This is a genomic window from Micromonospora sp. LOL_024 (genome assembly GCF_048060415.1).
In the GTDB taxonomy this organism is placed as follows: domain Bacteria; phylum Actinomycetota; class Actinomycetes; order Mycobacteriales; family Micromonosporaceae; genus Micromonospora.
On record NZ_JBHMIS010000002.1, the window covers coordinates 343,361 to 391,411 of the forward strand.

Below are 48,051 nucleotides of genomic sequence, written 5' to 3' on the forward strand. Positions count from 1 at the left end.
CGAGGCTGGCCGAGATCCCTGGCACCCCGACGTTAAAATACATGCCACAACAACCGAAATAGCGAGCAGCTTGCTGACGACGGATGCTGAGGCTGGGGGTTTTGCCCATGCAACGATAGTGACTGAGCGCATAAATTCCGATCTTACGGCGATGGCCGGTGCGCCTCCTCACGTGACACACCGGCCGTCCCTTGACAACTCTCCGCAGGTTGCTGCTATCCCGAGCTAAGGCTAGTAGTCCATGTTCCCTGAGAAATTGTGGTCGCAGTTGTTGCAAGTGGTACCGCGAGCAAATCTGTTACGGAAGTAGGTCCCCGGTGGACCGAAATAGCCCATGTTAGTCCAAGCCGCAGGGTCTTGGTTGATCGTCTTCATCGGCGAGTTATTCGGCGTGACGTAGATCATCCACTTCATGTAATCCGGCGTGCCGTTGCTCAGCCGAGGAGTGCGATCAAGATTCACCAGGATGTAGCCACCCTGGTCGAGGGTGACCTGACGCCACTCCGCCGACAGGTAGTACACAGAGGAGCTACTGTAGGTGCTACCGCTGATCGGGATATTCAAGGCCAAATCCGCTGCAGCCGGCGTTGGCGCAGCAACCAGCGCCGTAGTTGCTGCTAACGCCGAAGCAACGATGCCCATCATTCTCTTTGTGGACCTCACGGTACTGCCGCCCTCCCGCCGTGCACATATTTAGGTGCTTAGCTAGACCAATACATGGAGGCCAGCATGCCTCGCTGACAGTGATCAACCCCGCACGTCTCGTGGTTTCGGATGGGAAAGGCGCCCTTCACGTTCGGCGGCCTCTCTAGCTCCTCCAATGCAAGCTCACCCACTTGCTAGCCGACCTTGGTCTGCAAGCGCCCGGTCACCGTTCGCCCCCTTGCCGCGGGCAAGCTTCCACCATCGGTCGTACACCGACTCGGAGAGCGGGTCGCCGTGCAGGTCACGGAAGAAGTGACCATCCGCAGCAACCCCGTGGTTGTCGACGTCCGCGCACTGCCGTTGGTCAGCGGAGGCTCAGGGCGGCCAGGGCGGCGTTGACGATGCTGCCGGGGAGCAGGTCGTGCAGCTCGTAGAGGTCGTGGACGGTGCCGGACTGGCCGAACTCGTCCACCCCGAGCGGTACCGCCGGGGCGGCCACCGCCGAGCCGATCCAGGCCATGGCGTGCGAGGCGGCGTCGTGCACGGTCACCACCGGCACCCGGTCGGCGAAGGCGGCCCGCAGCGCGCCGGGCACGCTGGGCACGGTGGCCGTGCGTACGCCCTGCCGCAGGGTGCGCTGCCAGGCGCGGTAGAGGCGGTCCAGGCTGGTCACGTCGACGACGTGGGCGGCCACCCCCTCGTCGGCCAGCTCCGCCGCCGCGGCCAGCACCTCCGGCAGCACCGCGCCCGAGGCGGCCAGCTGCACCGTCGGCGCGTCGGCCAGCTGCGGGTGCGCCTGGTGGGCGTCCACCAGCCGGTAAGCCCCGGCGAGCACCTGCCGGCGCAGCACCGCGTCGCCGAGCCGGGCGCGGGCCGCCTCGAACGGTGCCTGGTCCAGCGGCCGGGTGCTGAGCCGGAAGTAGTACGCCCCGTCCTCGGCCGGCGCGGCGGTCGGCGTCGGCTGCGGCGCACCGGCGATGTGGCCGAGCGCGTCGCAGAGCAGCCAGTCCAGGCTGCCCGCGTACGCGGGCTCGACGAAGGTCACCCCGGGCAGTTCCAGGCCCACGCTCGCGGTGATCGTCGACTGGTGGGCGCCGCCCTCGGGGGCGAGGGTGATCCCGGACGGTGTGCCGGCGACCACAAACCGGGAGCCGGAGTAGGTGCCGTAGAGAAAGGCGTCCAGCCCGCGCAGCACGAACGGGTCGTAGACGGTGCCGACCGGCAGCAGCGGCTGCCCCGACAGGTCCCAGGCCAGGCCGAGCTGGCCGAGCAGCAGGAACAGGTTCATCTCGGAGATGCCCAGCTCGATGTGCTGCCCGTCGGGGCTCTCCGTCCAGCGCAGCATCCGGTCCTCCGACCAGGAGCGCTGCGCGGTCGGGGCGAACACGCCGGTCTTGTTGATGAACCCGGCCAGGTTGGTGGAGGTCGCCACGTCCGGTGCCGTGGTGACGAGATACCTGCCCACCTGCGGGTCGCGAGCCAGGTCGACCAGCACCCGACCGAAGACCTCCTGGCTGGAGATCGGCTTGTTCGCGCGTACCTTCGTGGCCTGTGGGACGGTGACCCGCAGCGCCCGCTCGCGGGGCGCGCGGGACAGCGCCTCCCGACGCTGCCCGGCCCGGATCCCGGCCGGCGACGCCGGGTCGAGGCGGTCCCACTCGGTGTCGCGGGTCAACCCGTGCGCGGCGCGCAGCGCTTCGACCTGCTCACCGGAGAGCAACGCCGAATGGTTACGCGGATTGCCGGCGATGGGCAACCCCCAACCCTTGACGGTGTACGCGAACACCACGCTCGGCCGGTCGGTCACCGCGTCGCACTGGGCATACGCGTCCAGCAGCGACGCGAGGTCGTGCCCGCCCAGGTCGGTGACGAGCGGGCCCAGCTCCTCCTCGGCGACGTCGGCGATCAACGCCGCGATGCCGTCGGGGGCGCCGTCCAGGAACTGCTTGCGCAGCGCCTCCCCGGCCAGCCCGAACAGGGACTGGTACTGCTCGTTCGGCATCGCGTCGATCCAGTCGCGCAGCGCCTCCCCGCCCGGCCGGGCGTACGCCTGCGCCAGCCGGCGACCGTACTTCACCTCGACCACGTGCCAGCCGGCGGCCTCGAACTGGCCGCGCCACTGGTCGATCCGCACCCCGGGGACGACCCGGTCCAGCGACTGCCGGTTGAAGTCGACCACCCACATCACGTTGCCGAGACCGGTGGTAGCCGGGTCGGCGACCGCCTCCCAGATGTTGCCCTCGTCCAGCTCGGCGTCACCGATCAGCGCGACGAACCGGGAGTGCGGGCGCTCGCCGAAGTGCGCGTCGACGTAGCGTCGGGTCACCGCGGCGAACAGCGGCGCGGCGGCGCCGAGGCCCACCGAACCGGTGGAGAAGTCCACCTCGTCCGGGTCCTTGGTCCGCGACGGGTACGACTGCAAGCCGCCCCGGGCCCGCAGCCGGGTCAGGTACGACCGGTCCAGGTTGCCGAGCAGATACTGGATGGCGTGGAACACCGGGGAGGCGTGCGGTTTCACCGCACCCGGTCCTCGGCATCGAGGTGGGCGAACCATAGCGCGGTCAGCGCAGTCACCAGGGAGGCGCTGGACGCCTGATGCCCACCGACCTTCACCCCGTCGCCGGTGCGGCGGTCGTGGTTGGCCGCGTCCACGATCCGGCTGGCGAGCCACAGCACCCGCCGCTGGATCTCGTCAAGCACCTCAAGATCGTGCTGGTTCACGCTGCACTCCATCCAGACGTCGCCATTGACGCCCGCCTGCGGGAATGGCGCGCCTGTTGATCATGAGGCTAGCGGCAGTTTGAAGATCGACGAGTGCCGCCAACCTCATGATCAACGAGGGCATGCCGGGGTGGGGGGGGTGGGGGGGTGGGGGGGTTAGGGGGTTAGGGGGTTAGGGGGTTAGGGGGTTAGGCGGGTCAGGATCAGGGCGCGGACGGTCTTGGCGTCGGCCTGGCCGCGGGTGGTCTTCATCACCGCGCCGACCAGGGCGCCGGCGGCGGCGACCTTGCCGCTGCGGATCTTGTCGGCGATGGCCGGGTTGGCGGCGATCGCCTCGTCCACCGCGACGGTCAGCGCGCCGGTGTCGGAGACGACCTCCAACCCCCGGTTGGTCATGATCTCGGTCGGCGAGCCCTCACCCGCGACCACGCCCTCCAGCACGGTACGGGCCATCTTGTCGTTGAGCTTGCCGGCGTCGACCAGCCCCTGCAACTCGGCGACCTGCTTCGGAGTGGCTCCGATGTCGGCCAGCTCCACGTTCGTCTCGTTGGCGCGCCGGGACAGCTCGCCCAGCCACCACTTGCGGGCGGCGGCGGGGGTGGCGCCGGCGGCCACGGTGGCCTCGATCAGCTCCACCGCGCCGGCGTTGAGCACCGACTGCATGTCCGCCTCCGAGAGACCCCACGCCTGCTGGAGGCGGCGGCGGTGCAGCCGGGGCAGCTCCGGCAGGGTCGCCTTCAGCTCGGCCACCCAGGCCGGGTCCGGCGCGAGCGGCACCAGGTCCGGCTCGGGGAAGTAGCGGTAGTCGGTGGCGGTCTCCTTGGACCGGCCCGGCGTGGTGTTCCCGGTGTCCTCGTGGAAGTGCCGGGTCTCCTGGGTGATCCGCCCGCCCGCGTCCAGTACCGACGCCTGGCGCAGCATCTCGGAGCGCACCGCCCGCTCGACCGAACGCAGCGAGTTGACGTTCTTGGTCTCGGTACGGGTGCCCCACTGATCGCCCGGCAGGTTCAGCGAGGTGTTCACGTCACAACGCAGCGAGCCCTCCTCCATGCGTACGTCGGAGACGCCGAGCGAGCGGAGCACGTCGCGCAGCTCGGTGACGTACGCGCGGGCGACCTCCGGGGCCGCCGCGGCGGTGCCCGGGATCGGCTTGGTGACGATCTCGACCAGCGGGATGCCGGCGCGGTTGTAGTCGACCAGCGACTCGGTGGCACCGTGGATACGGCCGGTGGCACCGCCCACGTGCAGCGTCTTGCCGGTGTCCTCCTCCAGGTGCACCCGCTCGATGCCGATCCGCACCATCTCGCCGTTCACCTCGACGTCCAGGTAGCCGTCGACGCAGAGCGGCTCGTCGTACTGGCTGATCTGGAAGTTCTTCGGCATGTCCGGATAGAAGTAGTTCTTCCGGGCGAACCGGCACCACTGCGCGATGGAGCAGTTCAGCGCGAGGCCGATCTGGATGGTCGCCTCGATGGCCGCGGCGTTGGCCACCGGCAGCGAGCCGGGCAGGCCCAGGCAGACCGGGCAGACCCGGGTGTTCGGCTCGCCGCCGAAGTCGGTCGGGCACCCGCAGAACATCTTCGTGTTCGTGCCCAGCTCGACGTGGGTCTCCAGGCCGATCACCGGCTCGTAGCGCGCAACGACCTCGTCGTACGCGGGCAGCGTCGTGGTCATGAGAACTCCAGCTTTCGGGCGGTAGCCGGCCCGGGGCGGCATCCGGACACAACGCTGCCCAGCCTAGCCGCTCGGCCTGGCCCGGTTCTGCTCGGCGTCACCGGGGCGTGGTGAACCGCCGACGGCGCTCGTGGGCCATGACGAACAGGATCCCGGCGATGCTGAACGCCACCACCGCCAGCAGCGCCAGCACGAGGACCGAGTTCGATCCGGTCATCGGCAACCAGGACCCGGTTGTCCGGGTGGGCTTCGGCGCGGCCGGGGCCGGGGCCGAGGTGGTGGGTTGCGTCGAGGTCGCCGGCGTGGGCGTCGACCTGGTGGGCGGGTCGGTCGGTGCGGGGCTGGTCGGGGAGGCAACCGACGGTGCGGCGGCCACGGTCAGCGTGACCTCGCCGGTGCCGCTGGTCGCCGTGCCGGCCGCCCGGACCGTGAAGGCGAAGCTACCGGCGGCGCGGGGCGTTCCGCTCAGCCAGCCGTCCACGGCGAGGGTGAGCCCGTCCGGCAGGTCTCCGGCCGCCACGCTGAACCGGATGTCGGAATCTCCCTCGGCGGTCAACCGGAACGAGTAGGCCAGCCCGGCCGTGCCGGTCGGCGGCGGTGCCGAGGTGATGACGACGGCCGGGGCGGCGACGACGATGCTGACCTCCTGGTCGCCGTGGAAGCCGTTCGCGTCGGTCATCCGGATGCCGAACTGGTGACTGCCCCCGACGGTCGGCGTGCCGACCAGCGCCCCCGCCGACGACAGCGCCATGCCCGCCGGGAGCGCACCGGACCGCAACGTGAGGCGGTACGGGGCGTTGCCACCCTCGGCGGTGAACCGATGTGCCGGGTAGGTCTGGCCCACGTACCAGGGTGAGGTGGGCGCGCCCGAGGTGACGGTGATGAGCGGCTGGACCACCAGCACGGTCACCTGCTGGTCGGCGACGTTCCCGCCCGGCGAGTCGGTCGCCCGGACGGTGAAGGTGAAGCGGCTGGCCACTGTGGGTGTGCCGGTGAGGGTGCCGGTCGCCGCCGACAACACCAGGCCCGGCGGCAGGGTGTCGCCGGGCACCAGCGAGAATTTGATCGTCTCGGCGCCGGTGGCGGTGAAGGTGTGGCCCGGGTACGGCTGGTGGGCGGCGACCCCGGACGGCGGCGGACCGGAGGTGAAGGTGACGGCGGCAGCGGGCTCAGCGGCGGCCGGTGTGGCAGTCGCCGGTGTGGCAGTCGCCGGTGTGGCAGCGGCGAGCAGCGTCACCAGGAACACCGAGAGGATCATGACCGGTCGCAGGGTCCTCATCGCACTTCCAGGGTCCGTTCGGGAGAAGCCTCGCTCGCATCCGCCTGTGACTCGGACTATATCCAACCAGCGCCACCCACCAGGCGTGACGTCCGATCGCTGACCGTGTGTCGCCGAAGGGCAGCATCGCGTCTCGGCGTGGTCCGGGCGGTCCGAGACCGGTCGCGGGGCGGGGGCGGGACCGCCCCGCGACACCGTCACAGCGCTGGCGGGGTGAGGGTGCCGACAGCGCTCTCCAGCGCTGCGGCGACCCGGTACATCCGGTCGTCGGCCATCGTCGGGGCCATCACCTGCAACCCGACCGGCAGCCCGTCGGAGAGTCCGCACGGCACCGAGATGCCCGGACCGCCGTAGAGGTTGCTCGGGATGGTGAACAGGTCGGCCAGGTACATCTGGTACGGGTCGGAGGTACGCGCGCCCAGCGGGAACGCCACGAACGGGGTGGTCGGCGAGATCAGCGCGTCGACCCGCTCGAACGCCGCGGTGAAGTCGCGGGTGATCAGCGTACGCACCTTCTGTGCCTGCCCGTAGTAGGCGTCGTAGTAGCCCGAGGAGAGCGCGTACGTGCCGAGCATGATGCGCCGCTTGACCTCGGGGCCGAAACCGGCCTCCCGGGTCAACGACATGACCTCCTCCAGCGACCGGTTGCCGTCGTCGCCGACCCGCAGCCCGAACCGGACACCGTCGAAGCGGGCCAGGTTCGAGGAGCACTCGCTGGGCGCGATCAGGTAGTACGCCGGCAGCGCGTACTGGAAGTGCGGGCAGGAGATCTCGACGATTTCCGCGCCCAGCTTGGTCAAGGCGTCGACGGCCTCGTTGAAGGCGGTCATCACCCCCGGCTCGGCACCTTCGCCACCGAACTCGGTGACGATGCCCAGCCGCACCCCGCTCAGGTCGCCCGTGGCGCCGAGCTTCGCCGCGGCCACCACGTCCGGCACCGGCGCCGGGACGGAGGTGGAGTCGCGCGGGTCGTGCCCGCCGATCGCGGCGTGCAGCAGCGCGGCGTCGAGCACCGTACGGGCGCACGGGCCCGGCGTGTCCAGCGAGGAGGAGAAGGCCACCAGGCCGTACCGGGAGGTGCCGCCGTAGGTCGGCTTCGCGCCGACGGTGCCGGTGACCGCGCCGGGCTGGCGGATCGAGCCGCCGGTGTCCGAGCCGATCGCCAGCGGCGCCTCGTACGCGGCGAGCGCCGCGGCACTCCCCCCACCGGAGCCGCCCGGAATGCGGTCGGTGTCCCACGGGTTGCGGGACGCCCCGTACGCCGAGTACTCCGTGGAGGAGCCCATCGCGAACTCGTCCATGTTGGTCTTGCCGAGCATGACCGTGCCGGCGGCGCGCAGCCGCTGCACGATCGTCGAGTCGTACGGCGGGCGCCAGCCCTCGAGGATCTTCGACCCGACGGTGGTCGGCACCCCCTTGGTGGTGAGCACGTCCTTGACCGCGACCGGGACACCGGCCAGCGGGCCGAGTTCCTCGCCGGCGGCGCGGCGGACATCGACGGCCCGAGCGGCGGCCAGCGCACCCTCGGTGTCGACGTGCAGGAAGGCTCCGATCTGCCCGTCGACGGCGGCGATCCGATCCAGGTGGGCCTGGGTGACCTCCACGGCGGAGGTCTCGCCGGCGGCGACGAGACCTGCGATCTGCGTCGCGGTCATTGCGGTCACGTCGGTCATGAGGCCACATCCTCGTCCAGGATCCGCGGTACGCGGAACCGCTGCTGCTCCGCGTCGGGCGCGCCCGACAGCACTTCCTCGGGTGACAGGCACGGCGTCACCACGTCCGCCCGGAGCACGTTGGTCAGCGGCACCGAGTGCGACGTCGGCGGGATGTCCGCGGCGGCGACCCCGCCCACCTGGGCGACCGCCTGGAGGATCACGTCCAGCTGGCCGGCGAAGGTGTCCAGCTCCTCCTCCGTCACGGCGAGCCGCGACAGTCGCGCCAGGTGCGCGACCTCCTCGCGGGAGATGGCGGCCATCGGTGTGCCCCCTTCGTGGCTGTCTACGTCTGCGTTGCGCCCGCCGCACGGCCGACGGGTACGCGACGCGCGGTGACGGCAGCGAGTCTATTGTTTCGCGCCCGGCCGGCCGCTCCCGGCTCCCCGGACGTCCGGCTCACGGCGGGTCACCGCGCGTGGCGGCGCGGCACACCCGCCTCGTCGGGTCCGCCGATCGGACGCAGCGGGCGGTAGCGGGCCAGCCAGGCGACCAGGTCCTCGGCAGGCATCGGCCGGGCGTAGAACCAGCCCTGGGCGGCGTCGCAGCCCGCGGCGTGCAGCATCCGCCAGGTCCGCTCGTCCTCCACCCCCTCGGCGACGACCCGCAGCCCCAGCGCCCTGCCCAGCTCGATCGTCGACCGGACGATGGCCGCGTCGTCGGTGTCCTCGGCCATGCCGAGGACGAAGGACCGATCGACTTTCACCTCCGACAGCGGCAGTCGGCGCAGGTGCTGCAACGAGGAGTAGCCCGTGCCGAAGTCGTCCAGCGCGATGCCCACGCCGATCCGGTGCAGCCGGGTGATGGTGGTCAGCACCCGTCGCGGGTCGGCCATCAACGCACCCTCGGTGATCTCCAGTTGCAGCCGGTCCGGCGCGACGCCGAAGCGGGTGAGCCGGTCGCCGATCTGGTCGGCGATCTCGCCGGTGTGCAGGTCCCGCACGCTGACGTTGACCGCCGCCCGCAGGGTGAGGCCGGTCGCCGACCACTTGGCGATCTGCTCCACCACGTCGTCCACCACCCGACGGGTGAGCAGGCGCATCACCGCGCTCTGTTCGGCGACCCGGATCAGCTCCTCCGGGTCGACCATCCCCCGACGCGGATGCCGCCAGCGCAGGAGCGCCTCCACCCCGACCACCTCGCCGGTGGCGATGGCGATCTGCGGCTGGTAGTACATCGTGATCTCGCCGGCGGCACCGCCCGGCTCGGCGACCGGCGGTGCCGACTCGGCCGGCGGCACCGGATTCGGTCGGAACGGCCGGTCGGAACGGCCGGCCCGGCGCAGGATCGGATCCGCGCCGGTGACGATCCGGGCGATCAACTCGTCGTCGTGGATGGCCAGCGAGGGTCGGCGTCGCCGGCGGCTCCACCAGCGGTCGCCGCCGCGCTCGTCCACCGGCGGCGAGGCGGGCAGCATCGCACCGTCCCCGCCGCGAACCGGAGGCTCGCCGGCCGGTGGGTCGCCGTCGCCCGCCCGGATCGGCGACCCCACCTCCAGCACCCGACGCAGGTCGGCCAGCAGACCGAGCCGCTCGGCGGAGTTGTGGTCGGATTCGGCGGTGTACACGGCGACCGTGTCGTTGCGGTGCTTCGCGTCGTACATGGCCACGTCGGCGTGGCGCATCAGGGTGGCGAAGTCCTCGCCGTGCTCCGGATACAGGGCGATGCCGATGGACCCGCCGACGTCCAGCGGCAGACCGTCCAGCGGCACCGGATCGGCGAGGGCCCGAACCACCTGGTCGGCCAGCAATCGTGCCTCGGCGACGTCGGTGAGCCCGGTCATCACGATCGCGAACTCGTCGCCGCCGAGCCGGGCGACCATCTGCGGCGGCTCGACCACGTCGGTCAGCCTGGCGCTCACCTCCACCAGCAGCCGGTCACCGACGGCGTGCCCGAGCGCGTCGTTGACGTTCTTGAACCGGTCCAGGTCGATCAGCAACAGGGCCAGGCGGGCATCCGGCTCGCCGCGCGCCGCCCGCTCGGCGTGCCGGTACACCTGTTCGTTGACCTCGGCCAGCAACGCCTTACGGTTGGGCAGTCCGGTGAGTGGGTCGAGTGCGGCCAACTGGTGCTGCTCCACGGTGAGCCGGGCCATCCGGTAGACCGCGAACAGCGGCACCAGCACCAGCGGGACCAACGCGGCACTGGCCCGCGCGGCGGTCACCAGCACCGGCGCGAGCAGCAGCAGCGACCCGGTGGAGAGCAGCTCGAAGGGCAGGCCACGCCACGCGTCGGGCCACCACCGCTCGCCGAACCGCAGCCGCACGGCGGCGGTGACCAGCCCGTAGTTGACCACGAACCAGGCGACTCCGGCGCCGACGATCACCGCGATGTCGGTCCACCCCAGCGCTCCGCCGTGGAAGACGCCGCCCGGCCCCAACCGGGTGATTCCGTAGGCCGCGGCCAGCGAGCAGGCGTACTGGCCGGCGTTGAAGGCCGTCCGCCAGGGCGCGTGCCGCAGCCGCACCCCGGACACCAGCACGGTGACCGCCTGCACCACGACAGCGGGCCCGAGCCCCCAACCGAGCAGGATCGCGAAGGTGAAGCAGGTGGACGGGAACACCGCCGACGAGGACGGCCGCCGGCCGGGCGGCAGAAAGGGACGTGCGTCGCAGGCCACGGCGAGCATGGCCATCGTCCAGAAGGCCGGCGGCAGCTCGGGCACCAACCCGGCGAGCGCCACCAGCGAGTCGGCCGAGAGCAGCACGGCCACGGCCAGCACGGCGACCACGAAGGCTGAGAACTGCGCCGTCCGTCCAGGCGGGACGAGGTTACGCGGATCGGGCGACGCCACCACACCTCCCGGGAACGAGACCGATGCGTGGATTCACGCACCGTGCCCCAATGAAACGCCCCCACCACCCGATTCCCGGCCGCGACAGTCACGAATCGGTCGTAGTCGTAATTAAGTTGGTATCCGGGCGGTTCCATACAAGATCGACAGGAGGTGTCACTCCTCGACGCGGGCCACCTCACGCGCCGCGTCCGGACCGGCGTCGAGCAGCACCCGGAAGCCGCCCTCATCGAGCACCGGCACCTTGAGGCCGGCCGCCTTGTCCGCCTTGGACCCAGGGTTGTCGCCCACCACCACGAAGCCGGTCTTCTTCGACACCGAACCGCTCACCTTCCCGCCCCGGGTCTGGATCGCCTCCGCGGCCTGGTCCCGGGAGAAGCCGGCCAGGGTGCCGGTCACCACCACCGTCACCCCCTCAAGGGGACGCGGTCCCTCCTGCACCGCCGCCTCGGCCATCCGTACGCCCGCCGCGGCCCACTTCTGCACCAGCTCGCGGTGCCAGTCCACGCCGAACCACTCGCGGATGCTGGCGGCGATCGTCGGCCCGACGCCCTCGACGGAGGAAAGCTCCTCCTCGGTGGCCGCCTCGATCGCCTCGACCGAACGGAAGTGCCGGGCCAGCGCCTGCGCGGCGGTCGGCCCGACATGCCGGATGGACAGTGCGACCAGCACCCGCCACAACTCCCGCTCCCGGGCCACGGCGAGGTTGTCGAGCAGCTTGACGGCGTTGCTGCCGAGGCTGCCGTCCTTGTTGACGAAGAACGGGGAGCTGGCCAGCTGCTCCGCGTCGAGCGAGAACAGGTCGCCCTCGTCGCCGATGGTCCGCGCGTCCAGCAGCGCCGCCGCGCCCTTCTCGCCCAGCGCCTCGATGTCGAAGACCTTGCGCCCCGCCAGGTGGGAGACCCGCTCGCGCAGTTGCGCCGGGCAGCTGCGCGAGTTCGGGCAGCGGATGTCGACGTCGCCCTCCTTCGCCGGCGCCAGCGGCGTGCCACACGACGGGCAGTTGGTGGGCATGACGAAGGCCCGGGCGTCGCCGGGACGCAGGTCGACCACCGGGCCGAGCACCTCGGGAATCACGTCCCCGGCCTTGCGGATCACCACCGTGTCGCCGATCAGCACGCCCTTGCGCTCGACCTCACGGGCGTTGTGCAGGGTCGCGTAGGCAACGGTGGAGCCGGCCACCTTGACCGGTTCGAGCAGGGCCCGTGGCGTGACCCGCCCGGTTCGGCCGACCTCGACCTCGATGTCGAGCAGCTTGGTGTTGACCTCTTCCGGCGGGTACTTGAAGGCGATCGCCCAGCGCGGCGCCCGACTGGTCGAGCCCAGCCGTCCCTGGATCGGCACCGGGTCGACCTTCACCACGACGCCGTCGATCTCGTGCTCGACGTCGTGCCGGTGCGCGGCGTAGTGCCCGATGTAGTCCCGCACCCCGGGTAGGTCGGGGACCACCCGCCAGCGGTCGCTGGTGGGCAGGCCCCACGCCCGCAGCGCCGTGTACGACTCGGACTGGGTGCCCGGCTGGAAGCCGCGCCGGGCGCCGATGCCGTGCACCACCAGGCGCAGCGGTCGGGACGCGGTGATCCGGGGATCCTTCTGCCGCAGGCTGCCGGCGGCCGCGTTGCGCGGGTTGGCGAAGGGTGCCTTGCCCTGCTCGACCAGGCCGGCGTTGAGGTCCGCGAAGGCGGCGACCGGGAAGTAGATCTCGCCGCGTACCTCGATGAACTCGGGGACCGGACCGTACTCCGGTGAGTCGGTGAGCCGGTTGGGCACATCCCGGATGCTGCGCACGTTGGCGGTGACGTCCTCACCGGTGCGGCCGTCACCACGGGTCGCCGCCCGGACCAGCCGGCCAGCGGAGTAGGTCAGGTTGATCGCCAGCCCGTCGACCTTCAGCTCACACAGATAGGGCACCGACCCGCCGGCGTCCCGCTCGACCCGCTCCGCCCAGGCGGCCAGTTCCCCGTCGGCGAACGCGTTGTCCAGCGACATCATCCGTTCCGCGTGGTCGACCGCGGCGAAGTCTGTGGAGAAGGTGCCGCCCACCCGCTGCGTCGGCGAGTCGGGGGTGCGCAACGCCGGGAACTCCGCCTCCAGCGCCTCCAGCTCGCGCAGCTGTCGGTCGAAGTCGGCGTCGGCGACGATCGGCGCGTCGAGCACGTAGTAGCGGTACTGATGTTCGGTCAGCTCCTGGCTCAGCAGGGCGTGCCGTTCCCGCACCTGCGGGGTGGGCTCGGCGCCCGCCGCCGCCTCCTGCGCCGCGCTGACCTGCTGGGCACTCGACTCCTCGGACACACCGCCGCCTTCGGACACCGCCGTGGACCTCCCGTGATCGTGGTACTCCCGCACCGTAGCCCCCAGGTGGGACAACTGTGAGTCAGCCGCCCTGAGGTCGACTCTTCAGGCCGGACCGCTCGCGCCCGGTCAGTCGCGCAGGGCGGCGAGGGCCGCGAGTTGCTCGGCGTACTCGATCCTGTGGGCCCACTCCGCCAGCCAGCCGACCAGGCCCCGGGCCGCGCCGACGAACGCGCCGGCGAGAGCGGCGATCGAGTCGGAGACAGGGTTGTCCATAAGAAGGATCATGACAGGCACCCGCACACCGGCGCGACGGGCACCCAGGGCCAGCGCCGCCTGCTCCGCCGACTCGATGTCGACGACCGTCACGTCGATGCATCTGCTGGGACGCTCCGGGCCGGGCCAGGACGGCGGCCGCAGGGTCTGGTGCCCGCTGGAACGGCGAGCCGGATTCATGCCCGCGCCCCACCGGGCGCCACCCGCCTCCGGTACGACGGAGAACCTCACTCCTCGGACAGCCGGCGGCCGGCGTCGCGGCACGCGGCGAGAACCGCCCTGGCGTACTCCGACGTGGCCCCGGCCAGGCCGCAGGCAGGGGTGATCACGACCTGCTCGGCGAGGCGGCGGCGCGGAAAGCCGAGGCGATCCCAGAGGGTGCGTACCTGGTCGGCGACCTCGGCGGAGGTCGGCGCCCGACCGGCCGACGCCGTGGTCGGCGCGGTGCCGGCCAGCAGTCCGAACCCGGCGTCGAGCGCCTCGCCCAGCGGGTCGAGCTCGGTGATCAGGCTCAGGTCCAGCGCGACACCGACCGCGCCGGTGCAGCGGAGCAGTTCCAGGGGTACCTCCGGTGCGCAGCAGTGCACCACGGTCGGCACACCGGTCGCCTCGACGACCGTGCTCAGCAGCGAGCGGGCCTCGCCCGCCCCGACCGGCCGGTGCGTGCCGAGGCCGCTCTCGGTGGGTATCCGTCCGGCCAGCACCTCGGGCAGGGACGGCTCGTCCAGCTGGAGCAGTACCGAGGCGCGCGGCAGCCGGCGGGTCACCGCCTCGACGTGCCCGCGCAGCCCTTCGGCGAGTGAGCCGGCCAGGTCACGGACCGCACCGGGGTCGCGCAGCAGCCGGCCGCCGATCGGCAGCTCGATCGAGGCGGCCAGGGTCAGCGGGCCGGCTGCCTGGATCTTGAACGGGCCGGCGTACTGCTCGGCCTGCTCGGCGAGCTGGTCGAGGTCCCGCTCCATCAGGTCACGCGCCCGGCGCAGGTCCCGGCCGGGACGGTTCGCGACCCGCCAGCGCCCGGTGTACACCTCAACGGGCAGCTCCACCAGCAGGCCGCCGGTACGCCCGATCAGATCGGCACCCGGTCCACGAGCCGGCAGCTCCGGCAGATGAGGCAGGGCGGGTAGCTCGCCGAGCACCACCCGCTGAGCCTCGGCGATGTCGGTGCCCGGCAACGACCCCATGCCGGTAGCCACACCCGCCGCCCACGGCCAAACCTGATCAGTCACGCCCGAAGGCTACCCGCTCCCGACGGGGGGTCAGTCGGTGATGGTGGCGGAGCCGAGGACGATGTCGCCGGCCGGGTCGGGGCGGTAGGGCACGATCGCCTGGCCGGCGGCGACGCCGCGGACCGGGCGGCGCAGGTCGGCGTGGAGGCCGGCGGCGTCGACGGTGACGGCGGCGGGCACCACGACGCCGTGCGCGCGCAACTGCACCTCGCACTCGATCGGGCCGTCAGGGCGTGGGCCACCGGTCCAGACCGGGCGGTCGGCCCGGACCGTGGAGACCTCCAGCGCCTCGGCGGGGCCGACGGTCACCGTGTTGGTCGTGGGCGTTATGGAGAGCACGTATCGGGGCCGACCGTCCGGGGCAGGCCGGTCCAGGTGCAGGCCGCGCCGCTGACCGACGGTGTACGCGTACGCCCCGGCGTGCTGACCCACCACGGCGCCGGTGCTCGCGTCGACCACGTCGCCGGGCGTCTCGCCGAGCCGCCGCGCCAGGAAGCCCCTGGTGTCTCCGTCGGCGATGAAGCAGATGTCGTGCGAGTCCGGCTTGTCGGCGACGGCCAGGCCCCGCTCGGCAGCCTCCTGCCGGACCTGGACCTTCGTCGAGTCACCGAGCGGAAACATGGAGCGGTCCAGCTGCTCGCGGGTCAGCACCGCCAGCACGTACGACTGGTCCTTGGCCTCGTCGACGCTGCGGCGCAGCAGCCCGTCGGGGCCGAGGCGGGCGTGGTGGCCGGTGACCACGGCATCGAACCCCAGGGCCACCGCCCGGTCGAGCACCGCGGCGAACTTGATCTTCTCGTTGCAGCGCAGGCAGGGATTGGGGGTACGCCCCGCGGCGTACTCGGCGACGAAGTCGTCGACCACCTCGGCGTGGAAGCGGTCGGCCATGTCCCAGACGTAGAACGCGATGCCGAGCACGTCGGCCGCGCGGCGGGCATCCCGGGAATCCTCCTGGGTGCAGCAGCCCCGTGCCCCGGTGCGGTAGGTCTGCGGGTTGCGGGCCAGCGCCAGGTGAACGCCGGTCACGTCATGTCCCGCCTGCACCGCCCTCGCCGCCGCCACGGCGGAATCCACGCCGCCGGACATCGCCGCCAACACCCTCACCAGACCACTCTCCCTTCGCCAGTCGAGCCTATCTCCGTACCGGACCAACTCTCCGCGCCCGCCCGGCCATCTCCGGCCGGCTCCGCCGGCGTCAGCGAGGAGTACGCAGGGCAGCCGCCCGCCGGGCCCGGTCGACGACCGTCGGCAGCGCGGCGATAAGCGCGTCGATGTCCGCCGCGGTGCTGGTGTGGCCCAGGGAGAAACGCAGCGAGGAGCGCGCCCGGTCGTCGTCCGCGCCCATCGCCAGCAGCACGTGCGAAGGCTGGGCCACCCCGGCCGAGCAGGCCGAACCGGTCGAGCAGGCGATGCCCTTGGCGTCCAGCAGCAGCAGCAGGGCGTCGCCCTCGCAGCCGGGGAACGAGAAGTGCGCATTGCCGGGCAGCCGGTCGGTCGGATCACCGTTGAAGACGACCTCGGGCACCGCCTGCCGGACCCGCTGCACGAGGTCGTCGCGGAGCGCGGCGACCCGGGCCGCATACTCCTGCTGGTCCTTGACGGCGGCCTCGACGGCGACCGCGAAGGCGACGATGCCGGCGGCGTCGAGAGTGCCGGACCGCACGTCGCGCTCCTGGCCGCCGCCGTGCAGCAGCGGCACCGCCTCGACGTCCCGGGCCAGCACCAGCGCGCCGACCCCGACCGGACCGCCGAGCTTGTGGCCGGTCGCGGTGAGCGCGGCGACGCCGCTGCCGGCGAAGTCGACCGGCACCTGGCCGACCGCCTGGATGGCGTCGGTGTGGAACGGCACGCCGTACTCGGCGGCGACGGCGGCCAGCTCGGTGACCCGCTGGACGGTGCCGACCTCGTTGTTGGCCCACATGGCGGTGACCAGTGCCGCCCGGTCGCCGTGCTCGGCCAACTCGGCGCGGAGCGCGTCGGGGTGCAGCCGGCCGATGCCGTCGGCCGGCAGCCAGCCCACCTCGGCGCCCTCGTGTTGGCACAGCCAGTCCACCGCGTCCAGGACGGCGTGGTGCTCGATCGCGCTGCAGATCACCCGGCTCCGCCCGGCGTCGGTATCCCGACGGGCCCAGAAGATGCCCTTCACCGCGAGGTTGTCGCTCTCCGTCCCGCCACCCGTGAAGATCACCTCGGACGGTCGGGCACCCAGGGCGGCAGCCACCCGTTCCCGCGACTCCTCCACCCGCCGCCGGGCGCGCCGGCCGAACGCGTGCAGGGAGGACGCGTTGCCGACCTCGCGGGCGGTCGCGACGTACGCCTCCAGTGCCTCGTCGAGCATCGGAGTGGTCGCGGCATGATCCAGGTAAGCCATCACGGCTCAGCCTAGCGACCGCGCCCGCCTCGACCGCAGACCGGATTACCCGGGATGGCCGGTCAGACCGGTACCGCGGTCACCACGATGTTGTGGCGGCACCGGCGGGCGTCGATGTCGGAGGGTCCACCACAGGCGATCAGGCCGGTGTCGGCCTGCCCGCCGGTGCCGCTCGCCCCGCGGGGAAAGCGGCCACGGCGGTCGCCGCCGCCGCTGTCGCAGTGGCCGGCACCGCCGCCGTGCTGCGCGAGGGCACGCCACCGGATCAGGCGGTGGTGGCCAGCGCCACGCTCGCCGCCCACGGCTCGACCCCACCGCAGGCCCGTGGCGTCGCCCGGGTGTCCGGCAGCGGCGAGCTGCATCTGCACGTGGTGAATCTCCCGGCCGTACCGGGGTACTACGAGGTATGGCTCATCAACCCGCAGAACATGGAGATGTTCTCGGTCGGCGTGCCCGGCAGCGGCTCTGACGTGCTGTTGCCGTTGCCGCCGAACGTCGACCTCGGCCACTGCTCCGTCGTCGACGTCTCGGCCGAGGAGTTCGACAACAACACCGACCACTCCGGCGACGGCCTGTTGAGGGGCTCCCTGACGGGCTGATCGGCGGGCCGGTCTTCAGCTCCCCGGTCCGCCGATCAGCTCCCCGGCAGGCGGCAGCCGCCGCCTCGAACGGGGCGGCGGCTGCGGTGGTACACCTCACTTGCGCTTACGGATCTCCTCGGCGGCCTGGGGGACGATCTTGAACAGGTCGCCGACCACACCGAAGTCGGCCAGCTCGAAGATCGGCGCTTCGCCGTCCTTGTTGACCGCGACGATGGTCTTAGAGGTCTGCATGCCGGCCCGGTGCTGGATCGCGCCGGAGATGCCCAGCGCCACGTACAGCTGCGGGGAGACGGTCTTGCCGGTCTGCCCGACCTGGAACTGGTGCGGGTAGAAGCCCGAGTCGACCGCGGCCCGGGAGGCGCCGACGGCACCGCCGAGCAGGTCCGCCAACTCCTCGACCAGCTTGAAGTTGTCCGCGTTGCCGACGCCACGGCCGCCGGAGACGACCACACCGGCCTCGGTGAGTTCGGGACGGGAGCCCTTCTGCTCGGCCACCCGCTCCACCACCGTGGCCAGCTTGTCGACGTCGGTGACGGCAACGGTGAGCTGCTCGACGGCCGGGGTGGCCGCTTCCGGGGCCGGCGCGACCGAGTTCGGCCGGACGGTGACCAGCGGCAGACCCCGGGTGACCTTCGAGGTGACGATGGCCGAGCCGGCGAACGCCACCTGGGTGGCGGTGCCGTCGGCGGTCAGGGCGACCACGTCGGTCAGGATGCCGTTGTCCAGCTTCACGGCCAGCCGGGCGGCGATCTCCTTGCCCTCCTGGGACGAGGCGAACAGCACGGCGGCCGGCTGCACCCGCTTGACCAGGTCGGCGACCACGCTGGCTTTCGGCGCCACCAAGTAGCCGTCGATCTCCTCACCTTCGGCCGCGTAGATCTTCTCCGCGCCGTACTCACCCAGCTTGCCGGCGAGCGCCTCGGCGGCACCGGGCCCGCCGAGCACCACCGCCGACGGGCTGCCCAACTGCCGGGCCAGGGTGAGCATCTCCAGGGTGACCTTCTTGACGCCGAACTCCCGAGTGGCTTCGACGACGACGAGAACCTCAGACATGTCCCACACCCCTCACACGAACTTCTCGGTGGCGAGGTACTCGACCAGCTGCGCGCCGCCGGAACCCTCGTCGGTGACCTTCACCCCGGCCGAGCGAGGCGGTCGCTTGCTGTGCTCCACCACGACGCTCGTCGCGCCGGCGAGACCAACCTCGCCCTCGGCCACACCCAGGTCGCTCAGGGCGAGGGTCTGCACCGGCTTCTTCTTGGCGGCCATGATGCCCTTGAACGACGGGTACCGTGGCTCGTTGATGGTGTCCCAGACGGAGACGATGGCCGGGGTCGAGGCGGTGACCACCTCGTAGCCCTCCTCGGTCTGCCGTTCCGCGGTCAGTGTGGCCCCGTCGACGGTGAGCTTGCGGGCGCCGGTCAGCGCCGCGACGCCCAGCCGCTCGGCGAGCATGTGCGGCAGCACCTGCACCCGGCCGTCGGTCGACTCGGCGCCACAGAGCACCAGGTCCGCGTTCAGCTGGCCGAGCGCCGCGGCCAACACCTTCGAGGTGGCCACCGCGCACGAGCCGTGCAGGGCGTCGTCCACCACGTGCACCGCCTTGTCCGGGCCCATCGACAGCGCCTTACGGATCGACTCGGCCGCCCGGTCCGGACCCATGGTCAGGATGGTCACCTCGCCGCCGTGCGCCTCCTTGATTTTCAACGCCTCCTCGATGGCGTACTCGTCCATCTCGTTGATGACGTTGTTCGCCGAACCGCGGTCGACAGTGTTGTCGTCAGTTCGCAGGTTGCGGTCCGCGCCCGAATCGGGCACCTGCTTGACGAGTACGACGATGTTCATCGCGCTTCGACGACCCTCCTGCTGTGGTGGTGTGATCTCTTCGCCCGGTATTGGGGCGCAGCCTCGCGCGTGCGTTGCCGTGCGGTCAACCGTGAGCGCTTGTGCGGTTGCCCACGGCGCAATGTTACCTGCCAGTAGGTTCCTCGCCCAACACGCCCCTGATCCGCTCGACCACCTCGGCCTCGGCCGGGCTGACCCCGTTGTGGGCACGCGCCGTACGATCGGCCGCCGCCAGCACCACCGCACGGTAGACACCGACGTCCTGCGGGGCCTTCTCGGCCAGGATCTGCTGGGCCCGACGCAGCGCCGGCAGCACCACCGCCTCCACCTCCAACGCCGAATCCCGCGGCAGCTTCGGCAACGGCCCGCCGGTCAGCGCCTCCTTCACCACGCCGCTGGCGCCGGCCATCGCCCCGGAGGCGGCGAAGCTCTCCCGGAACACGGCGAGCACCCCCGGATCGGCGTTCGACACCATGAACACCGCGCCGAAAGCACCCGTCTTCAGGATCAACTTCTCTTCGTCCGTCAGCTGCTCGGCCATGATCACGGAGTGTAGACGTAGGGAGTGGTCGTGGTGACCGGGACGAGACCGAGCCGCCCCAGCACCGGCCTACTCTCGTCCGACGCGTCGACCTGCAGAAACGTCCGGCCACGCTGCCCGGCCAGCCGGGCCCGGTAGGCGACCAGCGCCCGGTAGATGCCCCGACGCCGCCACCGAGGCAGGGTCGAGCCACCCCAGAGCGTGGCGAAGGTGCTGTCGACCGGATACCGCACCCAGCCGGCGCTGACCATCGTCGCGTCCGCCTCGGCCACCACAACGGTGATCGACTGCGGGCCGGCGGCGATCTCCCGTTCCAGCCCGTCGGCCAGCTCGGACAGGTCACGCCCCCACACCTGCGTCTTCAGCTCCGCGATCAGGTCCAGGTCCGGGCGGGTCGTCACCTCCCGCAGGCGTACGCCCTCGGGCACCACCGGCAACCCGGAGGCCACCGGCGCGACCGGGCCGACCACGACGGTCTCCTGGTCCTCTGGCACAAACCCGGCCGCGCCCAGCCGCTGCGGCAGATCCGCCGGTTCGTCGTGGCCGTGCAGTTTCCACTCCACCGGCTCGCCCCGCTCGCGGAACACCGCCACCTGCCGGGCGATCAGCTCGTCGAGGTCGACACCGGACACCCCGTCCAGGTCGCGGTAGGTCACCATGCCCCGCTGGTCCAGGCCCAGCACCCGGAACAACGGACCGTCGGACTCCACCGCCACCCCGTCGGGCAACGGGCGGGGCAGGTCCGGCCGCAGTTGGGCGTCGTACGCCGCACGCAAGGTGATCGCGTCAAGCTCCGTCATGCTCCCAAACTATTCCCGCTGGAAACCGGATAATCACCAGCGTGTGGCAGACGCTCAGGAACTGGTTCGATCCGCACGAGTTGCGTTCGGTGGGCACCACCCCCGACTACCGCTTCTCGCTGGCCAACGAGCGCACGTTCCTGGCCTGGCTGCGTACCGGCCTGGCACTGATCGCCGGTGGACTCGCCGCCGCCCAGTTCCTGCCCACCCTGCCGCTGGTCCACCTGCGTGAGGCGATCGCCGTGGCGCTGCTCCTGCTCGGTGGCGCGGTGGCGATCCGGGCCGTCGACCACTGGGCGCGCACCGAACGCGCCATCCGGCTCGGCGAGGAGTTGCCCGCGTCCCGCTTCCCGGCCGTGCTCGCCCTGACCATCGGCCTCGGCGCGCTGTCGCTGGTGCTGGCCCTTCTGGTCGGCGCGCTGACCTGATGACCACCTCCCGCGACCCCGGGTTGCAGCCCGAACGCACCCGGCTGGCCTGGCGGCGCACAGCCCTGGCGATGACGGTGGTGACGACGCTGACCGTGCGGCTCGCCCTGCACCGCGGCCCGGCCGAGGCGGCCTCGGCGGTGCTGGCCGTCCTCGGCTGGGCTACCGCCATCGCGCTCTGTTGGCGGCCGGCCACCGGCACGTCCCGCACCGACGGCCGGATCCTGGCCATGGTGGGCCTGACCACCGCCGGTATCGCGTTGCTCGGCACCGTGCTGGTGCTGCGCGGACTGTGACCATCGAGCCGGGTAGGTCATGATGGTGGCATGGCCCGGCTCTACATCCTCATCTTCCTGGTGCAGGTCGTCCTCGCCGTCTGCGCCCTGATCAGCTGCCTCTCCGCCGAGGAGGACGGCATCCGCCACCTGCCCCGGATCGCCTGGGTGCTGATCATTCTGTTCTTTCCGCTGGTCGGTTCGATCGCCTGGTTCGTCGCCGGCCGCGAACGCAGGCCCGGTGGCGCCTCGACCCCCTGGGCGACGGGAGGCCGCCCGGCGGAACGCGCCCGGCCGGTCGCGCCCGACGACGACCCCGAGTTCCTCCGGTCGATCGAGGAAAGCTCCCGCCAGGAGGATCAGGAACTCTTCCGCCGCTGGGAGGACGACCTACGCAAGCGCGAGGACGACCTGCGCAAGCGCGAGGGCGAGCCGCCGCGCGAGGAACCCCGCCCCGAGATGTAGAGACCGCCGGGGCGGGGCCGGCGATCAGGCCAGGTTCGAGGAGCGAGGGTACGCGTCGGCCGGATCGGTGAGCACGTTCACCAGGTACGGCACCCCTGCGTCGAACGCCCGCTGGAGGGCGCCGCCCAGGTCGGCCGCCTTCGCGACCGTCTCGCCCGCCCCGCCGAGCGCGCTGACCACGTGGTCGTAGCGCAGCTCGGGCTGGAGGTCGGCGGCCACGTCGTAGCCGTACATGGCCCGCATCGGGTGCTTCTCCAACCCCCAGATGCCGTTGTTGCCGACCACGATGACCACCGGCAGCTTCTGCCGGACCAGGGACTCCACGTCCATCAACGAGAAGCCGGCCGCACCGTCACCCATCAGCACACAGACCTGCCGGTCCGGATGGGTGACCCGGGCACCCATCGCGTAACCCATTCCGGTGCCGAGGCACCCGTACGGGCCGGGGTCGAGCCAGGTGCCGGGCTGCGCCGGCTCCAGGTAGCGCCCGGCGTACGAGACGAAGTCACCGCCGTCGCCGATGGTGACCGCGTCGCGGGCGAGGACCTTGCGCAGCTCGCCGTAGACCCGGGCCGGCCGGATCGGGTCGGTCTCGGCGGCCATCTCCTCGGCGTCGCGCGCCTTCGCGGCGTCCTCGGCGGTACGCAGCCGCGCGACCCAGTCAGCGTGGTCGAGGCGGTCGCCGGGGTGCTCGGCGAGCGCGGTGAGGATGCCACGCAGGTCACCGGCGGGCGCGGCGGCGGGCTGTAGGTGGCCGGCCCGCTGGCTGGGCGCATCGACGATGTGGACCACCTTCGCGTCGCCGAAGTCACCGAAGGAGAGCCGGAAGTCCAGTGGGGTACCCACGACCACGACCACGTCGGCGCCGGAGAGGGCCACCCGGCGGGCCTTGGCGAAGGCCAACGGGTGCTCCGGCGGTAGTGCGCCCCGACCCATGCCGTTGGTGAAGACGGGCACGGTGAGCGCCTCCGCCGCGGCCCGCAGAGCGTCCACGGCGTCGCCGGCGTAGACGTCCGAGCCGGCGATAATCACTGGACGGGCCGCGCCGGCGATCAGGCCGGCGGCGGCAGCCACCTCGGCGGGGTCGGCCTCGATCGGGGCGATGTCCGGACCGGCCGGCAACTCCGCGTCACCCACCGAGAAGATCGCCTCAAGGGGGAAGTCGAGAAAGACAGGGCCCCGGTGCGGAGTGAGCGCGGTGCCCAGCGCGGTGGCGACCGCCCGGGGGATGTCGTCGGCGCCGAACACCGTCTCGGCGTGCTTGGTGACCGGGCCGACCAGCGGCAGGTGGTCCATCTCCTGGAGGCTGCCCGAACCCCAGCGGAACTGCGGGGCCCGCCCGCCCAGCACCAGCACCGGTGAGGCGTTGAAGTAGGCACTGGTCAGGCCGGAAATGCCGTTGGTCACGCCGGGACCGGCGGTGAGCACGGCCAGGCCGGGTCGGCGCTGGAGCTTCGCCACCGCCTCGGCGGCGAAGACGGCGGACTGCTCGTGCCGCACGTCGTAGATCGGGAACTCGTTCTTGTACGCGGCGTCGTAGAGCGGGAACACGTGCCCGCCGGAGAGGGTGAACATCTCCCGCACCCCGTGGGCGCGCAGCGCCGCGAGTGCGAGTTCCCCGCCGTGGCCTTCGATGCGCTCCGTCATTCCCGCTCCTTCTGTCGGCTGACCGGAGTCACACGCTACTGGCCAGTAGGAGCAATGTGAACCAACCTCAGTGCCCGGTGAAGTCCGGCTTGCGCTTCGCCACGAACGCGGCCATTCCCTCACGCCGGTCGTCGGTGGCGAACAGCGCCGCGAAAAGCTGGCTTTCCCAGGCCAGCCCCGAGTTCAGATCCATGTCGAGACCGCCGTCGACGGCGAGTTTCGCCGCCCGTAGCGCCTGCACCGGCCCGTCGAGGTACGGCCGCACCAGCGCCACCGCCGAGTCGTAGACCTCGGCCGCCGGGGAGACCCGGTCGGCCAGGCCGATCCGCAACGCCTCCTGCGCGTCGACCATCCGACCAGACATGATCAGATCCTTGGCGCGGGCCGGCCCGACCAGCCGGGCCAGCCGCTGGGTGCCCCCGGCGCCGGGGATGATGCCGAGCCTGATCTCGGGTTGGCCGAGCTTGGCGTCGTCGGCCACCACCCGCCAGTCACAGGCAAGCGCCAGCTCACAGCCACCGCCGAGGGCGTAGCCGGTGATCGCGGCGACGACGGGCTTGGGTATCCGGGCGATCGCGCCGAGCGCGCTGGACAGGTCGGCGGCCCGGCCCGCCATGTCCACGTAGGACATGTCGGCCATCTCCTTGATGTCGGCACCGGCGGCGAAGACCCTCTCTCCGCCGTACACGATGACCGCACGAACCTCGGCGGCGACGGTGGCGGCCGTGGCGGCGGCGCGCAACTCCTCCTGCACCTGGGTGTTGAGGGCGTTCATCGGCGGCCGCTCCAGCCGAATGGTGCCGATGCCGTCCCTGGTCTCCAGCCGCACGAACTCGCCCACGCTGAGCCTCACTTCCTCGTCGAAGTCGCGTGCCAACCTTACGACCCGGCTCGTCCGGCACGTACTCTGGTGCCAGTCCCGCGAACCGGAGTTCCCGTGATGGTCACCTACTACGACGACAGGTCAGTCCTGGTCACCTCCACAGCCGTGACAGTCGACGACCACACCTACCCGCTGGTCGAGATCAGTGAGGTCTGGCACCATCGGGGCAGCCGTTCCTGGCGGGTGCTGGCCGGCCGGGGCGCGCTCGGTGCGGCCATGATCGGCCCGCTGGTGGCCGCCGTGCTCGGCATCGCGCTCGCCGTCTGGCTCGACGGACCGGCGACCGCCACCGTCACCGTCATCGGGGTCTCCATCCTGATCGGGCTCGCCGCCGCCCCGATCGCCGACCAACTTTTCGAGTACTTCGACCGCTCCTACGCCCGGGGCAGCCGCCAACGGGAGGTCTGGATCCGCTGGCGCGGTCACCCGGTACGACTGCTGCGCACACCGGACGCCCTACGCTTCGGGCAGATCTACCGCGCTGTGCAACGCGCCATGGAAGCCGGCCATCCCGCCCCGCCGCGTCGCCCCTGACCGCCCGCTGGGCTCCGGGCGGCTCGTCCGGACACCCCACCGGCGAACCGCCGGCCGTCGGCCCGGTGCGAACCAGCAGCGACGCGACAGCCCACAGGTTGCCCACAGATGCTTAGGCTTAGTGATGGCGCTCTATTACCGGGACGACACGATGCAGGTGACCTCCGAGTCGATCCGGGCTGGAGGACACGTCATCCCGATCGCCGAGGTCACCTACGTCTGGCACACGAAGGGACGCACCACACTCGCGGTACGCGGTCGGGTACTCGGGCGTGGGGTGCTGGTCCTGCTGCTGTCCCTGCCCCCGCTGATCGGGCTGGTCTGCGTACTGTCGCTCGCCTGGTCCGCCCAGGACCGCGGCGAATGGCTACCGGCGCTGACCGTGCTCGCCGCCTGCGTCATCATCCCGCTGGCACTGGTCCCGTTTCTGGAGATCCCCCTCGGCTGGCTGGACCGCTCGTACGAACGCGGCAACCGGGTGCAGGAGCTGTGGGTGCAGTACCGCCAGCAGGAGGTGCTGGTGTTGCGGACCCCCGACGCCCTGCGCTTCGGGCAGATCTACCGGGCGGTGCAGCGCGCCGTGGAGCAGGGCGAGAACTGGTGACCTCGCCCGGCACCGGTGGCCCACCCGACGCACACTTGGTCCCATGGCAATCCCTCTTCCCCGGCCCACGACGGTCGTCGGCCTCACCCGTTCCGCACTCGACTCAGCCGCGTCCTTCGCCGCGGTTCCGGCCCGCGCCTTCGCCGTGCTCGACGGTGTGGAGACGCTGCTGACCAGGATCAACGGGGTGGTGGACCGGGTTGAGCAGACCTTGGACCGGACCGACCGGATACTCAGCGACGCCGAGGTGGCGGTCCGCGAGGTCGCGGTGATCAGCGCCGCCGCGACCGCCGCCGTGGACACCGCCACCGAGGTCGCCGCCGCGGCGGCCGTGGTTATCGGCGAGGCCCAACAGGTGTCGACCGCCGCTTCGGTGGTGGTCGCTCAGGCCGATGGGGTGGCCCGGGTCGCGGCTGGCGTGGTGGACGCGGCTCAGTCGGTGGCCGGGCAAGCCGCCGAGACGGTGGGCGCGGCGGCCGAGGCGGCGGCCACCGCCGCCGAACTGCTGGCGGCCTACGAGCCGGCGCTACGGCGGGCCGCGCCGATGGCCAGCCACTTCGTGGAACAGCTCAGCCACGAGGAACTCACCGCGGCGGTCCGCCTCGTTGACGAACTGCCGAAACTGCGGGAGCACATCACCTCGGACGTCCTGCCGATCCTGGCCACCCTGGACCGGGTCGGCCCGGACCTGCACGACCTGCTCGACGTGACCCGGGACCTCAAGCTCGCCGTCGCCGGCATCCCGGGCCTGAACATGCTGCGCCGGCGCGGCGAGAAGCTCAGCGACGACGCCGGCTGACGGCCCAACCCGCGTCGATCTAGGGACTATCGCTGCCGACGAAGATCGACTGGCGACGATTGGCCCTAGATCGGCGCGGGCTCACCGTCGGCGCACCGCCGGGCCTTCCGCAGCGGCAGCGGTTGACCGGTCAGGACGCCGGCAGGTAGAGCTCGTCGATCTCGGCCCGCTGCGGCAGCGACACGCTGGCTCCGAGCCGGCGTACGCAGGCCGCTCCGGCCGCCGCCGCCCAGCGCACCGCGTCGACCAGGTCCCGGCCCTCGCCCCAGGCCACCGCGAGCGCGGCGGTGAACGCGTCCCCGGCGGCGGTGGAGTCGACCGTCACGACACCGACGGCGGGCACGTGGACGGCGGTGCCGTCCCGGTCGCAGTACCAGGCGCCCTGCGCGCCGAGGGTGAGCACCGCCCGGGGCACCAGGTCGAGCAGCGCAGACGGATCCTCCCGCCCTCGGCCGGTGTACACCTGTGCCTCGGTCTCGTTGACCACCAGCAGGTCCACGTTGGCGAGCAGCTCCGGCGGGAGCGGTACGGCGGGTGCCGCGTTGAGCACCACCCGGGTGCCGGCTGCGCGGGCGGCCACCGCCGCCTGGGTCACCGTCTCCACCGGGATCTCCAGCTGCGCGACCAGCACGTCGGCCTCGCGCACGGCGGCGGTCTCGGCTTCGGTGAGCGCGGTCAGCGAGGCGTTCGCGCCCGGCGTGACCAGGATGGCGTTCTCGCCCTCGGTGTTCACCATGACCAGGGCCACCCCGGAGGCGCCGTAGGTGGTACGTAGCTGGCTGATGTCGACCCCGGCGGCGGCGATCCGGGCCCGCAGGGTCACCCCGAACGAGTCCGAGCCGATCGCACCGAGGAACGCGCTGGCGGCACCCGCCCGGGCGGCGGCAACGGCCTGGTTGGCCCCCTTGCCGCCGGGTACCGTGACGAAGTCGGCGCCCAGCATGGTCTCCCCCGGCCGGGGCAGTGCCGGCGCGATGGCGACCAAATCCATGTTTGCGCTGCCCACCACGACGATGCGGGTCTGTCGCACGGCGGCCTCCTGCGGTCGGGTTGTCAACAAGGGACCCGTGCGCCACCGGAGACGCTAAGAGGGCACCCTCCTTACATCTCAGGCGGCGCGGGCGGTGTAGCGCTCGCCGGTGCGTTCCACCAGCAGCGGCAGGCCGAAGGTCTTGGTCAGATTGTCGGCGGTGAGGGTGTCCTCCAGCAGCCCCTGCGCCATCACGCTGCCCTCGCGCAGCAGCAGCGCGTGGGTGAAGCCGGGCGGGATCTCCTCGACGTGGTGGGTGACCAGCACCAGCGCCGGGGCGTCCGGGTCCTGCGCCAGCTCGGCGAGGCGGGCCACCAGCTCCTCCCGGCCACCCAGATCCAGCCCGGCCGCCGGCTCGTCGAGCAGCAGCAGCTCCGGGTCGGTCATCAACGCGCGGGCTATCTGCACCCGCTTGCGCTCTCCCTCTGAGAGGGTGTCGTACGTCCGGTCGGCCAGCGCGCCGACGCCCAGCTGGTCCAGCAGGGCACCGGCCCGTGTCGCGTCGGCGGGGTCGTAGTCCTCCCGCCACCGGCCGACCACCGACCAGGCCGCGGTCATCACCACGTCAACCGCCCGCTCCTGCGCGGGCAGCCGCTCGGCGAGCGCCGCGGTGGAGAGACCGATGCGGGTACGCAGCTCCGTGAGGTCGGTACGGCCGATCCGCTCGCCGAGCACGTGCGCGGTGCCGGTGGTGGGGTGCAGTCGTCCGGCGGCGAGATTGAGCAGGGTCGTCTTGCCGGCACCGTTGGGCCCGAGCACCACCCAGCGTTCGTCCAGCTCGACGTGCCAGTCCACGTCGTGCAGCAGGGCGGTGCCGGACCGACGCACGACGACGCCGTCGAGGCTGACCACCAGATCCGCGTCCACGGGTGAGGGGGCGGGTGCGGTGCCGGCGGCACCGGGGATCAGGTCACCAGTCACCAGCCCATCCAACCACGCAACGCCGGGGCGTCCCCACGGGCGGGCACCGCGGCCGTGGGGTGAGGCGCCGTGTCGTTGCTCACCCCACCCGCAGGGCCGCCACCACGCCCGGGTGCTCACGCTGGTCCGCGCCGACCTTCGCCCTGTTCCGGCGCAGTGACCTGACGTGAGGCGCGCGGCTCAGCCGACCGTGGAGCCGAAGACCTCGTCCCGGACGGCATCCAGGGCGGTGCGCAACGCCCCGTGCAGGATCGGTTCCTCGGTCAGCCCGGTGGGCACCACTCGGGGACGCACCAGCGTGATGGCGGCCACCTCGTGCTGTACCCGCTCGGCCAGGGATTCCCCGCCGGCCTGGCCCACCTCGCCGGCGAGGACCACCAGCGGCGGGTCCAGCACCACGCAGGTGCTCGCCACCCCGAGGGCGAGCCGGCGGGCCACCTCGTCGAGGATCGGCCCGCCCGTGGCGCTGTCGGCGACGGCGGCCCGCACCGCGTCGGCGGCGGTGCCGTCCGGGTAGCCGTTCTCGCGGGCCAGCGCGCGGATCGCGTCGGCGCCGGCCACCTGCTGGAAGGCTGGCTTGGCCCGACGGGATACGTCGCGTGGGATGGGTGCGCCGGGCACCGGCAGGTAGCCGATCTCGCCGGCCGCGCCGCTGCTGCCGTGGTGCAGCCGCCCGCCGAGCATGATCGCCAGACCGACACCGGCGCCGACCCAGACCAGCACGAAGTCCGACAGCCCCTGTGCCGCGCCGGACTGTGCCTCGGCCACCGCGGCGAGGTTGACGTCGTTCTCGAAGACGACCGGGGTGTCCAGGTCGTCGCGGAGCGCGGCGAGCAGGCCGCGGTGCCAGCGGGGCAGGTTGAAGGCGAAGGTGATGTCGCCGGTGCCCGGGTCGACCAGGCCGGGGGTGCCGAGCACGATCCGGCGTACGCTCGACAACTGTGCGCCGGCGCTGCCGGCCACCTGGACCACCGCGTTGTGCACCACACCGACCGGGTCGTCGGTGTCCTGGGTGGACTGTTCGACCCGGCCGATCACCGCGCCGGTGATGTCGGCGCAGGCGGCCACCACCCGCTCCGGGCCCACGTCGACGCCGACCACGTGGGCGCTGCCCGGACGGACCGCGTAGAGCTGGGCGTTCGGCCCTCGCCCGCCGGCCTTCTCGCCGACGCGGGTGACCAGTCCACGCTCCTCCAGCCGCTCTACCAACTGGGAGGCGGTGACCTTGGACAGGCCGGTCAGCTCGCCGAGCCGGGCCCGGGTCAGTGGCCCCTGCTCCAGCAGCAACTCCAGCGCCGCGCGGTCGTTGAGGGCCCGCAACAGACGTGGGGTGCCGGGCAGCCGGGTCGCGCTCATGCCATGTCCTCAAGTATTAGTAAAGGTTGGTAACCATTTAGCTGTGGAAACCGACAGGCGAACGGGTAGCCGTAGCGTATCGGCCGGGTGGAAGCGCGACTCTCCACCGACCCGGCACGACCGTCACGCCAGCCGGTACCGAGAGGAGAGCACGTGGGACTGGATCCAGGACTGCGCCGGCTGGCGCTGGGCACCCTGCTGGCCGCGTACCCGGGGCCGGTCCCGCCCCGCTGGGCGATCGACCTGGTCGCCGACGGACTCGCCGGGCACACCCTGTTCGGCACGAACGTCCACGACCCGGCGCAGGTGTCGGCCAGCACGGCCGCGCTGCGCGCCGGCCGGCCCGACGTGTTGATCGCCATCGACGAGGAGGGTGGCGACGTCACCCGGCTGGCGCACGCCACCGGCAGCCCGTACCCGGGCAACGCTGCGCTCGGCGCGATCGGCGACGTGGCCCTCACCCACCGGATCCACCAGGCGATCGGTGCGGAGCTGGCCGGTCTGGGCATCACCGTCGACCTGGCGCCCGCCGTCGACGTCAACAGCGCCGACGACAATCCGGTCATCGGCACCCGCTCGTTCGGCGCCTACCCGGCGCAGGTCGCCGCGCACGCCGCCGCGGCGGTCACCGGCCTCCAGGACGCCGGGGTGGCGGCCTGCGCGAAGCACTTCCCCGGCCACGGCGCGACCGTGGTCGACTCCCACCACGAACTGCCCACCCTGGATGTCGCCCCGGACCTGCTGCGCCGACGGGACCTTCCGCCGTTCGCCGCGGTGGTCGCCGCCGGGGTGCGGGCCGTGATGACCGCACACATCCGGGTGCCCGCCCTGACCGGGGACGGGCCGGCCACGTTCAGCCGCACCGTGCTGGTCGATCTGCTGCGCGAGGAGTACGGCTTCGACGGTGCGATCATCACCGACGCGTTGGAGATGAAGGGCGCCGCGCTCGCCGCCGGTGGCATCGCGCCCGGCGCCGTGCGGGCACTAGCGGCCGGTGCCGACCTGCTCTGCATCGGCGCCAAGGTGGACGGTGACCTGGTTGAGCAGGTCGCCGCCGAGATCGTGGCCGCGCTCGGCGACGGCCGGCTCGAACTCACCCGCGTCGAGCAGGCAGCCGGTCGCGCCGCGGAACTCGCCGCCTGGACCCGGACCGCCGGCCGCGTCACGGCCGACGGTCCGGCCGGGCAGGGGTACGCGGCGGCCCGCCACGCGGTGCGGGTGGAGGGAGTTCTGGCCGGGCTGGACCGCCCGCTCGTGGTGCAGGTGCACGCGGCCGCCACCATCGCCGAGGGACGGGTGCCGTGGGGCCTCGGCCCACACCTTGCCGACGCCGAGCTGATCCGGGTGGTGGCCGCCGAGTCCGATCCGGTCGACCTGCGCCGACGCGCCGGCGACCGCTCGATCGTGCTGGTCGGCCGGCATCTGCACCGGTTGCCGGGCGGCCCGGAGCTGGCCACCGCGCTGGCCGCCACGCATCCGGTGGTCGTGGTCGAGATGGGCTGGCCGGCCAGTTGGCGGCCGGCCGGCGCGCGGGCCTTCGTCACCACGTACGGCGCGAGCCACGCCAACGGCCGGGCCGCCGCCGAGGTGCTGGGCCTGAACGGCTGAGTCCAGGCCCATCTTGAACGCGTTCAACTTATCGCCTACGCTGGCGCCACAAGAGTTGAACGCGTTCAAGATAGGGTGCAGACATGGACATAAAGGTCTCGATGTACCTGGTCTACCTGGCGGTCAGCATCGGCCTGACCGTCTGGGTGGCCCGGGCACTCAGCCGCAACGGCCTGATCTTCCTGGCGGAGGTGTTTGCCGACACCCGTCTCGCCCAGGCGGTGAACAACCTGCTCGTGGTCGGGTTCTACCTGCTCAACCTCGGCTACGTGACGGTGGCGATGCGGCACTCCGAGCCGGTCGGGTCCACCAGCACGGCAATGGAGGAGCTGTCGCTGAAGATCGGGCTGGTGCTGCTCGTACTCGGCGCCCTGCACTTCTTCAACGTCTACGCCCTCGGCCGGTACCGCCGCAGCCGGTTGCGCCAGTTCGCCACCCACCCACCGCTCGCGCCGGTCGGGCGGCTGCCGACGCAGCACACGTATCCAGCCACCCAACAGCCCTCCGGCCACCCCGGGCCGCCGGTCGCCGGGCCGCCAGGTGCGACTCCGCCCGCCCGATGACCAGCCTCCCGATGGCCGGCCCACCGACCGACGGAACAGGTGGGCTGCCGGATGCCACCGCACACGGGGACGGTGGCATCCGGAGCTTCACCGTCCTCTACGACGCACACTGCCCACTGTGCCGGGCGGCGCGCGGCTGGCTGGCGACGCGGGCTCAGCTCGTACCCCTGGAGTTCCTGCCGGCCGGCTCACCGCAGGCCCGGCAGCGCTTTCCCGGCCTGGACCACGACGCGACGCTGCGCGACCTCACGGTGGTGGCCGACACCGGCGACGTCTACGCCGGCGACGGCGCCTGGTTCGCCTGCCTCTGGGCGCTGGCCGGCCACCGGGGCACGGCCGAACGACTGGCCCGCCCCCACCTCCTCCCGACGGCCCGGCGGATAGTGGCCACCGCGTCGGCGGTACGTGAGCGGGTCCGCGAACCGTTGCCGGAGCCGACCGGCGAATCGTCGGGATACGGTGATCCGGATGACCGACCAGACTGTGCCGACGACCGCTGCGGGTGATCCGGCTACCGCCCGAGGCGAGCAGACGCGGCAGTTGATCCTGGAGACCGCGCTGCGGATGTTCCGCGAACGCGGCTACGCCCGCACCACCATGCGCGCCATCGCCCAGGAAGCCGGGGTGGCGGTCGGCAACGCGTACTACTACTTCGGCTCCAAGGAACACCTGATCCAGGAGTTCTACGCCCGGACGCAGGAGGAGCACCGGGCGGCGAGCCAGTCGGTACTGGAACGCGAATCTGGCTTCGCCGCCCGGCTGGCCGGGGTGCTGCACGCGGGCATCGACGTGCTGACCCCCTCGCACGAGTTCGCGGCCACCTTCTTCAAGATCGCCGCTGAGCCCACCTCGCCGCTGAGCCCGTTCTCCGCCGAATCCTCCGCGCCCCGTCAGGCGTCCGTCGACCTCTTCGCCGAGGTGGTGGCGGGCTCCTCCGCCAAGGTCGACGCGGAGTTGCGGCCGCAACTGCCCGAGCTGCTGTGGCTGTCGTACATGGGGGTGGTGCTCTTCTGGGTCTACGACCGCTCACCCGACCAGGCCAGGACGCGGCGACTGATCGACGGCGGGGTGCCGCTGGTCGACCGGCTGGTGGGGTTGTCCCGGCTGCGGGTGCTGCGCCCGGTCAGCCGGCAGGTTATCGACCTGGTTCGCACCCTGCGTCACTGACCGGTGCGGACGGTGCCAGCACGTCGCGCCAGTTCAAGTCCACTATTGGACACCTGACAGGCAGCGTCGGCAGCTTGCCGGGAGGATTCCGGATACGTAGCGTGATCGACATCGAGCCTCACGCTGGCCTGGGGGAGGCTGCGGACCGTGGATCCGGCCCGGGATCCACGGTCCGCGCCCTACCGTCAGCTCGGGTAGACGCCGTAGGACCCCCACCCTCGGTCCGGGAAACCCGCCGCCTCCGCGACCCGGGCCGAGGCGATGTTGCGCCGGCCGTGCAGGTAGGTGGGCACGGCGCCGTCGGCGAGCACCCGACGGGCGGCCTGAGCCACCAGCCGCCGAGCCAGTCCGCGACCTCGGGCGGCGGGCACGGTGCCTACCGCCAGCTCGTGCCCGTACCGGTCGTGCCGCTTGACCCCGACGCCGGCCAGGTACCGACCCCGCTCGTCGCGCACCACCAGCACCGCCCGGTCGAACAGGCGCAGCCAGGACGGCAGTCCGGCGGCGGTGGGTGGAACCCACTCGCCCACGTCCGGCAGCGGCGCGGGCGCGACGCACCACCGGAACACGTCGTCGTGCATCGTCCAGTCCGGGTGCCCGACCGCCGCTGGCAGCGTGGGGAGCAGGTCAGCCGGCTGCCGCGCCAGCTCGCGTACGGCGGCGACCTGGTCCGGTGCCACCGAGAGCACCGTGCTCGCCCCGGCGCGGACGGCGATGGCGGGGCGCAACCGACCATCCCAGGCGGGGCGGGTCCGACGGGACGACCGCACGACGTGCAGGCCCGGACCGGCCGGCCACTGCCCGAGCCAGCTGGCCAGGTGCAGGTGGAGCCGCCGATCGAGCATCTCCACCTCCCGTGCCATCGCTGCCGACGCCGCCCACGGTACGGCGGACGGGGGCGACCGCGCCGCCCGTCCCGCAGGCAGGGTCAACGGGGCGGCGCCGGTTCAGGTGTGGTGCGGGCGGGTAGAGGGGAACCCGATCCATCGACCGACCGTCATACCCATTTCCATACATGGACAACTTTCTCTGAAACGGTGGAGTCATGCCGATTGAGCCGAACGACCGTTATCAGCAGGACGCCGCACGGATGTGGCGTGGCGGAGCCACCGCAGGACGTTTCCCGGCCCAACCGCCGTACCGCGGCAACCGCAACGGTGCCGGCACGCTCTCCTGGCACGCGCTGAACAATCTGCCGGCCGGCTCCAACCTGCGGCGCCTCAACACCCACCTCTGACCCCGGGCGCGGCGGCGAGCCAGCGCGGCCTTTCGCACACCTGTCGGGTAACGTCTGCTGGTCCATCGACCGGGCCACGACAGGAGCTAGCGCATCCATGGGCAAGAAGACGATCCACGTCTCCGACTTCAGCGGCACGACGCTGGACGCCGACGACGAGGCCATCCGCGTCGTCGTCATCGAGCATCCTGACCTGGTGGCCGGGCCCGTGCAGCTGGACGCCACACCGGTGGAGGTGGAGAGCATCGACGACGCCGCGCTGGACGTGGCGGTGGTCGAGATCCACGACCGGTACGGCCACGGCGAGCCGCGCCGGGTGGTGCTGACCGCGAGTGAGTTCGACGCCATGGCCACCGACGTGCCGATGGCCCAACTGCTGCGGACCGCCGAGCGGGTACGCCCGCCGAAGGCCCGCCGGGCGACGGAAAAAGTCGACTACGGCACCGTCGAGCACGCGGGTAAGCCGCATCGGGGACGGGTCACCGAGGACGAGGCCCGCCTGGTGCGCGAGCAGCTCGACGAGGTGAACAAGCGTCTCGCCGACGCGGGCCTGCGCCAGATCGCCCCCGCCGACCCGGAGCACGCCGCCCGGTACGGCTTTCCCGCTGCGCCCTGACCGCTACTTCTGCGCCGCCGTGAACTGGGCGAGGGCCGCCGCGATGTTCGCCTCCATCGCGGCCTTGTCCACACCGAGACCGGCGAGCACCCCCTCGCCACCCTCGTGTTCCAGCAACGCCAGCAGGATGTGCTCGGTGCCGACGTAGTTGTGCCCGAGGCGCAGCGCCTCGCGGAACGTCAGCTCCAGGGCCTTCTTGCCGGCCGCGTCGTACGGGATCAGCTCGGGGACCTCACCGGCTGACGGCGGCAGCACGGCGGTGACGGCCTCGCGAAGGGCCTCGGCCGTCACACCGCCGGCGACCAGCGCCTTCGCGGCCAGCCCGTCCGGCTCGGCGAGCAGGCCGAGCACCAGGTGCGCCGGGCCGATCTCGGCGTTGCCCGCGTCGCGGGCCTCGTTCTGTGAGGCCATCACGACGTTGCGGGCGCGCGGGGTGAAGCGGCTGAATCCCTGCTGCGGATCGAGCATCGCGGTGTCCGCCCGGGGCACGAAACGCTTCTGGGCGGCTTGTTTGCTCACCCCCATGCTGCGGCCGATCTCGGTCCAGGACGCGCCGGAGCGCCGGGCCTGGTCCACGAAGTGGCCGATCAGGTGGTCGGCGACCTCGTCGATGTGTTCGGCGGCCAGCACCGCGTCGGCAAGCTGGTCGAGCGCGTCGGTGTGGACCTGCTTGATGACCTGGATCAGCTCGTCGAGTCGGACCGGGTTGTTCGTCTGGAGAGGATTCGCCATGCGTCAACCATAGATTGACGCATGCGCACTGTCAACCATAGGTTGACGGCATACCCGTACGCCCGCCCCCAAGCGACGACCTTTGTTAACAACCTTGACTGAAAACCCCGAAATCGACAGACTGCAACAGAGAGCGCTCTCCTCCGGCTCGGTCGCCCGGCGGCGAGCCCATCCCCTCCACCCGCAAGGAGATCCATCGTGTACGCCATCTCCCGCAGACTCCGGCGGGGAGCCGCCGTCCTCGCCGCGGCCCTCGCCGCCAGCGTCCTCGTGCTACCCCTGCACCCAACTCCGGCCGCCGCCGCCATCGGCGGGATCACCTGGCAGGACGAGTTCAACGCGCCGGCCGGCACCCCGGTCGACCAGTCCAGGTGGCGTTTCGACATCGGCGGCGGCGGATGGGGCAACAACGAACGGCAGTACTACACCAACAGCACGAGCAACGCGGTGCACGACGGGCAGGGGAACCTCGTCATCACCGCCCGCCGAGAGAACCCGGCCAACTACCAGTGCCACTACGGCCGGTGCGAGTACACCTCGGCCCGGCTGCTGACCGCAGCCACCTTCAGCCAGGCGTACGGCCGGTTCGAGGCGCGCATCAAGATTCCGCGCGGCCAGGGCATCTGGCCGGCGTTCTGGATGCTCGGCAGGGACTTCGGCGCCGTCGGCTGGCCCGCCTCAGGCGAGATCGACATCATGGAGAACGTCGGGCGGGAGCCGAACACCGTCCACGGCACCATCCACGGGCCCGGCTACTCCGGCGGCGTCGGGATCACCGGCAGCCGGACCATCGGGCAGCCGTTGGCCGACACCTTCCACACCTACCGGGTGGACTGGGAGCCCAACAGCATCCGCTGGTACCTCGACGGATCGGAGTACTTCCGGGTCGACCCGAGCCGCCTCGGCGGCAACCGCTGGGTGTTCGACCACCCCTTCTTCATGATTCTCAACGTGGCGGTAGGCGGCAACTGGCCCGGCTACCCCGACGGCAGCACCCAGTTCCCGCAGCAGATGCTCGTCGACTACGTCCGGGTCGACAAATACGTCCCCGACGGCAACTCCGGCACCACCCGGATACGCGGCCTGCAGAGTGGCCGATGCGTCGACATCCCCAACGCCAACCCCGTCGACGGCGCGCCGCTGCGGATCTGGGACTGCAACACCACCGCCGCACAGGCGTGGACCTTCGCCGCCGACGGCACCATCCGCGCGATGGGCAAATGCATGGACCCGGCCTGGGCGGGCACCGCCAACGGCACCGAGGTCAACCTCGTCACCTGCAACGGCAACCCGGCCCAGCGGTTCACCCTCAACGCCGCCGGTGACCTGGTCAACCTCAACGCCAACCGCTGCGTCGACGTACGCGAGAACAACCCGAACAACGGCGGCAGGCTCCAGTTGTGGGACTGCGCCGGCACCCCCAACCAGAAGTGGTCCCGAGCCTGAGCCCCCACGAGAGCGGGGCGTTGCCCGACCGCTTCCTCGCCACCGTCGGTGACGGCCACCCGGTCCCACCAGATTCTGCAGCCGTCGTGTCCGAGCGGCATGATCACGTCGCCCGGATCTCGTCACCGTCAGCCGCTCCGGTTCTGGTCCGACATCATCGGCCAGGAGCGGGTCAACGCCGGATACGGGTCGGCGACCGGTTCCGCACGGGCACGTAGCACCGTCCGGAGCCGGAGAGCGAGTAGTACCAGCGCCGCCACCATGACCAACGCCATCATCACGAGGACTGCGATCCGTCCGCCGCCGGTCGACTCCGCAGCGTCTGGCTCGTCACCGTCCACCACGGTCAGCCGCTCATCGGGCAACACGGTGTTCACCGCCGCTACCGGATCGATCACGCCGTGGCCGTAGTCGACACTGGCGGCAGTCGCGGTGGATTGTGGGCGGTTGTCTCGACCCGAACCACCACCTGGTTCGCACTCAGCTTCGGATAGGCCCACCGCACCAACGCCACCTCGCCCGCCGCGTATGCCGCTGGGCTCGGCCAGTGGTCGGGCCGGGGCCACCGGCTCTACGGCTCGCTGCCGAACCGGGATGCCGCCGGAGACAGCCGGCTTCGGCGGCGCGGCGGTGCCGGGCGGATCGGCACGCGGCTCTACTGTGGCGGGCGGGTTACTACGCGGCGCAGCAGTGCTGGACGGAGCCGCCTGGCTGCCGGGGAGCGCCCCGTGACGGACTCCCGTACCAACCGCGTCCCACGGCAGCGCCAAGAGCCGGTCACGTGTAGAACTTCACATGCGGCTGATTGTCGGCACGAGCCGGGGCGGCCAGTGCGACGGCGGCGAGAAGACCCAGCAGTACGGCCCACCACAACGGGGCAGCCGACCTGAGCCGATCGTGCACGGTCACTCGTCCTTCACACGGTCACTCGTCCTTCACCGGAACCAGGCGCCAAAGGTGGTCGACGGTGCCGTTGTCGGGATGCTGGAACAGCCGGGTCCCGTCGGTGTCGACCATGAACTGCAACGCCAACAGCAGACCGCTGCCCTCGTTCAGAATCTCGAACAGCCCGCCACCGATGTCGTCCAGTCGCCACCGGGTCGCCGCAGTACTGGCGTCAGGCACCTGTGCGGCGAAGGCGTACGGCTCCTTCGACCCGCCGAGAGGCGAGAGCACCAGGTTGTTGAGCACGCTCTTGATCCGGACGTGGCCGTTGCGGTCGCGCACCAGTAGCCAGCGTTGGTCGGCTCCGCCGCGGTCAGGTTGCTGCACGAGGATCTGATTCGGCGCCTTCGAACCGTTCGGTACGGTCATCGCCTTCTTGCTGTGCACGTTGACGAGCCGGTACTGCGTCGGCGCCGACGGAGTCGGACCGGGGCTCGGAGTGCGCGTGACTGAGGGTGAGGGGCGCGGTGAGGCGGTGCTGCGCTGCGGTGACGGGCTCGGGGTCGCTCGGACAGGCGAGGGCGACGTGCTGGCCGACGGAACCACGCTCAGGCTGGAGTAGGATTCGTTCAGCGACACCGTCCGGTCGACGAAGTCCGCCACGGACGGCACCGGCGGCATACCACCGGCGGCGCGGACCGCCTCGGCACCCACCTGGAATGCGGCGAGGGCGTGCCGGTAGCTGTCCCCACCCAGCGGCGCCAACGTCTTCACGAGTGCACACATCGTCCGGCCCAGCACCGCGATCGCCGAGTGCGGATCCCACGGCGAGTTCCCTGCCGGCCCGTACTCACTCCACAGTTGGGCGCGGAACTGGGCGATACCCATCCGGTCCGCAGATCGGACATTGGGGTTGAAGCCGGAGGACGCCATCAGTTGGGCGGCGACTCGCGCGGGGGTGACCTGCGGGCAGACCGCACCCGCCTTACCCACCGTCGGCACGTACTCGGCCGGCACCGGCACCGGCGATCCGGAGCCTGGTGCCGCCACACCCCGCGCAGTGACGGTCGCCGGGACGGCCGAACCGTTGGGACCGCCGAAGACGGCCTGGTCGGCGTACCAGACCGTGTGAGCGGCGACCTGACTCACATAGTCCTGCGCCGGATCCGGCACCTCGCCGGCGGTGCGTACCGCGTCGATCCCGGAGTGGTAGGCGGCGAGGGCCGCCCGCCACTGGTCACCGTCCACACCGGCCACCCGAACCTCACCGACCAGGTCGCACATGTGGTGGGCGAGCGCGTACACGCTGGCGGTGGTGTCCTGGGCCACCGCGCCCGGCCACGGGGCCCACTTCTCGAACGTGGCCGCCGGCATGGCCGCAACCCCGTCGGCCCGGTCCACCGCCATCCCGGAGTTGGCCATCAGCTGGGCCGCCAGCCGTGGGCCATTCAACGCCGGACAGGACAGCGCGGCCAGTGAGATCGTCTGTGCGGTCTCCACGTCGACCGGCCGGCTGGGCTCCCGTACCGGATCCGCGACCGCGATCCTGTGTCCGACCACTCCCGTGACCAGACACACGAGGGCCAGTACCAGCGAGATCACCGTCGCGCCACGCCGGCTCATTCCTTTCCACCAGACCACAAGTCCACGTGCGCTCGGCGATTTCACGGAAGGTCGTCTCCTCGTCGGGGGCATCGCGCCGCCGTCCGGGCAGCCACGGCGGTCCGTACCCACAACGGTCACGGCGCCCGTCCCGTTCAATCGACCGCCGCAGTAGTGCCGGCGCCGGGCCCACGAGGGAGGACAGTCCTGGGTCCGGCTGGGTCTTTCGGCCCAGGACCGCCAGGGGCAAGCAGTCTACCGTTTGGTCAAGTCCGAGGCAGACCAGGACCGGCCGGGGCGGAGTCGGCTCATACCCTGGCGACTGGCCGGTGCCGCCGCGCTGGCGTGTGGGTGCGGTTGTCGATGGCGAGGCGGCCACCGTCGGAGGGTTGCCGTCGGGGCGCATGATCGCTTAGATGTTCGCGCCGAAGCCACGGTGCTTTCCGAAGTACCAGGCGTCGATCGTTGTGCCCTTGACGCTGATGGTGGTCTCGGTGAGGAGGTCGGTGTCGAAAAGTTTCCCGTCCAGGATCACGTGCGACCAGCCGTCAGCGGCGACCCGGACAGGGCGTCGTGCAGGGCCGGTGTCTGCGCCGCGAGGACCCGCACGGCTTCGGCGACGTACCGGTACGCGGTGGCCCTCGACACCCCGAAGCCGGTCCCGAGGGTGATCTTGTCCTCGCCTTTGCGGAACCACACCAGTACCAGAAGCGCCTGGTAGAAACACGTCAACGCCCTCGCGCGGCGGCGGGTTCCCACTGCCCGCCGCTCGGCGCGAAGCAGACGCGCCACGTGTCGTACGAGTTCCCTGGGTACATCGAGCCTGGCAGATAGGTGATCACGTGGAGCCCTCTCGGAGACTGATTCCGTCGCAAGAACCTGTCTACCGATGGCTCCACGTCCTTATCCCACGCTGTCCGCTACGGACGCTACGCCCGTGTCATCCCGAGCCGTCCCCGGATCCTTGCTGAGATCACCTCATTGGTCACGGCGTCCAGCCGGACCGGAAGTTCTCCAGATGGGCGCAGACTGTCGTCCCGGTTCTTCGGGTGGGTAATGCCTGCGTCGGTGGCGCCCTGGTCGCTCGGTAGCGTTGGTGTCCGATTCTACTTCCGCCAGGTCGACCAGTTCGCTGTCGGGGTGCGCGAGTTTGCCGGTGTCGGCGGACGGGGATCGGAGGTGTCCCGGTATGGGAGTGTGAGTGTGAACTGGGCGCCACCCGTCGACTGGTTGACGGCGGTCAGCGTTCCGCCGTGGGCGTGCGCCAGTCCGCGGGCCAGGGGGAGCCCGAGCCCATAGCCGGTGTGCGAGCTGCGGGACGGGTCGGCACGCCAGAGACGGTCGAAGACACGGTCGAGATCTGCGGCGTCCATCCCGGAGCCGGTGTCGCGGACATCGACGGTGACCGCTGCTTGTCCAGCGCCGACTACCACGTCGATCCGTCCGTTGACAGGGGTGTGCTCAAGGGCGTTGTCGAGCAGGTTGCCAACTATCTGCGAGACACGCTTGGGGTCGGCGAGGGTGGATGGTGCCTGACCGCAGACGGCAAGGGTGATACCTGCGGCGTTCGCTCTCAAGCGGCGGGCACGTATCGCAGCATCGACGAGGGTCTGCACGTCGATGCTGGTCAGGTGTAGCGGCAGCGTCCCATCGTCGAGTAGGGCGATGACGGCCAGGTCGTCGACGAGTTGGGTCAGCCGGGTCGTCTCCGAGTCCACCACCGCGAGGTTCTCCCGGGTGAGCGGAAGGACACCCTCCTGGAGAGCGTCCACGTAGTTGCGGATGGTGGTCAGCGGCGAGCGTAGCTCGTGGGCGACATCGGCGGTCTGCTGACGGCGGCGGCGCTCGACCGTGGCCAGCTCGTCGGCCATGGCGTTGAAGCTGGTCGCGAGTTCGGCTATCTCAGCTGGGGACTTGACCTCCACCCGGGCGTCGCCCTGTCCACGCCGGATCGCCTCGGTGGCCTCGACGACCCGGGTGAGCGAACCGGTGAGCACCCGACTCAGAGGGACCGCGGCGGCCACAGCGGCTACCACGACCAGAGCGCCGATCAGCGCCAGCATCCCCCAGGGGATGCTGGCCTCGGGAGTCGAGCTGACGAAGAGCAGCGCCGGCTCCTTGATGCCGGACTTCTTTACACTAGCCGTTGCCTTCGCCTGTTCGTAGCACTCCAGCGCTGCGGCGGACCGCCCGCTGACAACCATGGGACCCAACTCTGATCCAGAGTCGGTGTACCGGATCCCCCGCCTATGGAAACAGTCGATCACCGCGCGGCGATACTGATTCTTGTTGAAGACGGCGGCGTCGCCCAGCGGACCGTACGGATCGATGACCCCGACCAGCGACGGCAACGGACCGGAGCCAGTGTCAAGGTACGGGGTGAGCTCAGCGCTGGTGACGGTGATGCGTACGTCGAACTTGTCGGCCAACGATCGAGCGGCGTCCGCCGTCTCCGGCCAGGAGGTGGCTTCCGTGCCCGCGGCGGTCATCTCTTGCAGGACGGTGGACTGGACCGTTGCCTGCCGGTCGAGCGCCCGGCCCAGCGCCCGGTCCGTGGCGAGCGCGACCACCGTGGTGACCATCATGACCGCGAGCAGGGCGAGTGCCGCCACGACGCCCACAACCTGCCCACGCAGAGTCCGAACCATCAGGGGGCTTTGTATCCGAGGCCGACCACGGTGGCAATGTAGCGCGGGGCTGCGGGATCGTCCCCGAGCTTGCGGCGGATGTTACGGACGTGCACGTCGACGGTGCGCTCCAGCCCGGTCCCGCCGTACGCCTCGACCCGGGACAACAGTTGGGCGCGGGTAAAGACCCGACCTGGCTTGCCGAGTAGGGTGACCAGGATGTCGAACTCCGAGGCGGTCAGCGCGATGCTGCGACCCCGCTGGTGAACGGCGCGTTTGTCTGCTTCGACGAGCAGGTCGGCATAGCGCAGCCGGGACGTGTCGGTATGGGCTTCGGCTCGACGTCGCACCGCGCGCAGTCGAGCCATCAACTCCCGCGGCCGGTAGGGCTTGACCACGTAGTCGTCGGCGCCGAGGTCGAGTCCGCTCATCACCTCGTCCTCCCCGCCCAGCCCGCTGATCACGACGACCGGCACGTCGCTTTCGGTACGGATGATGCGGCACACTTCGCGTCCGCTGAGCGTCGGAAGCATGAGGTCAAGCAGGACCAGATCCGGATCATTGGCCCGAATCGCCGACAGGGCCGCAGGCCCGTCGGCCGCCTCGACCACCCGGTAGCCCTCACGCTCCAGGTAAAGCCGCAGGACACCGCGCTGCTGGGCGTGGTCCTCAACCACCACCACGCAATCGCCCATCCGGTCTCCCATTGACTGGTCCCGCTACGGAGGTGCCGGCCGGCCGGCGGTCAACCGGCCAGCCGGCACCAGGACCAACCGATCCCTGAACCGGTGCCGGCTACTTGTCGAGCTTGCTTCCGGCCTTGGTCTTGTCGAACCCACCCTTGTTGACCTTTACCTTGGGCTCGTAAATCACGCCCTTGGCTGCAGCCGCCTGCCGCAGGTCTTCGTCCGTGGAGTTGACCCAGGAGTAGCCGCCCTTATCCACCGTCCGAACGTCGATGCCGTGCTCGGCATACCACGCCAGCGTCGTCTCGTTCTTGGCCTTCATACTGTCGAGACTGATCGCGTCCTTCTTCACGGTTGCGGCCTCCTGGCCGATCGCCGACCTGGGTGTTGCCGAGGCAGACGCCCCCACACCAAGCATGGCCAGGCTGGCCACCGTGAGCGCGAGGATCCGTCGGATTCGCATCGTACCCCTTCCGTTTGCATGGTTGACTGTTGTTGCGCCATAAGGATGGACGGCTACTGTGAAGGTGCGATGAAGGCCAGCGCTTTCGGCTGGCTGCACCCCAGGCAGGGGTCTGTCAAGTTAACGGCTGATCTTGGTTGTTGAGGTGGTCAGTCGTTGGCCGGGGTGAGCCGGCCCTCGAAGGCGATCTGGAAGGCGTTCAGGGGTGCTTTCCAGCGCATGGTCCATCGGCGGCGGCCGGCGCCGGTCGGGTCGAGGCTCATCAACGCCATGTAGACGCACTTGAGCGCGGCTTGCTCGTTCGGGAAGTGCCCGCGGGCGCGGACGGCCTTGCGGATGCGGGCGTTCACCGACTCGATCGCGTTCGTGGAGCAGATGACCTTGCGAATCTCCACGTCGAAGGCGAGGAACGGCACGAACTCGGCCCAGGCGTTCAGGCGGAACCGTGGAGCCGGACGAGTCCACGGCGGACGCCTGCACCCGCGAGATCCAGGAAGAGCTGGGTCTGTCGATACCCGCGGGAGCGCTGCTGTGCGTCGACTGGGTACCGGTGCCGGCCTCTGTACGCGGTGGGCCTGCCGGCTTCCCGGCAAGCCCACCGCCGTTGGCCAGCGGCGGGGAGCAGACCGCCGGTCACCCGCCCACGCAGCCCTGCTGGCGGTACGCGGACGGGGAGTCACCCGTGCGGTCGACGGAGCGCACGGCGCGAGCACTTGCCGATGCGTCGGGTCGCGTTCCGACCTGTCGCCCATTGGCACGTCCATCTGGTTCTCCCTGCCGTGAAGCTGCCGCTGACCCGCCGGTGCGCCGCTGGAGATCGGCGCGCCGGCACATCCAGGCTGGCTTGGGCGGTACGCGGACGGAATGTCTCGCCGGTGCACCGGCGGTGCACCGGCCGTCACCCCACGTGCGGCTACCATCACGTCCACCGGTGACCGTCCGTTGCGGAAGGACGTGTGATGGCTACGGTGACGACCTGGACCGGCCAGGACGCGAACGCGCTCCGCCATGCGTTGCGGATGAGCGTGACCGCCTTCGCCGAGCACCTCGGTGCGGCGCGGCGGACCGTGGCCAAGTGGAGCAGCCAGGGCGACAAGGTGCTCCCCCGCGCGGACACATGCAGGCCGCGCTGGACACCGTGCTGTCCCGCGCCACACCTGAGGTACGGGAACGCTTCGACGCGTTGCGAGTGGCCGGCACCGACGGTGCACTTGTGGGTGCGGGTCGGCCGGACACCGACCGGGATGCGGATACTGGCGGTGACGGTGACGGTGACGGTGGCTCAGGTTCGGATGGTGACGTGCGGCGCAGGCAGGTTCTACGCGGAGCGGCGATTGGTGTCGCCGCCGCGCCCAACGTGGCGTCGCTGCTCGACGCCCTCGTCGCGCCAGCGCACCCCGACGGTGGGGCACTGTCCGTACCGCAGCTATCCCGGGCTGTCGCCGGTGCCAAAACCGACTATCAGGCGTGCCGGTACGCGCACGTACTCGATCGGCTGGTGGCGTTACTGCCGTCCCTCGATGCGGTGCGGTCCGGCGTAGCGGGCGAACAGCGCTCGCAGGTCGAGGTGCTGGCTGCCGAGCTGTACCACGTCGCCGGCAGCGTCCTACTCAAGGTTGGCGATCAGGGGATGGCCCTGGTAGCGGCCGAACGGAGCAACCGGGCCGGGGTCAAGAGCCAGGATCCGGTGGCGATCGCCGCGAGCGCCCGGATCATGACTCACGCGCTCATGGGCAACGGCCACGACGCCCAAGCGATGACCCTCGCCGGCAACGCCGCCGACTCGCTCGACCGGGACACCCGCCTCGCGTCGTCCGATGCGGTGGCTGTCTACGGCGCCCTCGTCCTCCGAGGGGCCATTGCCGCCGCCCGCCGCGACGACCGGGGCACCGCGCACGCGATGCTCGATGAGGCAACCCGCGCCGCGACCCGACTCGGCTACGACGGCAACGATCGGTGAACCGGCTTCGGGGCGACCAATGTCCTCCTACACCGGGTCAACATCGCGCTGACCCTCGGCGACGCCGGAACGGCCATCGCGATCGCCCGCACCGTGCCGCTGGACAAGGTGACCCTGGCCGAGCGCCGGGCGTCTCTGTATGTCGACGTGGCACGCGCCTACACGCAATGGGGACGCTACGAGCATGGCCTCAGCGCGCTGCGCACCGCGTACGAGGTTGCACCCGAGGAGATCCGCTGCCGCCCGGCGGTCCAACGCATCGCCGGCGACCTCGCCATGCTCGCCACGGGGTCGGTCCGCACCGCCGCTGCCGGCTTCGCCCGCAACGCCGGGATCCGGCTATGACCGGCGGTCACCTCCAGATCGTCGTTTGCGGTGCCGGTCCGGCTGCCGATGTAGCCCAGCTCGTCATGGCCGCACAGGACCGCTCCTGGACAGCGGCGGTCACGGCCACACCGAGTGGAATGGCCTTCATCGACCCGCAGCCGCTCGAGAGCCTCACCGGCCATCCGGTCCGTTCGACCTACCAGTCGTCGCCCGGCACACGCCGGTCGCTTCCCGCAACCGACGCCCTAGTCATCGCCCCCGCGACCTACAACTCGGTCAACAAGATCGCTCTCGGCATGGCCGACAACTACGCCATGACCTCGGTCGCCGAGCTGATCGGCAGGCCGGTGCCGACCGTCATCGTCCCGTTCGTCAACGCCGCCCTCGCCGCGCGGGCACCGTTCCGGCACGCCGTGGCCAGCGTCCGCGACGAAGGGGTACGCGTCCTGCTCGGCCCCGAAGACCAGTGGGAACCGCACCCGCCCGGCAGCGGCAACGAGCGGCAGAAAGCCTTCCCCTGGACGGCGGCTTTCGAGACAGCCGCCCAGCTCGCCCACGAATCTCGACGGGCCACTTCCGGCCACGCCTGACCGCGAACGAGCCAGCCACCGTGTCGCGCCAGGCCCGGCGCGTCTCGCCGCTAGCGTGGAAAGCCGTGGACCGAATCGCCATCATCGGCTGCGGTGGCAGCGGCAAATCCACCGTCGCCCGGCAACTCGCGCAGATCCTCGACGCGCTCTACTACGACAAGCAGTGGAATCCCGTATCCAAGGACGAGTTCGCCGCCCAGCAGGAGAAACTCGTCACCGGCGAGCGGTGGATCATCGAAGGCAACTACGCCGGCACCCTGCCGATCCGGCTCGCCGCCGCCGACACCGTGATCTTTCTCGGCCTGCCAGCCAGGAGATGCCTGTGGGGCATCGCCGAACGCCGGTGGCGCTACCACGGCGGCCAACACCCCACCGACGGCGTCTACGACCGGATCACCTGGAACTTCGTCCGCTACATCCTCGGCTACCGGAACACCATGCGCCCCCGCATCCGTCACCTGCTCCAGGAACATGGAGTGCAGGTCCGGCTCATCACTCTCAACAACCGGCGGCACGCCATCCGGTTCATCGACCGAATCAAACGGGAGACAAATCGGTGACCTGACCTCGGGTGTCCACGAGGACCCGACCGCGTCCCAACCGACGCCGAACAGGTCCAACGGCTCCCGAGCACCCACCGAGCCACCACCACCGGCCAGCAGGCACGAGAAAGACCCCGACCCAGTGTGAAACACCAGGTCAGGGCCTTGATCGCTGGTGCGCCGCCAGGGACTCGAACCCCGAACCCGCGGTTACCGACCGTAGCGATCCGGACCTTGTCATCGACCATCGAAATTTGGCGCTGAGCTGCACAGACGCGGTCAAGCAATGATCGCTTCTTGTCACTTCCTGTCAACAGCAGACAGGGGTTTCGGGGGGTAAACGGGGGGACGTACAGCATGTCGCCAGGGCCCCACCGCACCCCGCTCCCCTTCGCGATCGGTACGAATCGCCAACCGCAGGGCGACGAAGAAACTCCGGATCCGTGATGAGCCATGATGTTCCCAACGGGGCGCGGTCCTCAGATGATCTTTCGGCTTCGACACCCGGATAATCACCGAAAGACCGCGCACGGCCTCACGCCACCGTGTCCAGGAGCGTCCGCCCCGTAACACTCACGACGGGCATATCGCTACCTCGCCTGACCTCTGCGGGCGAAGCCCGCTCGTTGGGTTCGTCGCTCCCGCCGGCACCCAATTCTCGAAGGGACGTTCAGCCGCACTACAAGAATGCATTCATAACAGTCATCCGGTAGGTAGCAGTATCCGAAGAGGGATGGGATGGAGGGCCGCGCGGACGAGTTCTCCGACCGATCGGAGAGGGCGGCTTCGCGATCCTCAGTTCTACATACTTGGATCGGGGTGCTGGCTACAGGTCCACCTGTCGGCTGCCGACCACACCTGGCGGGCAGCCGACGCCAACCACCGCTAACCAACAGTCGGGGCGTGTGGACCACTGACGTGATCTCAACAAGAATCCGGTAGGTATCGGTATTCGTAATGGGTGAGATGGACAGCGGCGCGGACGATGTCGCCCAGGCTTCGTGGGCTGGCGGTGGTGTGGCGGAGTGTGCGCCAGCGGCCGGTGAGGATCGCGAAGCCGCGTTCTCCGAGGCACCGTAGGGATCGAAGGATCGTGTTGTGGGTGCGGTTGTCGATGGCGAGGCGGCGGCCGTCGGAGGGTTGCTTGTACGGGGTGTGGATGCCCTGGCCAGCGCCTTCGTAGCCGGAGTCGGCCAGGGTCGACAGATTGAGGGCCGAAGCGGCCCGGTAGAGCGCACCGGTGATGTCCAACTCCTGCGCGCAGGTCAGGTCGTGAA

The 48,051-nt window shown here is 71.0% G+C and carries 47 protein-coding genes and 3 pseudogenes; 17 read left to right on the forward strand and 33 right to left on the reverse strand.

Translation table 11 applies throughout. The features are described from left to right. Positions 1-231 precede the first annotated feature (231 nt). The 12 genes and pseudogenes from ACFHWY_RS05430 to ACFHWY_RS05485 form a co-directional block, all read right to left on the reverse strand. The gene (locus ACFHWY_RS05430; protein WP_416578962.1) at positions 232-645 is read right to left on the reverse strand and encodes a hypothetical protein; all 414 of its coding nucleotides are present in this window, start codon (positions 643-645) and stop codon (positions 232-234) included. 364 nt (positions 646-1,009) lie between these two features. Beyond that, positions 1,010-3,366: pseudogene (locus ACFHWY_RS05435) on the reverse strand (transketolase-like TK C-terminal-containing protein). Between the two features lie 180 nt (positions 3,367-3,546). Further along, entirely contained in the window at positions 3,547-5,040 is a 1,494-nt protein-coding gene (gatB, locus tag ACFHWY_RS05440; RefSeq protein ID WP_416578963.1) for an Asp-tRNA(Asn)/Glu-tRNA(Gln) amidotransferase subunit GatB, read from the reverse strand. Between the two features lie 97 nt (positions 5,041-5,137). Beyond that, the gene (locus ACFHWY_RS05445) at positions 5,138-6,319 is read right to left on the reverse strand and encodes an Ig domain-containing protein (protein WP_416578964.1); all 1,182 of its coding nucleotides are present in this window, start codon (positions 6,317-6,319) and stop codon (positions 5,138-5,140) included. A 197-nt stretch (positions 6,320-6,516) separates the two neighbouring features. Next, complete coding sequence (gatA, locus tag ACFHWY_RS05450; protein ID WP_416578965.1) at positions 6,517-7,992, reverse strand: Asp-tRNA(Asn)/Glu-tRNA(Gln) amidotransferase subunit GatA; 1,476 nt, start codon at positions 7,990-7,992, stop codon at positions 6,517-6,519. After that, positions 7,989-8,294 (reverse strand): Asp-tRNA(Asn)/Glu-tRNA(Gln) amidotransferase subunit GatC, encoded by a 306-nt coding sequence (gene gatC / locus ACFHWY_RS05455; RefSeq protein ID WP_416578966.1) that lies wholly within the window; start codon positions 8,292-8,294, stop codon positions 7,989-7,991. Before gatC ends, gatA begins: the two co-directional genes overlap by 4 nt. A gap of 146 nt (positions 8,295-8,440) precedes the next feature. After that, the gene (locus ACFHWY_RS05460; protein WP_416578967.1) at positions 8,441-10,825 is read right to left on the reverse strand and encodes a putative bifunctional diguanylate cyclase/phosphodiesterase; all 2,385 of its coding nucleotides are present in this window, start codon (positions 10,823-10,825) and stop codon (positions 8,441-8,443) included. Between the two features lie 156 nt (positions 10,826-10,981). Continuing rightward, the gene (gene ligA / locus ACFHWY_RS05465; RefSeq protein ID WP_416578968.1) at positions 10,982-13,135 is read right to left on the reverse strand and encodes an NAD-dependent DNA ligase LigA; all 2,154 of its coding nucleotides are present in this window, start codon (positions 13,133-13,135) and stop codon (positions 10,982-10,984) included. A gap of 111 nt (positions 13,136-13,246) precedes the next feature. Next, on the reverse strand, positions 13,247-13,573 hold the full coding sequence (locus ACFHWY_RS05470; RefSeq protein WP_416578969.1) for a hypothetical protein: 327 nt from the start codon (positions 13,571-13,573) through the stop codon (positions 13,247-13,249). A gap of 47 nt (positions 13,574-13,620) precedes the next feature. Then, positions 13,621-14,622: a methionine synthase gene (locus ACFHWY_RS05475; protein ID WP_416578970.1), complete on the reverse strand. Its 1,002-nt coding sequence runs from the start codon at positions 14,620-14,622 to the stop codon at positions 13,621-13,623. A 30-nt stretch (positions 14,623-14,652) separates the two neighbouring features. Then, positions 14,653-15,726, reverse strand: a complete 1,074-nt coding sequence (gene mnmA, locus ACFHWY_RS05480; protein WP_416578971.1) for a tRNA 2-thiouridine(34) synthase MnmA — start codon at positions 15,724-15,726, stop codon at positions 14,653-14,655. A gap of 91 nt (positions 15,727-15,817) precedes the next feature. Beyond that, the gene (locus ACFHWY_RS05485) at positions 15,818-16,993 is read right to left on the reverse strand and encodes a cysteine desulfurase family protein (protein ID WP_416578972.1); all 1,176 of its coding nucleotides are present in this window, start codon (positions 16,991-16,993) and stop codon (positions 15,818-15,820) included. A 92-nt stretch (positions 16,994-17,085) separates the two neighbouring features. Between ACFHWY_RS05485 and ACFHWY_RS05490 the strand changes: the two genes are divergently transcribed. Further along, on the forward strand, positions 17,086-17,592 hold the full coding sequence (locus tag ACFHWY_RS05490) for an anti-sigma factor (RefSeq protein ID WP_416578973.1): 507 nt from the start codon (positions 17,086-17,088) through the stop codon (positions 17,590-17,592). A 96-nt stretch (positions 17,593-17,688) separates the two neighbouring features. Here ACFHWY_RS05490 and ACFHWY_RS05495 read toward each other — a convergent pair whose 3' ends face one another. From ACFHWY_RS05495 to ACFHWY_RS05510, 4 genes are all read right to left on the reverse strand, one after another. Beyond that, positions 17,689-18,648 (reverse strand): electron transfer flavoprotein subunit alpha/FixB family protein, encoded by a 960-nt coding sequence (locus ACFHWY_RS05495; protein ID WP_416578974.1) that lies wholly within the window; start codon positions 18,646-18,648, stop codon positions 17,689-17,691. A gap of 12 nt (positions 18,649-18,660) precedes the next feature. Next, positions 18,661-19,440: an electron transfer flavoprotein subunit beta/FixA family protein gene (locus ACFHWY_RS05500; protein WP_416578975.1), complete on the reverse strand. Its 780-nt coding sequence runs from the start codon at positions 19,438-19,440 to the stop codon at positions 18,661-18,663. A gap of 124 nt (positions 19,441-19,564) precedes the next feature. Then, positions 19,565-19,981: a hypothetical protein gene (locus ACFHWY_RS05505; RefSeq protein ID WP_416578976.1), complete on the reverse strand. Its 417-nt coding sequence runs from the start codon at positions 19,979-19,981 to the stop codon at positions 19,565-19,567. A gap of 2 nt (positions 19,982-19,983) precedes the next feature. Beyond that, complete coding sequence (locus tag ACFHWY_RS05510) at positions 19,984-20,781, reverse strand: GNAT family N-acetyltransferase (protein WP_416578977.1); 798 nt, start codon at positions 20,779-20,781, stop codon at positions 19,984-19,986. Positions 20,782-20,822: 41 nt separating this feature from the next. Here ACFHWY_RS05510 and ACFHWY_RS05515 point away from each other — a divergent pair, with 41 nt between their 5' ends. The 3 genes from ACFHWY_RS05515 to ACFHWY_RS05525 are packed head-to-tail and all read left to right on the forward strand — an operon-like array spanning position 20,823 to position 21,949. Then, positions 20,823-21,209 carry a YidH family protein gene (locus tag ACFHWY_RS05515; RefSeq protein WP_416578978.1) on the forward strand — a complete coding sequence of 129 codons (387 nt, stop codon included), beginning with the start codon at positions 20,823-20,825 and terminating at the stop codon, positions 21,207-21,209. Continuing rightward, positions 21,209-21,505, forward strand: coding sequence for a DUF202 domain-containing protein (locus ACFHWY_RS05520; RefSeq protein WP_416578979.1), 297 nt, complete (start codon positions 21,209-21,211; stop codon positions 21,503-21,505). Before ACFHWY_RS05515 ends, ACFHWY_RS05520 begins: the two co-directional genes overlap by 1 nt. Before the next feature lie 30 nt (positions 21,506-21,535). Further along, entirely contained in the window at positions 21,536-21,949 is a 414-nt protein-coding gene (locus tag ACFHWY_RS05525; protein ID WP_416578980.1) for a PLD nuclease N-terminal domain-containing protein, read from the forward strand. Between the two features lie 24 nt (positions 21,950-21,973). Here the strand turns inward: ACFHWY_RS05525 and ACFHWY_RS05530 are convergent, their stop codons facing one another. Further along, positions 21,974-23,596, reverse strand: coding sequence for an acetolactate synthase (locus tag ACFHWY_RS05530; protein WP_416578981.1), 1,623 nt, complete (start codon positions 23,594-23,596; stop codon positions 21,974-21,976). 67 nt (positions 23,597-23,663) lie between these two features. After that, complete coding sequence (locus ACFHWY_RS05535; RefSeq protein ID WP_416578982.1) at positions 23,664-24,437, reverse strand: enoyl-CoA hydratase-related protein; 774 nt, start codon at positions 24,435-24,437, stop codon at positions 23,664-23,666. 99 nt (positions 24,438-24,536) lie between these two features. On the opposite strand from ACFHWY_RS05535, the gene ACFHWY_RS05540 reads away from it, so the two are divergent. The 3 genes from ACFHWY_RS05540 (at position 24,537) to ACFHWY_RS05550 (ending at position 26,416) form a co-directional block, all read left to right on the forward strand. Next, a complete protein-coding gene (locus ACFHWY_RS05540; RefSeq protein ID WP_416579029.1) occupies positions 24,537-25,013 on the forward strand; it encodes a DUF6232 family protein in 477 nt (158 codons plus the stop codon). 124 nt (positions 25,014-25,137) lie between these two features. Then, complete coding sequence (locus ACFHWY_RS05545; protein ID WP_416578983.1) at positions 25,138-25,617, forward strand: DUF6232 family protein; 480 nt, start codon at positions 25,138-25,140, stop codon at positions 25,615-25,617. Positions 25,618-25,660: 43 nt separating this feature from the next. After that, a complete protein-coding gene (locus ACFHWY_RS05550; RefSeq protein ID WP_416578984.1) occupies positions 25,661-26,416 on the forward strand; it encodes a hypothetical protein in 756 nt (251 codons plus the stop codon). 130 nt (positions 26,417-26,546) lie between these two features. On the opposite strand, the gene ACFHWY_RS05555 is transcribed toward ACFHWY_RS05550, so the two are convergent. The 3 genes from ACFHWY_RS05555 to ACFHWY_RS05565 all read right to left on the reverse strand — a co-directional run bounded on the left by ACFHWY_RS05555 (position 26,547) and on the right by ACFHWY_RS05565 (position 29,723). Further along, positions 26,547-27,446, reverse strand: coding sequence for a ribokinase (locus tag ACFHWY_RS05555; protein WP_416578985.1), 900 nt, complete (start codon positions 27,444-27,446; stop codon positions 26,547-26,549). 78 nt (positions 27,447-27,524) lie between these two features. Further along, positions 27,525-28,367: an ABC transporter ATP-binding protein gene (locus tag ACFHWY_RS05560; protein ID WP_416578986.1), complete on the reverse strand. Its 843-nt coding sequence runs from the start codon at positions 28,365-28,367 to the stop codon at positions 27,525-27,527. Positions 28,368-28,547: 180 nt separating this feature from the next. Then, on the reverse strand, positions 28,548-29,723 hold the full coding sequence (locus ACFHWY_RS05565; RefSeq protein WP_416578987.1) for an ROK family transcriptional regulator: 1,176 nt from the start codon (positions 29,721-29,723) through the stop codon (positions 28,548-28,550). A 153-nt stretch (positions 29,724-29,876) separates the two neighbouring features. Here ACFHWY_RS05565 and ACFHWY_RS05570 point away from each other — a divergent pair, with 153 nt between their 5' ends. The 4 genes from ACFHWY_RS05570 (at position 29,877) to ACFHWY_RS05585 (ending at position 33,061) form a co-directional block, all read left to right on the forward strand. After that, positions 29,877-31,331, forward strand: a complete 1,455-nt coding sequence (locus tag ACFHWY_RS05570) for a glycoside hydrolase family 3 N-terminal domain-containing protein (protein WP_416578988.1) — start codon at positions 29,877-29,879, stop codon at positions 31,329-31,331. Positions 31,332-31,414: 83 nt separating this feature from the next. Beyond that, positions 31,415-31,894, forward strand: coding sequence for a hypothetical protein (locus ACFHWY_RS05575; protein WP_416578989.1), 480 nt, complete (start codon positions 31,415-31,417; stop codon positions 31,892-31,894). Continuing rightward, positions 31,891-32,400, forward strand: a complete 510-nt coding sequence (locus tag ACFHWY_RS05580; protein WP_416578990.1) for a thiol-disulfide oxidoreductase DCC family protein — start codon at positions 31,891-31,893, stop codon at positions 32,398-32,400. The genes ACFHWY_RS05575 and ACFHWY_RS05580 overlap by 4 nt, the downstream gene beginning before the upstream one ends. Then, on the forward strand, positions 32,363-33,061 hold the full coding sequence (locus ACFHWY_RS05585; RefSeq protein ID WP_416578991.1) for a TetR family transcriptional regulator: 699 nt from the start codon (positions 32,363-32,365) through the stop codon (positions 33,059-33,061). Before ACFHWY_RS05580 ends, ACFHWY_RS05585 begins: the two co-directional genes overlap by 38 nt. Before the next feature lie 185 nt (positions 33,062-33,246). On the opposite strand, the gene ACFHWY_RS05590 is transcribed toward ACFHWY_RS05585, so the two are convergent. After that, the gene (locus ACFHWY_RS05590) at positions 33,247-33,906 is read right to left on the reverse strand and encodes a GNAT family N-acetyltransferase (RefSeq protein WP_416579030.1); all 660 of its coding nucleotides are present in this window, start codon (positions 33,904-33,906) and stop codon (positions 33,247-33,249) included. A 200-nt stretch (positions 33,907-34,106) separates the two neighbouring features. Here ACFHWY_RS05590 and ACFHWY_RS05595 point away from each other — a divergent pair, with 200 nt between their 5' ends. Together ACFHWY_RS05595 and ACFHWY_RS05600 are read left to right on the forward strand one after the other, a co-directional pair. Further along, entirely contained in the window at positions 34,107-34,298 is a 192-nt protein-coding gene (locus ACFHWY_RS05595) for a DNA repair protein (protein WP_416578992.1), read from the forward strand. Between the two features lie 97 nt (positions 34,299-34,395). Then, positions 34,396-34,914: a hypothetical protein gene (locus ACFHWY_RS05600; protein WP_416578993.1), complete on the forward strand. Its 519-nt coding sequence runs from the start codon at positions 34,396-34,398 to the stop codon at positions 34,912-34,914. A 3-nt stretch (positions 34,915-34,917) separates the two neighbouring features. Here ACFHWY_RS05600 and ACFHWY_RS05605 read toward each other — a convergent pair whose 3' ends face one another. After that, on the reverse strand, positions 34,918-35,646 hold the full coding sequence (locus tag ACFHWY_RS05605; protein ID WP_416578994.1) for a Clp protease N-terminal domain-containing protein: 729 nt from the start codon (positions 35,644-35,646) through the stop codon (positions 34,918-34,920). A 198-nt stretch (positions 35,647-35,844) separates the two neighbouring features. Between ACFHWY_RS05605 and ACFHWY_RS05610 the strand changes: the two genes are divergently transcribed. Next, the gene (locus ACFHWY_RS05610) at positions 35,845-37,092 is read left to right on the forward strand and encodes a ricin-type beta-trefoil lectin domain protein (protein WP_416578995.1); all 1,248 of its coding nucleotides are present in this window, start codon (positions 35,845-35,847) and stop codon (positions 37,090-37,092) included. Positions 37,093-37,220: 128 nt separating this feature from the next. Here the strand turns inward: ACFHWY_RS05610 and ACFHWY_RS05615 are convergent, their stop codons facing one another. From ACFHWY_RS05615 to ACFHWY_RS05655, 9 genes and pseudogenes are all read right to left on the reverse strand, one after another. After that, on the reverse strand, positions 37,221-37,490 hold the full coding sequence (locus ACFHWY_RS05615; protein ID WP_416578996.1) for a hypothetical protein: 270 nt from the start codon (positions 37,488-37,490) through the stop codon (positions 37,221-37,223). A 379-nt stretch (positions 37,491-37,869) separates the two neighbouring features. Beyond that, positions 37,870-37,995 (reverse strand): hypothetical protein, encoded by a 126-nt coding sequence (locus ACFHWY_RS05620; RefSeq protein WP_416578997.1) that lies wholly within the window; start codon positions 37,993-37,995, stop codon positions 37,870-37,872. A 21-nt stretch (positions 37,996-38,016) separates the two neighbouring features. Continuing rightward, positions 38,017-39,600: an RICIN domain-containing protein gene (locus ACFHWY_RS05625; RefSeq protein WP_416578998.1), complete on the reverse strand. Its 1,584-nt coding sequence runs from the start codon at positions 39,598-39,600 to the stop codon at positions 38,017-38,019. A 391-nt stretch (positions 39,601-39,991) separates the two neighbouring features. After that, positions 39,992-40,114 (reverse strand): hypothetical protein, encoded by a 123-nt coding sequence (locus tag ACFHWY_RS05630; RefSeq protein ID WP_416578999.1) that lies wholly within the window; start codon positions 40,112-40,114, stop codon positions 39,992-39,994. Continuing rightward, positions 40,111-40,371, reverse strand: a complete 261-nt coding sequence (locus ACFHWY_RS05635) for a helix-turn-helix domain-containing protein (protein ID WP_416579000.1) — start codon at positions 40,369-40,371, stop codon at positions 40,111-40,113. Before ACFHWY_RS05635 ends, ACFHWY_RS05630 begins: the two co-directional genes overlap by 4 nt. A 314-nt stretch (positions 40,372-40,685) precedes the next feature. Further along, positions 40,686-42,227, reverse strand: coding sequence for a sensor histidine kinase (locus ACFHWY_RS05640; protein ID WP_416579001.1), 1,542 nt, complete (start codon positions 42,225-42,227; stop codon positions 40,686-40,688). Then, positions 42,227-42,901, reverse strand: a complete 675-nt coding sequence (locus tag ACFHWY_RS05645; RefSeq protein ID WP_416579002.1) for a response regulator transcription factor — start codon at positions 42,899-42,901, stop codon at positions 42,227-42,229. Before ACFHWY_RS05645 ends, ACFHWY_RS05640 begins: the two co-directional genes overlap by 1 nt. A 100-nt stretch (positions 42,902-43,001) precedes the next feature. Continuing rightward, complete coding sequence (locus ACFHWY_RS05650; protein WP_416579003.1) at positions 43,002-43,355, reverse strand: hypothetical protein; 354 nt, start codon at positions 43,353-43,355, stop codon at positions 43,002-43,004. Positions 43,356-43,504: 149 nt separating this feature from the next. Then, a pseudogene (locus ACFHWY_RS05655) lies at positions 43,505-43,789 on the reverse strand (transposase); the annotation flags it as partial. A gap of 525 nt (positions 43,790-44,314) precedes the next feature. Between ACFHWY_RS05655 and ACFHWY_RS05660 the strand changes: the two are divergent. The 3 genes and pseudogenes from ACFHWY_RS05660 to ACFHWY_RS05670 all read left to right on the forward strand — a co-directional run bounded on the left by ACFHWY_RS05660 (position 44,315) and on the right by ACFHWY_RS05670 (position 46,792). Beyond that, positions 44,315-45,660: pseudogene (locus ACFHWY_RS05660) on the forward strand (hypothetical protein). Continuing rightward, on the forward strand, positions 45,657-46,232 hold the full coding sequence (locus ACFHWY_RS05665) for a flavoprotein (RefSeq protein WP_416579004.1): 576 nt from the start codon (positions 45,657-45,659) through the stop codon (positions 46,230-46,232). The pseudogene ACFHWY_RS05660 and the gene ACFHWY_RS05665 overlap by 4 nt, the downstream one beginning before the upstream one ends. 65 nt (positions 46,233-46,297) lie before the next feature. After that, positions 46,298-46,792 (forward strand): topology modulation protein, encoded by a 495-nt coding sequence (locus ACFHWY_RS05670; protein ID WP_416579005.1) that lies wholly within the window; start codon positions 46,298-46,300, stop codon positions 46,790-46,792. 906 nt (positions 46,793-47,698) lie between these two features. Here the strand turns inward: ACFHWY_RS05670 and ACFHWY_RS05675 are convergent. Next, positions 47,699-48,051, reverse strand: a 353-nt coding sequence (locus ACFHWY_RS05675; RefSeq protein ID WP_416579006.1) for a transposase family protein, incomplete at its 5' end; no start/stop codon positions are given.

Bases quoted from the DNA above. Each gene is read 5' to 3' on its own strand.
- ACFHWY_RS05500 (WP_416578975.1), bottom strand. From the start codon at position 19,440: ATGAACATCGTCGTACTCGTCAAGCAGGTGCCCGATTCGGGCGCGGAC.
- ACFHWY_RS05445 (WP_416578964.1), bottom strand. From the start codon at position 6,319: ATGAGGACCCTGCGACCGGTCATGATCCTCTCGGTGTTCCTGGTGACG.
- ACFHWY_RS05600 (WP_416578993.1), top strand. From the start codon at position 34,396: ATGGGCAAGAAGACGATCCACGTCTCCGACTTCAGCGGCACGACGCTG.
- ACFHWY_RS05550 (WP_416578984.1), top strand. From the start codon at position 25,661: ATGGCAATCCCTCTTCCCCGGCCCACGACGGTCGTCGGCCTCACCCGT.
- ACFHWY_RS05470 (WP_416578969.1), bottom strand. From the start codon at position 13,573: ATGAATCCGGCTCGCCGTTCCAGCGGGCACCAGACCCTGCGGCCGCCG.
- ACFHWY_RS05525 (WP_416578980.1), top strand. From the start codon at position 21,536: ATGGCCCGGCTCTACATCCTCATCTTCCTGGTGCAGGTCGTCCTCGCC.
- ACFHWY_RS05575 (WP_416578989.1), top strand. From the start codon at position 31,415: ATGGACATAAAGGTCTCGATGTACCTGGTCTACCTGGCGGTCAGCATC.
- ACFHWY_RS05540 (WP_416579029.1), top strand. From the start codon at position 24,537: ATGGTCACCTACTACGACGACAGGTCAGTCCTGGTCACCTCCACAGCC.
- ACFHWY_RS05605 (WP_416578994.1), bottom strand. From the start codon at position 35,646: ATGGCGAATCCTCTCCAGACGAACAACCCGGTCCGACTCGACGAGCTG.
- ACFHWY_RS05590 (WP_416579030.1), bottom strand. From the start codon at position 33,906: ATGCTCGATCGGCGGCTCCACCTGCACCTGGCCAGCTGGCTCGGGCAG.
- gatA (WP_416578965.1), bottom strand. From the start codon at position 7,992: ATGACCGACGTGACCGCAATGACCGCGACGCAGATCGCAGGTCTCGTC.
- ACFHWY_RS05485 (WP_416578972.1), bottom strand. From the start codon at position 16,993: ATGGCTTACCTGGATCATGCCGCGACCACTCCGATGCTCGACGAGGCA.
- ACFHWY_RS05650 (WP_416579003.1), bottom strand. From the start codon at position 43,355: ATGCGAATCCGACGGATCCTCGCGCTCACGGTGGCCAGCCTGGCCATG.
- ACFHWY_RS05530 (WP_416578981.1), bottom strand. From the start codon at position 23,596: ATGACGGAGCGCATCGAAGGCCACGGCGGGGAACTCGCACTCGCGGCG.
- gatB (WP_416578963.1), bottom strand. From the start codon at position 5,040: ATGACCACGACGCTGCCCGCGTACGACGAGGTCGTTGCGCGCTACGAG.
- gatC (WP_416578966.1), bottom strand. From the start codon at position 8,294: ATGGCCGCCATCTCCCGCGAGGAGGTCGCGCACCTGGCGCGACTGTCG.
- ACFHWY_RS05505 (WP_416578976.1), bottom strand. From the start codon at position 19,981: ATGGCCGAGCAGCTGACGGACGAAGAGAAGTTGATCCTGAAGACGGGT.
- ACFHWY_RS05545 (WP_416578983.1), top strand. From the start codon at position 25,138: ATGGCGCTCTATTACCGGGACGACACGATGCAGGTGACCTCCGAGTCG.
- ACFHWY_RS05495 (WP_416578974.1), bottom strand. From the start codon at position 18,648: ATGTCTGAGGTTCTCGTCGTCGTCGAAGCCACTCGGGAGTTCGGCGTC.
- ACFHWY_RS05585 (WP_416578991.1), top strand. From the start codon at position 32,363: ATGACCGACCAGACTGTGCCGACGACCGCTGCGGGTGATCCGGCTACC.
- ACFHWY_RS05520 (WP_416578979.1), top strand. From the start codon at position 21,209: ATGACCACCTCCCGCGACCCCGGGTTGCAGCCCGAACGCACCCGGCTG.
- ACFHWY_RS05625 (WP_416578998.1), bottom strand. From the start codon at position 39,600: ATGAGCCGGCGTGGCGCGACGGTGATCTCGCTGGTACTGGCCCTCGTG.
- ACFHWY_RS05510 (WP_416578977.1), bottom strand. From the start codon at position 20,781: ATGACGGAGCTTGACGCGATCACCTTGCGTGCGGCGTACGACGCCCAA.
- ACFHWY_RS05565 (WP_416578987.1), bottom strand. From the start codon at position 29,723: ATGAGCGCGACCCGGCTGCCCGGCACCCCACGTCTGTTGCGGGCCCTC.
- ACFHWY_RS05640 (WP_416579001.1), bottom strand. From the start codon at position 42,227: ATGGTTCGGACTCTGCGTGGGCAGGTTGTGGGCGTCGTGGCGGCACTC.
- ACFHWY_RS05580 (WP_416578990.1), top strand. From the start codon at position 31,891: ATGACCAGCCTCCCGATGGCCGGCCCACCGACCGACGGAACAGGTGGG.
- ACFHWY_RS05430 (WP_416578962.1), bottom strand. From the start codon at position 645: ATGATGGGCATCGTTGCTTCGGCGTTAGCAGCAACTACGGCGCTGGTT.
- ACFHWY_RS05595 (WP_416578992.1), top strand. From the start codon at position 34,107: ATGCCGATTGAGCCGAACGACCGTTATCAGCAGGACGCCGCACGGATG.
- ACFHWY_RS05665 (WP_416579004.1), top strand. From the start codon at position 45,657: ATGACCGGCGGTCACCTCCAGATCGTCGTTTGCGGTGCCGGTCCGGCT.
- ACFHWY_RS05645 (WP_416579002.1), bottom strand. From the start codon at position 42,901: ATGGGCGATTGCGTGGTGGTGGTTGAGGACCACGCCCAGCAGCGCGGT.